This window comes from Streptococcus sp. SK140 (assembly GCF_000259525.1).
Classification (GTDB): Bacteria; Bacillota; Bacilli; order Lactobacillales; family Streptococcaceae; genus Streptococcus.
Map to the genome: position 1 here is coordinate 1 of NZ_AJML01000027.1, position 57,671 is coordinate 57,671.

The following is a 57,671-nucleotide window of genomic DNA, read 5'->3' on the forward strand; positions in this document are numbered from 1 at the left end:
AGAAACCAACTAAACAAACAGTTAAGTTTGAAGGAGCAGGCGATAAGACTCCAGGAGACAATGTCCAAGATGACTTTACATTTACTGGTAAAGAAAACAAAGCTTCTGGAACTACAACATGGAATGAAAAGAGCCATACTTACGGTAAGGTATCTGTTCCAGTAATTCCAGGTTACTACGCTGATAAGACAGAAGCCGGTGGTAAGACAGTTACTCCAGAAAATCCTGAAGTAGTAGAGATTGTTACCTATAAACCACTTGGAAGCTTGGTTCCAAAATCTGATGATCCTAAATTCCCATCAACACCAGATGTGAAATATCCAAATGATCCAACAGATCCAACAAAACCAGGAAAACCAGTTGTTCCAGACGTACCAGGCTACAAACCATACTTGCCAGATCCAAAAGATCCAAGCAAACCAGGTAAACCAGTAGAACCAGGTAAGGAACTTCCAAACCTTCCAACAAACCCAGGTGATGACACACCAATCATCTACGTTCCAATTGTACCAGTAACTCCAGAGAAACCAGTAACTCCAGAGAAACCAGTAACTCCAGAGAAACCAGTGACTCCAGAGAAACCAGTAACTCCAGAGAAACCAGTAACTCCAGAGAAACCAGTGACTCCAGAGAAACCAGTAGCTCCAGAGAAACCAGTAGCTCCAGAGAAACCAACCTCTGCTAAAGAAAATACTCCTCAGTTGCCAAATACTGGTACTGAAGATCATACTAGCTTAGCAGCACTTGGACTTCTTGGAGTAATGAGTGGATTTGGACTTGTAGTTCGTAAGAAAAAAGAAGATTAAAATAAAAATTTAATCCTATTGAAATTACTTCGGACTAGATGATAGAGTCTATAGCATTAAGAGGACAAACATTTTAAGAATGTTTGTCTTCTTTTTAGTTATCAAATTTGGTATTCAATATTACCTTACAATACTTTATAGAGATAATTTTGTATGTGTAATACTCAAAATGAATCAAACTTAATTTTTTATGTGGAACACTTTATGCAATTGAAAATATACTCTCAAAGAATATTCAAAATTAAAATAATAATACTTGGAAATACTAGCTAAAAACTAACTCCAGAATGTCAAAAATTTACTAAATTTTCCTGAGTAGACTAAGATAGAAAATTATAAAAAATGTGTTTTAGCCAGATTTATCTGCATTAGTCTAGCTTTTATCAATGGAAAATGTTATAATAGACTGTATTTAAAAAAATTTTAAGGAGAAATGACAGAATGTCTGTATCATTTGAAAACAAAGAAACAAACCGTGGTGTCTTGACTTTCACTATCTCTCAAGACCAAATCAAACCAGAATTGGATCGTGTATTTAACTCAGTAAAGAAATCTCTTAACGTTCCTGGTTTCCGTAAAGGTCATCTTCCACGTCCTATCTTCGACCAAAAATTTGGTGAAGAGTCACTTTACCAAGATGTTATGAACGCTCTTTTGCCAAACGCTTATGAAGCAGCTGTAAAAGAAGCTGGTCTTGAAGTCGTTGCACAACCAAAAATTGACGTCACTTCTATGGAAAAAGGTCAAGACTGGGTTATCACTGCTGAAGTTGTTACAAAACCTGAAGTTAAATTGGGCGACTACAAAAACCTTGAAGTATCAGTTGATGTAGAAAAAGAAGTAACTGACGCTGACGTTGAAGAGCGTATCGAACGTGAACGCAACAACTTGGCTGAATTGGTTATCAAAGAAGGTGCTGCTGAAAACGGTGATACTGTTGTTATCGACTTTGTTGGTTCTATCGACGGTGTTGAATTTGACGGTGGAAAAGGTGAAAACTTCTCACTTGGACTTGGTTCAGGTCAATTCATTCCTGGATTTGAAGACCAATTGGTAGGTCACTCAGCTGGTGAAACTGTAGACGTTATCGTAACATTCCCAGAAGACTACCAAGCAGAAGATCTTGCTGGTAAAGAAGCTAAATTCGTAACAACTATCCACGAAGTAAAAGCGAAAGAAGTTCCAGCTCTTGACGATGAACTTGCAAAAGACATCGATGAAGAAGTTGAAACACTTGCTGAATTGAAAGAAAAATACCGCAACGAATTGGCTGCTGCTAAAGAAGAAGCATACAAGGATGCAGTTGAAGGTGCAGCAATCGATAAAGCAGTTGAAAATGCTGAAATCGTTGAACTTCCAGAAGAAATGATCCACGAAGAAGTTCACCGTTCAGTAAATGAATTCCTTGGAAACTTGCAACGTCAAGGTATCAACCCTGACATGTACTTCCAAATCACTGGAACTACTCAAGAAGACCTTCACAAACAATACGAAGCAGAAGCTGAGTCACGTACGAAGACTAACCTTGTTATCGAAGCAGTTGCGAAAGCTGAAGGATTTGACGCTTCAGAAGAAGAAATCCAAAAAGAAATCGAGCAGTTAGCTGCAGACTACAACATGGAAGTTGCACAAGTACAAAGCTTGCTTTCAGCTGAAATGTTGAAACACGATATCGCAGTGAAAAAAGCTGTTGAATTGATCACAAGCACTGCAACAGTAAAATAATCTTTACAAGATAAAAGCCCACCGGATTCGGTGGGTTTTCTTGTACTTTATTTTCCGAAAAATTCCTGCAGGTCTTCTTGGCTAATCCCAATCATGGCTGGAATATTAGACCAGTTGTCTTCGGTTAGAATATAGGATTGTTCAGTGTCTGTTGAGATGGCAGTATCGGTAGCAAGTTGGTTTGTTTCCTCGGCATCCTCCATTAGGTCAGCGAAACGTTCAATCAGATAGGTCTTACGAGCTGTTCCGATATGTTGAGTTGCATAGTCAAAGGCCTGTATTTCGCCTAGTAGGATCAGCTTGCTTTTGGCCCGAGTGATAGCAGTGTAGATGAGATTACGCTCTAACATGCGCTTACTTGCACTGGTGATAGGTAGAATAACGACGGGAAACTCGCTCCCCTGAGACTTGTGGATACTCATGGCATAGGCTAAGCGAATCTTGTACCATTCATTTCGAGGATAGGAAACCTCGTTACCATCAAAATCGATGACAATCTCATCCTGCTTGGACTCGGTGTATTTTCCTGGAATCAAGTCTGTAATATAACCTAAGTCTCCGTTAAAGACATTGACCTCTGCATCGTTGACTAGGTGAATGACCTTATCTCCTGTTCGATAGTGACACTGAGGAGCTTCAAAGCTAAGCTGGTCTTTTTGTGGAGGATTGAGTAGGTCTTGCATGAGCTGGTTGATGGCATCAATACCAGCAGTTCCACGGTACATAGGGGCAAGAACTTGAATATCACGAGCAGGTATGCCACTTCTGATAGCAGCACCTAGGATTTTTTCAATGCTAGCCTGGATATGGTTACTAGCGATTTCAAAGTAGGAGCGATCTGCTTTTTTCTGGGTAAAATCTGCAGGTAATATTCCTTGACGAATCTGACTTGCAAGAGTGACAATGGTTGATTCTTCGCTCTGACGGTAGATTCTTTCTAAACGTGTTTGAGGGATGGTTGGTATCTGGAGTAAATCTGCTAGGACTTGACCAGGACTGACAGAAGGTAACTGATCGCTATCACCAACGATAAGGATTTTACTGTTAGAGGAGATATTGGAGAAGAGCTGGTTAGCTAGCCAAGTATCTACCATGGAAAACTCGTCAACAATGATAAAGTCAGCATCCAAATAATCTTCCAGATGGCTGGTATCGTCGTCTCCAGTCATACCCAAGTGGCGGTGAATAGTTGCACTAGGCAAGCCTGTTAACTCATTCATGCGACGGGCTGCGCGACCGGTGGGAGCAGCTAGGAGAATGGGCAGATTGCTCTTTTTCTTGAGGTCTATCCCTTCTAAGAGAGCATAGACAGCTATAATGCCGTTGATAACAGTAGTCTTACCTGTACCAGGTCCACCTGTAAGGATAAAGACCTTGTTCTGGATAGCATCGCAGATGGCCTGTTTTTGAATGCTATCATACTCAATCCCCAGTTCTTCCTCAACAGTTGCGATATGTTCTTGAATGGTTTCTAGATCCTGTTTTTTACTCTGACCTTTTTCGAGGATTCTGATGAGATGGCTGCGAATCCCTTCTTCTGCAAAAAAGAGGCTATTATCAAAGATTTTGGTATCAATCTGCTGGACCTTATCTTCTTCAATCAGATAAGCAAGCTCTTGGGCAACTTGACTCGGCTCTAGTTCGACTAGACGGGAGGATTCAAGAAGGTTGAGGGTTTGCTCCAACAAGTCTCTAGCTTCCATATAGGTATCTCCCGTTTCCATGCAACCTTGAAAGAGACTATGGACGAGACCAGCACGGAAGCGCTCGGGAGCCTGGCTCTCAATCCCCAATTCTTGGGCTAATTGGTCAGCGATGGTAAATCCCAAGCCCTTGATATCCTCGACCAGTTGATAGGGATAATTCTCGACAATCTCTAGCGTTTCTTCCTTGTAAAAGTCTTGAATCTGAAAGGCTAGTTTATTTGGGATGCCATAATTAGCCAGTTTGGCTAAGACCATCTCTGTTCCGTAATTAAGACGAAGAGTTGAGATGAAGGCTTCACGATTTTTAGCAGAGAGTCCAGAGATTGATTGGAGTTTGTCTGGATTTTCTAAGATTTTGTCAATAGTATTCTCCCCGTAGATATCCACAATTTTCTGGGCTGTTTTGAGTCCAATTCCCTTAAAATGACTACTGGAGAAATACTTGACCAAGCCCTGACTAGTCGGCTTGGTTCTCTCATAGCGAGTCATTTGTAGCTGTTCCCCATACTTTGAGTGTTGGACAATTTGTCCCCAAAAGGTGTATTCCTCTCCTTCAATGATATCAGCCATGGTACCTGTGACAATGATTTCATAATCATCAAAGTCTTCAGCATTGGTATCCTCAATATCTAGGAGCAAAATGCGGAAAAAATTGCTGACATTTTCAAAAATAATGCGTTCAATGGTGCCTGAAAAATAAACTTCCATAAAATTCCTTACAATAGTTTCTGAGAAAATGTATCCCAGATTTAGTCAAAATAGAATGAGAAGAGGCTGAGATAGAAAATTCTCGGCCTCTTCCTAGTTTTTAAAATGTTCCGATACGCTTGAGTGGCCAGAAGCGGAATTTGGCTTCACCAATGATATCTTTTGCCTTAAAGGTACCAACATGTCGACTGTCGCTAGATACCAGACGGTCATCACCCAGTAGGAGGTATTCACCCTCTGGTACAGTGAAGGTAAAGCTAGTGTTGTAATTAACATCTAGGGTAAAGGCCTGAGCCTTTTGAGCTAAAGTTCTAAAGTATTCTCCCTTTTTACCATCCCAACCAGTTCCAGTATAAGTGCTTTGGAGTTTATCTTCCTTGAAACGCTTGAGGTATTCTGCTAAATAGGGCTCATCAGTTTCTTGACCGTTAATATAGAGTTTATCATTGTCATAACGAATAGTATCTCCTGGCATACCAATGACCCGTTTAACGATATCCTTGTTCCCATCGTCTTCATGAGCAACTACAATATCAAAACGATTGATTGGGAGATGTTTAACCACAAAGAGGATTTCTCCATCTGCTAGGGTAGGATCCATAGAATGTCCTTCTACGCGGACATTGCTCCAGAGAAAGAGACGGCTAAGACCTACTAGTGTAATAAGTAGGAAGATAACTCCCCACTCTTTTAAAAACGATTTTAAATATTTCATAATTTACCTTTCTAGCATTTTTTTTGCTTTTTCAGTATTTTTAAAGTGTAGTTTGGCGCAGAAGTTGAGTCCCTGCATACCATAAGCACGAAGGATTTGGCTAGCTACCTTATCAGAAGCTGTTCCAGCCCCGCTTGGAAGTTGATAACCAAGTTCTCTACCCAGATTTTCGAGATTTTCTAGAAAGAGATCACGCGCAATGATAGAACTTACTGCGACAGCCAAGTACTTACCTTCAGCTTTTTCCTCTAGGCTGACTGGATTAGAAAAATGATTGGCTTCATTTTTTAAGTACTTCTCATAGTTTTGAGCACTCGTAAAAGCATCGATCACAATCTTTTCTGGCTGGACTCCCTTTTGGAGGAGGAGAAAAATCGCTTGATTATGCAGAGCTACCTTGACGGAAACGGCATTGTAGCGCTCTCCGATGACTTCATTATACTTACTTGGAGAAAGAAGAAGCGCTTGATGATGGATTCTCTCCTTAAGCAGAGGGGCAAGCTGACGAATCTTTTGGTCTGTCAGAGTCTTAGAATCCCCTACACCTAATTTTCGTAGGAAGTCATGTTGGTCAGGAGTCACAAAGGATGCAACTACAGCCAGACCACCGAAGTAGGAACCATTCCCCACCTCATCTGTTCCAATCAAGGAGAAATTTTGTCCGCTAGTTCCTTGACTGACCTGATAACCAAAAAAACTGGCATAGTTTTCAGCCATTTCTCCCTGAAGCAAGACTTTTCCAGAAGTGTAGATGGAAACACTAGCTTGGGGAAGCTTCAAAAAGTAGCGAATATAAGGATTTTTACTAGGAGTCAGTGCCTGTTCATATTGCTGAACAAAGGCTTGGATTTCCTTTTCACTCGGGGTTAATGTAATACTTGCCATAGTTCTTATTGTACCATAAAAGCTGTAGAATTGGTAAAAACTGACAAACTTAGTGAAATTTGGTATAATATCGTGAGGTGAATTTTATGGCAAATTTAAATCGATACAAGTTTACATTCGGCAAAAAAACATTGACCCTAACAACTGAGCATGACAACCTCTTTATGGAGGAAATTGCCAAGGTCGCAACAGAAAAATATGAAGCAATCAAAGAACAAATGCCTGGAGCGGATGATGAGACAATCGCTATTTTATTAGCAGTCAATAGTTTGTCAACTCAACTCAGTCGTGAGATTGAATTTGATGATAAGGAGCAAGAATTAGAAGCTCTCCGCCATCAGGTTGTAGCAGCAAAACAAGAACAGAGCAAGATAGAGGATTCGCTATGATTTCCGTCCTTCTCTTATTGGTTCTTGCATGGAGCTTTTATATCGGTTATCGTAGAGGGTTAGTTCTCCAGGTTTATTATTTTGTAGCAACTGTGATTTCAGCTCTTCTTGCAGGAAATTTTTATCAATCTTTAGGGAAACAATTTGATTTGTTGATCCCATATGCAAGTCCACAGCAAGGGCAGGGAACCTTCTTTTTCCCGTCGAATCAACTTTTCCAGCTGGACAAAGTCTTTTATGCAGGTCTTGGTTATCTCTTAGCCTTTACGGTGTTTTACTGCTTCGGTCGATTGCTGGGTCTCTTTCTTAATCTTCTACCGACTAAAAAGCTAGCGGGTCAATATTTCCGTATATGCGCAGGAGTTTTATCAGTGGCTGTGACCTTATTTGTCCTCCAGATGATACTGACTATTCTTGCAACTGTTCCTTTACAAATTGTTCAAAATTCACTTGAAAACAGTTTTGTAGCTAAACATATTATCCAGAGTGTTCCCATCACTAGTCATGTGATTAAACAACTCTGGGTAACCAAAATAATCGGATAAAAAGGGCGGGAACTATTCCTAGCCTTTTGTTTACAATTTCATACTCTTCGAAAATCTCTTCAAACCACGTCAGCTTCGCCTTGGATTATATATGTGACTGACTTCGTCAGTCTTATCTACAACCTCAAAGCAGTGCTTTGAGCAACCTACGGGTCGCTTCCTAGTTTGCTCTCTGATTTTCATTGAGTATCAATAGTTTAGGAGCCTTTTTGAAAAGAGTGAGAATTTTAAAAATTCGTTCGCTCATTACGAAGGAAAAGAAAATGAATAAAAAGATACTAGAAACATTAGAATTTAATAAGGTCAAGGCTTTATTTGAGCCTCATCTTTTGACCGAGCAAGGATTAGAGCAGTTGAAAGAACTTGCTCCGACTGATAAAGGAGACAAGATTAAGCAAGCTTTTGCAGAGATGAAGGAAATGCAAGAACTCTTTGTCGAGCATCCTCATTTCAGCATTTCGGCAACAAAAGATATTGCTGCAACTAGCAAACGTTTGGAGATGGGTGCTGACCTCAACATCGAGGAATTTCTCCTTCTCAAGCGTGTCATCTTTGCCAGTCGTGAATTGCAGAATTTTTATGACAATCTTGAAAATGTACGTTTGGACCACCTAGCTAACTGGTTTGAGAAACTTCATGATTTTCCACATTTACAGGGAAATTTACAAGCCATCAACGAAGCTGGATTTATTGAGAACTTTGCTAGTGAGGATTTGGCACGAATCCGTCGAAAAATCCATGATAGTGAAAGTCAAGTCCGTGATGTCTTGCAAGACCTTCTCAAGCAAAAAGCTCAGATGTTAACAGAAGGCATCATTGCTAGTCGAAATGGTCGCCAGGTTCTTCCTGTCAAAAATACTTATCGAAATAAGATTGCTGGTGTGGTTCATGATATCTCTGCCAGTGGGAACACTGTTTATATCGAACCTCGTGAAGTAGTCAAGTTGAGTGAGGAAATCGCAAGTCTTCGTGCAGACGAACGCTATGAGATGATGCGTATCCTCCAAGAACTCTCTGAAAGAGTAAGACCTCATGCAGCTGAAATCGCCAATGATGCCTGGATTATTGGACATTTGGACCTGATTCGTGCTAAGGTTCGCTTTATCCAAGAGACGGAGGCAGTAGTACCTCAAGTGTCTGAGGGACAGGAGATTCAACTTCTTCACGTTCGTCATCCTCTTGTAAAAAATGCAGTCGCAAATGATGTGCACTTTGGGAAAGATTTAACAGCTATCGTCATCACGGGTCCTAATACGGGTGGTAAGACCATTATGCTCAAGACCTTAGGTTTGACCCAGTTGATGGCCCAGTCTGGTCTACCAATTTTAGCTGATAAGGGTAGTCGTATAGGGATTTTCGAGGAGGTATTTGCGGATATCGGAGATGAACAATCCATCGAGCAAAGTCTCTCAACCTTCTCTAGTCACATGACTAATATCGTAGATATTCTGGGTAAGGTCAATCAGAACTCCCTCTTGCTACTAGATGAGCTTGGAGCAGGTACGGATCCCCAAGAAGGTGCTGCTCTTGCCATGTCTATCCTAGAAGACTTACGCTTGCGTCAGGTCAAGACCATGGCAACCACTCACTATCCTGAACTTAAAGCCTATGGTATTGAAACGGCCTATGTTCAGAATGCCAGCATGGAATTTGATACAGCTAGCCTGCGCCCAACCTATCGCTTTATGCAGGGAGTTCCAGGTCGAAGCAATGCCTTTGAAATTGCCAAACGTCTAGGCTTGTCGGATGTCATCGTAGGTGATGCCAGCAAGCAGATTAATCAAGACAATGATGTCAATCGCATCATTGAGCAATTGGAAGAACAAACACTTGAAAGCAGGAAACGTCTTGAGAATATTCGCCAAGTCGAGCAAGAAAATCTCAAGATGAACCGTGCCCTTAAAAAACTTTATAACGAGCTCAATCGTGAGAAAGAAACTGAACTCAATAAGGCGCGAGAACAAGCTGCTGAGATTGTTGATTTGGCCCTAGCTGAGAGTGATGATATACTTAAAAATCTTCACAGTAAATCTCAACTAAAACCACATGAAATTATCGAAGCCAAGGCTAAGCTCAAAAAATTAGCCCCTGAAAAAGTTGACCTTTCTAAAAACAAGGTTCTTCAGAAGGCCAAGAAAAAACGAGCTCCAAAAGTTGGAGATGATATTATCGTTTTAAGCTATGGTCAACGTGGTACCTTGACCAATCAACTCAAGGATGGACGTTGGGAAGCACAGGTTGGCTTGATTAAGATGACACTTGAGGAAAAAGAATTTGACTTAGTTCAGGCTCAGCAAGAAGCGCCAGTCAAGAAGAAACAAGTTAACGTCGTTAAACGTGCAGTAGGCAAAGGTCCACAAGCTCGACTAGACCTTCGTGGCAAACGCTACGAGGAAGCTATGGAAGCCCTGGATGCCTTTATCGACCAAGCCCTGCTCAACAATATGGCCCAAGTTGACATCATCCATGGTATCGGTACAGGTGTCATACGTGAAGGGGTAACTAAGTACCTACAAAGAAATAAACAGGTCAAGAGCTTTGGCTATGCACCACAAAATGCAGGTGGATCTGGCGCAACCATTGTAACCTTTAAGGGATAAAGCGAGAATAATGAAAATTTGAATAAAATTCTCTGAAAACAATTGACAAGTTCTGTTTTTTCTTGTAAAATAAGAAAAATTAAATACAACACCGAATGAAGTTTAATAGAAGTGGAAAATCGTTTGATTTTTCATGACTGTAAATGGACGGAACTCTGGAGAGACCGTAAAGGCACCGAAGGGGCAAGGCAGGCAACTGCTCAAACTCTCAGGTAAAAGGACAGAGCAATGATAGAGCGCTTTTTGGCATTTATCGATGCATTCCAGAGTACATGTTTTTAACATGTGCTCTTTCTTTTGGGGTTGAATAGATAGGAGAAAAGGATGTTAAATTTGCTAAAAGAGCTAGATGCTCTGGTATGGGGCCCACCCCTTTTGATTTTATTGGTTGGTACAGGGATTTACTTGACTCTTCGTTTAGGGCTTTTACAAATCCTGCGTCTCCCTAAGGCCTTCCAGCTTATTTTTACCAAGGATAAGGGGCATGGAGATGTGTCGAGCTTTGCTGCCTTGTGTACAGCCCTAGCAGCAACTGTTGGTACAGGAAATATTATCGGGGTTGCAACGGCTATCAAGGTTGGTGGACCAGGTGCTCTTTTTTGGATGTGGGTGGCTGCTTTCTTTGGAATGGCAACCAAGTATGCAGAAGGACTACTTGCTATCAAATATCGAACCAAGGATGATCATGGTGCGGTAGCAGGAGGACCGATGCATTATATCCTTCTAGGGATGGGCGAAAAATGGCGCCCTCTTGCAATCTTCTTTGCTGTAGCTGGAGTACTAGTTGCACTTTTAGGGATTGGTACTTTTACTCAGGTGAATTCCATTACAGAATCCGTGCAAAATACGGCTAGTATTGATCCGACAATTACTGCACTTGTTTTATCTATTTTTGTAGGGATCGCAGTCTTTGGTGGGCTCAAGTCCATTTCAAAGGTGTCAACTACAGTTGTTCCCTTTATGGCTATTGTCTACATCTTGGGAACCTTGACAGTCATTTTCTTTAATATCGATAAAGTACCGGCAACACTTTCACTGGTCCTCACATCAGCTTTTAGTCCCATAGCTGCAGTGGGAGGATTTGCAGGAGCTAGTGTTCGGATGGCTATTCAAAATGGTGTGGCGCGTGGTGTCTTCTCAAACGAGTCTGGACTGGGTTCAGCTCCCATTGCGGCTGCGGCAGCTAAGACCAACGAACCGGTGGAGCAAGGTTTGATTTCTATGACAGGAACCTTTATTGATACCTTGATTATCTGTACTTTGACTGGTTTGACAATCTTAGTGACTGGGGTTTGGAATGGTAATTTAGATGGTGTTGCTCTAACTCAGTCAGCTTTTTCTACAGTATTTTCTTTCTTTGGACCTGCTCTTTTAACGGTCTTCTTGGTACTCTTTGCCTTTACTACGATTTTGGGATGGAACTATTACGGAGAGCGTTGTTTTGAATTTCTCTTTGGCGTTCGCTTTATCTGGCTTTATCGTGTGGTCTTTGTACTCATGGTCTTGCTGGGAGGATTTATCGAGCTGGATATGGTCTGGGTCATTGCGGATATTGTTAATGCCCTCATGGCTCTACCAAACTTGATTGCACTCTTAGCCTTGTCGCCAGTTGTTATTGCTGAGACTAAGAAGTATTTTGATAAATAAGCTAATCACACATCTGGTGTGATTTTTTGTTTTCATAAAAATTTTTTATCAGTGCAATTTAAAATATATATTATGCAAGGTATAGATTCTGTGTTAGACTTATTGTCAACGAAAAGCTAATGAGTCATCAATCAAGGCAAGGATTTGTTCAATAGGCTGATGAGATTTCGTAAGATTTTCGCAGAAATCATTCAATTACAAAACGAAAAGAGGTCCCCTTATGACAACATTTACTATCCACACAGTAGAATCAGCACCAGCAGAAGTGAAAGAAGTTCTTGAAACGGTACAAAAGGATAACAATGGCTATATTCCAAATCTTATCGGTCTTTTGGCCAATGCCCCAACAGCCCTAGAAGCTTACCGAACTGTTGGAGCTATTAACCGTCGCAATAGTCTAACACCTGTAGAGCGCGAAGTGGTGCAAATTACTGCAGCCGTAACTAATGGTTGTGCCTTTTGCGTCGCTGGTCACACAGCCTTTTCTATCAAGCAAATCCAGATGAATGATGACCTTCTCCAAGCCCTTCGCAATCGTACCCCAATCGAAAGCGATCCTAAGCTGGATACCCTAGCTAAGTTTACCTTGGCAGTCATCAATACCAAAGGGCGCGTAGGAGATGAAGCTCTTGGAGAATTCCTTGAAGCTGGCTATACGCAAGAAAATGCCTTGGATGTTGTTCTCGGTGTTAGTTTGGCAACGCTCTGTAACTATGCTAATAACCTGGCTAATACACCGATTAATCCAGAATTACAACCTTATGCATAAGAGGAGGACAAAGTATGGGATTTTTTTCAGAAGAATTTTTAAGCTGGTTAGACCAGCACGCTGATGAAATTGACAAAAAATCATGTCAAGCTGGAGAAGAACTGATTGAGAAAATTGCTGCAGAAGGCGCCTTTCGTGTAGGGGTTCCCAAAGTTCTTGGAGGGCTAGGTGGAAATGATCAAGATGTTATCGATATCCTTGCTGAACTCGCTCAACATTCCTTAACAGCCTCCTTTATCTCATGGGGGCAACGAACTTTAATAGACAATATTCTTCATACTGATAATGCTTATTTCAAAGAAGTTTACTTGGAAAAACTCTTATCAGGAGAATATGCAGGCGCTACGGCCTTATCTAATGCAGTCAAGTATCTATCTGACTTAGAAGAACTAAATGTTCGAATCCTTGAAGAAAATGGGGATTATTACCTAAAAGGCCGACTTCCTTGGGTAACCAATGCTCGTAGGGATCGCTTCCTCACTATTTTTGTAGCAGGATTTGCAGATGACCCGAGCCAAAGTTACGTAGTAGCCGTACCATCGGACGCAGAAAACTTTAGTCGTTCCGAAGATTTGGAATTTGTTTCTCTCCAAGGAGGGAATACAGCAGCTCTGACTTTTAACAAGGTATCTTTAAAGGAAGAGTGGATTCTATCGAGGGATGCTCATCAATTTTTAGCGCAAAATCGTCCAGCCTTTTTAGGCTACCAATTTGGCCTAGCCTTTGGTTTGGCTGAACGTTCACTCTCAGAAGTCGAAAAAGAATTGGGGAAAAGAGATGTCTTGAAGGAAGAATGGCAGCATCAGGTCGAACAGTTAGATGATATTCGACATTCTCTCTATCAAGGACTATCTGAAGAGTCCTATTTCGTTAGAAATCCGCGTGAGCTATTCCAGTTACGAATTAATATTGTTGATGTTGTTGCTCAAAGTCTCTTGTTAGAACTACAAGCTGGTGGCGGTAGAGGATACTTTAGTAAATCGACATCTGGTTTCATACGTCGTTGGAATGAAGGTGCCTTTTTGCCAATTGTTTCTCCTAGTGCTGTGCAATTGCGACATATTCTAGCGACAAACTAAAAATAAAGAAAATAAAAACGAGGTTTATCTTTTTAAACTTCGTTTTTTAATACTTCATTTAAGCGCTTTTATGCTATACTGATAATAACATGACTATTGGAGGTTCACATGAAAAAACTCCCCTTGGCCTTTTCAGGGTGCTTATTGGGATTGGCTGGAGCAGGCAATCTCATCCTGGATATTTTTCCACTATTATCGCACGTCTTTAGTTTGTCAGGCTTGATTTTATGGTTTTATTTTTTATACAGTCATCTTAGTGATTGGCAAGAAAGCCAGCAAGAACTTAAGAAAGCTCCTCTATTATCGGGAATGGCGACCTTTCCCATGGCAGGGATGATTTTATCAACTTATTTGTTACGAATCTTACCCATGAACATGAGCATTGTTGCGCAGATTCTTTGGTGGTTTGCTTTTCTTTTAGATGTAGGTTTAATCATTTACTTCACTAAAAATTATGTGCAGACTAAACCAAGAACGAGCGCAACGCCAAGTTGGACAGTTCTCTATGTAGGGATAGCAGTAGCAAGCTTGACCTACCCAGTCGTGGGCATAGTCGAGATTGCCTATGGCGCTTGGATTTTTGGTTTTACCTTAACCCTTTTCCTTTATCCTCTGATTTATCAAGATTTGAAAAGTAATCCATTGCCACGGGCTTTGCTGGGGCAAGAAGGAATCTATTGTGCTCCCTTTTCTCTATTGTTAGCAGCACTCGTTCGGATCGGAGGTTCAGGACTTCATAACTGGATTTTGCTAGTCATGATTTTTGCCTCACAGACTTTCTTTTTCTTTGTTCTCAGTCGTTTACCAAGGATTTTAAAACAGGGATTTCAACCAGCTTTTTCAGCCCTAACCTTCCCAACTATCATCACAGCAACTTCATTGAAAATGGCCCAGGGCATCCTACAGTTTCAAGCTCTTAACCTCCTCGTTTGGTTAGAAACTATCATTTGTTTAACAATCCTTGTCTACGTATTAGTAGAATATGTGAGATATTTAAGAAAATAAAAGACCCCCTAGCACGGAGAAGTGTTAGGGGTTGTTCTATCTTGAACGTGTAAATCAATTAGATCAGCTTTCTCCTACTGTTCTTCATGTTCGGATAAAAAACAATAAGTCATAGTCCCAAAGATGGCTCCAATACTAAGACCAAAGACCAGTAAGGGGATCATTATCTCTGTTTGGATGATTTTTTCCAAGAATGTTGAAAGGGGCACCTGCTGAACGAAGAGTTTATGAAAGAGTAGCAGGGCAAATAAGCCAATCTCAATAATTATAAATACCAGCCAACTACGAACTTTTATTTGGTGTTTGCTGTAAGTTTTGTAGATGATTTCTGATTTATCATCCTTTTCAAGATTCAGCTCTTTGACAGCTCTTTGGGCTTTTATACTCATGAACAAAATGAGTCCAAAATAGATGTAGGGCATAACCGATTGAACAATTTCTATAAAGCGTCCAAACAAAATATAGAACAGGAAGAGAAAGAAGGAAGAGTAAAAGATTTGGACCATGGAACGGGCGCAAGCCTTGTAGATAACCTCTTGACGGCATTCATCAAAGGGTCCTTGGATATGAAAGAAATTTCGAACTAAGCGAGTGGTTAAGTCTTCTTTTTTCATGGTAGTGACCTCTTAATAACCTTCTTTTTGTTTAACTTCTTTAAAGAGTTGACAGAGAGTATAGAAATAGACCAAACTAAAAATGATACAGATAGTTAGAAATAGGAGATATCTCCAATCCATAGAATTCGTTAACAGTTGTGGAAAAGATATGAGGATAAAGCAGAGTGATGCGTTTAGGAGGCGTATTTTTTTTGATTTGATTTTCTGAAATCTTTGTCCTTTGTTCAAGACAGGAAGGGCTAAGAGGAAGATGATTAGAAAAGGACGCGTAATTTGGCCATAAACTAGGAAAACTGTCATAAAGATACTGATCAAAATATGGCTGAGAATTAAAGTTTGTAGTGATTTCATAAGTTTCCTCCTAATCGTCGTCTTGATCTTCTCTAGCTTTTTGAATACGAAGGGTGACAACAATATGCACTGTTAATCCGAAAAAGAAGGCTGCAACGATGGTCGACAAGATACTTCTGGTATTCAGAAGAGAGGTAAGATAGCTCTTGCTATCATCCATTAGGATATCGAGAAGTGGCATTCCAAACAACATGGCTATTCCATAGATCAGACCAGCTTTAAGTCCGGGATTACGTAACTGTTTCTTTTCCTTCTGGCTCAACATATCAGGATCGATAGCAGCAATACCAGTTTTTTTAGTTTGAGTAGTGACATAGAGAGCACAAACCAAGGAAACCAGAAAAATAATGATTGGATATCCGAAAGCGACCATTTGGGGATATTTATAAGCAAGGACAAAGGGGATGAAATTGCCTAGAGTCATGAGGTAAAAGAGAATCATAAAGACTTTATTCCCGATGTGGTCAGCCTCGCGTCGTTTGTGTTCATCAAGTGGCCCTGAAATGCCATAGATACGTTTGATCAATTTTTCATTGAGGGGTTCTTTTTTCATGGGTAATTTCTCCTAAATGAACGATGTTACTTTGTTGCTTTTACGAATTGATAGAGATAATAAAGATAAGTAATAGAAGAAAGGATAGCGATAGTTAGCAGTATATAATATTTCCAATTACTTGAAATGAGTGTCAGTTGTGGTAAGGATAGAATCATAAAGAATAGTGCTAAGTTGAGTATGCGCGTTGTTTGGGAGTCGATCTTTAGATAAGTCAATCCTTTGTTGAGTGCTGGAACAAAGACTGGAAGGAGGACTATATCGTAGATTGGCAAATTCCCTGAAACGATGATGAAGATGAACAGAGAACTGAACAAAAGATGATAGGTAAGTAAAGTTAGTAATGATTTCATAAGGTACCTCCTAATCCTCATCCGGATCTTTCTTAGTTTTTGCAATGCGACGGGAGATGAGGAACTGTATGCTTGCTCCGAAGAAGATAGAACCGAAAATGCTTGCTAAACCATTTCTTATAGTGAGAAGAGACTGAAAATAGTCCTGACCTTCACCTATGAGTATACCTAGAAGAGGAGTTATAAAAAACATCCATAGACCAAAGAATAAACCTGCTTTAAGACCAGGGTAGTGTAGTTGCTTATTTTCTTTCTCACTCAACATATCTGGTTCAATAGTTGTAATACCTGTTTTTTGCATTTGGTAGGTGACGTAGCCGGCAGAGATGAGGGCAATCACTAAAATCAGAGGAGGATAGACTAGAGCCACTAGTTGAGGATATTTATAGGCTAGAACGAGTGGAATAACATTGCCGAAAATCATCAGATAAAAGAGAATCATAAAGACTTTATTTCCGATGCGGTCAGCTTCGCGCCGTTTGTATTCGTCCAGTGGATCAGAAATACCGTAAGTGCGTTTGATGAGCTTTTCAGTGAAAGTTTCTTTTTTCATTTTTCTTCTCCTTTTTAACAATCATCCTCCCAAAAGAGACTGTTGAGGTCAGTTTGGAGGCTTCGGGCCAGATTGAGACAGAGTTCCAAGGTTGGATTGTACTTATCGTTTTCAATCATGTTGATGGTTTGCCTCGAGACACCGATATCCTTGGCAAGTTCGAGTTGGGACTTGCCCAGTTCCTTGCGGAATTCTTTCACACGATTCATGCTTCCTCCTTTTTAGATTGTGTCACATATATTTGACTATAGTATATTCTTTTGAAAATAAAATGTCAACTATTTTTGACATATTTTTAAAAGAAAGTTGATGAGAATATTTCCATTATAAAATCTTCTAGCTATTTTATGCTATAATGAAGAAAAGTAAAAAATATAAGAGTGGATTGAATAAACCGAAAGCTATCCACTAAAGAAAGAGCAGAAAATGAACCATAAGATTGCAATTTTATCAGACATACATGGCAACACGACGGCCTTAGCTGGAGTACTTGAGGACGCTAAAAATTTGGGAGCGACTGAATATTGGCTTTTGGGGGATATTTTTCTTCCTGGGCCGGGAGCAAATGACTTGGTGGCTCTTTTGAAAGACCTTCCCATTACAGCATCCGTTCGAGGCAACTGGGATGATTGTGTGTTGGAGGTTTTAGATGGGCAATATGGTTTAGAGGATCCCCAAGAAATCCAGCTCATGCGATTGACCCAGTTTTTAATGGAGCGTCTAAACCCAGAGCATATTGATTGGTTGAGAAATCTACCTATGGTAGCCAAGAAAGAAGTAGAAGGCTTGCGCTTTTCTCTTTCACATAATTTACCTGAGAAAAATTATGGTGGTGATTTGCTGGTTGAAAATGATACCGAAAAATTTGACCAGTTACTTGATGAAACTACTGATGTAGCCGTCTATGGACATGTCCATAAACAGCTTCTGCGTTACGGTAGCCAAGGTCAACAAATCCTCAATCCAGGTTCTATTGGTATGCCTTATTTTGACTGGGTAGGGCTGAAAAATCACCGTGCCCAGTATGCCTTACTTGAAGTTGAAAATGGTGAATTGGTCAATATCCAATTTCGAAAAGTTGCTTATGATTATGAAGCAGAGCTAGAATCAGCCAAGACCAAAGGTCTTCCTTTTATCGAAATGTATGAAGAATTACGACGTGAGGACAACTATCAAGGACATAATAGGGAATTACTTGCTATCCTAAATGAAAAGCATGGCTATGTGGAGGATGTGAAGAATTATTTTGATTTTTTGTAAGAGTTGCTTTAACTTACAAATACTAAATAAAACGATTGGACTAGCCAATCGTTTTTAATATATCTTATTGTAATTGAGATTGATCTGGTAGGTAGGAACCACCGAGATAGGTTTTGCTGAGTTTTTCAAGGGTTCCATCTTGGTAGAGTTCTTTGAGGACCTTGTCAAATTGGTCTTTAAATTCTTTTTGGTCACTTGAAAAGATGATGTAGTTGTTTGGATTATCATTGCTTTCCAAGTCAACCACGTTCAAGTCTAAACCTCGGTCTTGGATAATTTTTTGAACAGAGATTTTATCAAAGATTAGGAAATCAAACTCGCCATTTGAAAGATCAGTCAGACGTTTAGCAACATCCTCACCGGAGTATTGGATGGTGGCAGGATTGTCGGAGTGGCTTTGATTCCAGTCGGTAACAACCTTGGCAGTTGAAGTTCCAGTATCATCCTGGGTTGTTTTACCAGCGATGTCTTGTAGAGAAGTAAGAGCCTTGTCTTTTTTACTTACGAGCACCAAAGGATTTTTAGCGATAGGTAGGGAGTAGAGGTATTTGTCTGCTCTTTCTTTGGTATAGCTCAAGTTGTTGGCAGCAGCTTGGTAACGGCCAGCATCCACTCCAGGGAAGATACTTTCCCAAGCTGTTTTTTGAAATTCAATCTTGTATTGATCCAGTTTTTCATCGACTGCTTTTAAAACCTCAACATCATATCCGGTCAAATTACCATCTTTTTCAAAATCAAAAGGTGGGATGTCTCCAGCAGTTGCTACAACAATGGTTTTAGGACTAGCAGTGGAAGTAGAAGCACTATCCTGTTTGGCTTGTCCACAGGCGACCAACAAGGGACTAATGGCTAATAATAAGAATAATTGTTTCATAAGAGTCTCCTTTACTTAATGGTATCTAGCTTACCAGACAATTAATCAGATATCCAATATATATTTTTTATGGAAGTGATAGAGAAATATTATAATTTCCAGTTTTGTAGTAAACAACTCAAGTAAGAAAAAAGATAATTTGTTTCACTAATGAAAAAACTCTGCAAGCTCTTTCAGAATGTGGTAAAATGGAAGCAATAGAAATAGAAAAGGAAATCAATTATGAAATTTCTTGAGTTAAATAAAAAACGTCATGCGACCAAGCATTTTATTGATAAACCTGTCGATCCGAAGGATGTTCGTACAGCTATCGAAATCGCAACCTTGGCACCAAGCGCTCACAACAGTCAGCCTTGGAAATTCGTCGTGGTTCGTGAAAGAAATGCTGAACTAGCAAAATTGGCTTACGGTTCAAACTTTGAGCAAGTAGCATCTGCACCTGTAACCATTGCCTTGTTTACAGATACAGACTTAGCTAAACGTGCTCGCAAGATTGCCCGTACTGGTGGTGCCAACAATTTCTCAGAAGAGCAACTGCAATACTTCTTGAAAAATCTTCCAGCAGAATTTGCGCGTTACAACGAACAACAAGTTAGTGACTACTTGGCTCTTAATGCTGGGCTTGTAGCTATGAACTTGGTCCTTGCATTGACTGACCAAGGAATCGGATCAAACATTATCCTTGGTTTTGACAAATCAAAAGTCAATGAAGTCTTGGAAATCGAAGAACGCTTCCGTCCAGAACTCTTGATTACAGTGGGATATACAGATGAGAAGTTGGAACCAAGCTATCGCTTGCCAGTAGATGAAATTATCGAAAAAAGATAGGAAGAAAAAATGACAGTTATTGATTTTACAGCAGAAGTAGAAAAACGTAAAGAAGACCTCTTGGCTGACTTGTTTAGCCTTTTGGAAATCAACTCAGAACGTGATGACAGCAAGGCAGATGCTGAGCATCCATTTGGACCTGGGCCAGTAAAAGCCTTGGAAAAATTCCTTGAAATCGCAGACCGTGATGGCTACCCAACAAAAAATGTCGACAACTATGCAGGACATTTCGAGTTTGGTGAAGGAGAAGAAGTTCTCGGAATTTTTGCCCACATGGACGTAGTGCCAGCAGGTAGCGGTTGGGACACTGACCCTTACACTCCAACTATCAAAGATGGTCGTCTTTATGCGCGTGGTGCTTCTGACGATAAGGGACCAACTACAGCTTGTTACTATGGTTTGAAAATCATCAAAGAATTGGGTCTTCCAACTTCTAAGAAAGTTCGTTTCATCGTCGGAACTGACGAAGAGTCAGGTTGGGCAGATATGGACTACTACTTTGAGCATGTAGGACTTGCAAAACCAGACTTTGGCTTCTCTCCAGATGCTGAATTCCCTATCATCAATGGTGAAAAGGGAAATATCACTGAATACCTTCACTTTGCTGGTGAAAATACTGGTGCAGCTCGTCTTCACAGCTTTACAGGTGGATTGCGTGAAAACATGGTTCCTGAATCAGCAACAGCAGTCGTTTCAGGTGACTTGGCTGACTTGCAAGCTAAACTAGATGCCTTTGTTGCAGAGCACAAACTCAGAGGAGACATCCAAGAAGAGAACGGTCAGTACAAGGTGACTGTAATTGGTAAATCAGCTCATGGTGCTATGCCTGCTTCAGGTGTCAATGGTGCGACTTACCTTGCTCTCTTCCTCAGCCAATTTGCTTTTGAAGGACCTGCAAAAGACTACCTCGATATTGCTGGTAAGATTCTCTTGAATGACCACGAAGGGAAGAACTTGAAAGTAGCTCATGTGGACGAAAAGATGGGTGCCCTTTCTATGAATGCGGGTGTTTTCCGCTTCGACGAATCAAGTGCTGACAATACTATTGCCCTCAACTTCCGTTATCCAAAAGGAACAAGCCCAGAGCAAATCAAGTCAGTTCTTGAAACCTTGCCAGTTGCTTCAGTTAGCCTTTCTGAACATGGGCATACTCCTCACTACGTACCAATGGAAGATCCACTCGTTCAAACTTTGTTGAATGTTTATGAAAAACAAACAGGTCTTAAAGGTCACGAACAAGTTATCGGTGGTGGAACGTTTGGTCGTCTCTTAGAGCGTGGTGTAGCCTACGGTGCTATGTTCCCAGATTCTATCGATACTATGCACCAAGCCAACGAATTTATCGCCTTGGATGATCTTTTCCGTGCAGCAGCAATCTACGCTGAAGCTATTTATGAATTGATCAAATAATGATCTAGAAGTCTGAGATTTTATGCTTGGACTTCTTTTTGGAGGGAAACAGATGTCTCAAATCGAAAAAATCAAGCAAGCTATCATAGAGGATCCCCAAAATGCCGGCTATACTGAGCAAGGCATCGAGCCACTCTTTGCAGCACCAAAAACAGCTCGTATCAATATCATTGGCCAGGCACCTGGTCTCAAAACCCAAGAAGCAGGGCTATACTGGAAGGATAAAAGTGGGGACCGCTTGCGAGAATGGTTGGGTGTGGATGAAGACACCTTTTACAATTCAGGTTACTTTGCAGTCATGCCCATGGATTTCTACTTTCCAGGTCATGGGAAATCGGGTGACCTACCACCTCGTCCAGGTTTTGCAGAAAAATGGCATCCAGAACTCTTGAAGGAATTGCCAGATATTCAATTAACACTCTTGATTGGTCAGTATGCCCAAGCCTACTACCTGCATGAGAAAGTTAGTGGTAAGGTGACAGACCGTGTGCATCGGTTCAAGGATTATTTGCCTGATTATTTCCCACTGGTGCATCCTTCACCCCGCAATCAAATCTGGATGAAAAAAAATCCTTGGTTTGAGGCAGAAGTTGTGCCTGACTTGAAAGATAGAATCCAAAAAATTCTCGGAGAAGAAAAATGAAAGAAATTACTTTTAACAATTTTTACCAGCTTTATCAGAAAGAGGCGCTTTCTGTATTGGATGTGAGAGAAGTAGAGGAATTTGAGGCTCTTCATTTAGAAGATGCTCGTAATTTCCCTCTTAGTCAACTGGCAGATACTTATGAGCAACTAGATAAAACCCAGCCTTACTATGTGATCTGTAAATCAGGTATCCGTTCCGCACGTGCCTGCCAATTTTTAGCAGAACAAGGCTATGAAGTTATCAATGTCAAAGGTGGCATGGATGCTTTAGAATAAGACAAACTCCCTTTGAGACTGAAAATAAAAAAGGTCTCGAAGGGAATTTTTTTGCATTAAAATTCGGAAAATTGAAAACATTTTAGAATTATTTCGTGACAGCCTTTTCTGGCCTTTAATCATGTTATACTAAGAAAGTATTTTATTTTTAATAAGGAGAGTTTATGGCTAAAAAAGGTGCTTTAACAGGATTACTCCTGTTTGGAATATTTTTTGGAGCAGGTAACTTGATTTTCCCTCCAACTCTAGGCGCACAGTCTGGAGAAAACTTCCTTCCTGCCATTGCAGGATTTGTATTTTCAGGTGTTGGGATTGCCGTCCTAACTTTGATTATTGGGACCCTTAATCCTAAGGGGTATATCTATGAAATTTCTAAGAAAATTTCTCCATGGTTTGCGACGATTTATCTTGCAGTTTTGTACTTGTCGATTGGCCCATTCTTTGCCATCCCTCGTACAGCAACGACATCGTTTGAAGTTGGTATTAGTCCACTCTTGGATCAAGCAGATAAAGGTTTAGGTTTGATTGTCTTCACCATTCTCTACTTTGTAGCTGCCTACCTAATCTCGTTGAATCCTTCAAAAATCTTGGATCGTATCGGTCGAATCTTGACTCCAGTTTTTGCCATCTTAATTGTTATTCTGGTTATCCTTGGAGCTTTCAAGTATGGTGGGAATGCACCACAAGCAGCTTCAGGCGCTTATCAAGCTTCAGCCTTTGGTGCAGGTTTCCTTGAAGGATACAATACACTTGACGCGCTTGCTTCTGTTGCCTTTAGTGTGATTGCAGTTCAAACCTTGAAACAACTTGGTTTTTCAAGTAAGAAAGAGTACATTTCAACCATTTGGGTGGTTGGAATCGTTGTAGCACTCGGATTTAGTGCTCTCTACATCGGGCTAGGTTTCTTGGGCAATCATTTCCCAGTAACAGAAGAAGCAATGAAGAGTGGAACTCCGGGAGTTTATATCTTGTCTCAAGCGACTCAAGAAATCTTTGGTTCTACTGCTCAGCTTTTCCTTGCGGCTATGGTAACCGTTACTTGCTTTACAACGACTGTAGGGTTGATTGTATCAACTGCCGAGTTCTTTAACGGACGTTTCCCACAAATCAGCTACAAGGTTTATGCGACTGTCTTTACCTTGATTGGTTTTGCCATTGCAAATCTTGGTTTGAGTGCTATTATTAAGTACTCTGTACCAGTTCTCGTTATTTTGTACCCAATTACGATTGCCATTGTCATGATTGTGATTGTGAATAAGTTTGTCGCTCTTTCAAAACCAGGAATGCAATTAACTGTTGGTATTGTCACAGCCATTGCTATTGCAAGTGTTTTAGGATCTACTTTTAAAGTCGAGGTCCTTGCAAATATCGTGAACGCTCTACCATTTGCGGAGGCTTCTCTGCCATGGTTGGTACCAGCTATTATCGGAATTCTACTTTCTCTTGTTCTTCCAAATAAACAAGAAAGTGAAGCTTTTGAAATGGAATAGAAAAAACTTGGCATCGGCCAAGTTTTTTCTATTTAGTTTTAGTTACTTAGTTTTTTTCTGTATAACCAAGGTCTGTTAACATTTTTTTAGAGGCTTTAAAACTTACGTTTTTTCCAACGCCTGAGTATTCTTCTGGTAAAGCTTTTCTAAGTTCGTCAATGCTTGCAACTGAAAGGTCAATCTCAAGATCTTGTACGACTTTACCATCTTTAACTTCGATTGAGAAAGTTACCCCTTTAAGTCCCTTATAGCCTTTGTAGGTTTCTTCAAGAATACTTTTTACAGCATCTGCAGTATTATTGAGGACTTCAGGATCAGCGACATTATGAGCAGTTTGTTTGACAACATTATCACCGTCAACTGTATAAGTTAAGGTTGATACGACACCAGGCTGAGAATCGTTCACAAAGGTCGCAGTTTTTAATTCGGATTTCTTTTCAGTAGTGCTAGATTCAGAAGTTTTTACTTCAGTCGTTTCTGGTGTAGAAGAGCTAGAAGAAGTGGTTGAGGATTGTTTTGAACATCCCAACAAGAATGCCAAAGGCAAGGCTAAGAAAAGTGTCGTTTTGAAATATTTGTTCATTTTGTATTCCTTTCATCATAATACTTTACTTCATTTTACCATAGATTAATTTTAAAATCAAAGTATTTTAAGTTTTTCTTTTTTGCACATACTACGATGGGAAAAGTGATATAATGGTAACAAGAGGTGAAAAAATGAATCAAACTGTAGAATATATCAAAGAACTAACTGCTATTGCGTCACCAACAGGTTTTACGCGTGAAATTACGAATTATTTAGTTGAGACGCTTGAAAAACTAGGTTATCAACCAATCCGTACTGCTAAAGGTGGTGTCAACGTTACTGTTAAAGGTAAAAATGATGACAAACAACGCTATGTAACTGCCCATGTAGATACCTTGGGTGCCATTGTTCGTGCTGTTAAATCAGATGGTCGTCTCAAGATGGACCGTATCGGTGGCTATCCTTGGAACATGATTGAAGGCGAAAACTGCACGGTCCATGTAGCTAGCACAGGTAAAACCGTATCAGGTACGATTTTGATCCACCAAACTTCTTGTCACGTTTACAAAGATGCTGGAACTGCGGAACGTACACAGGACAATATGGAAGTTCGTTTGGATGAAAAAGTGACCAATGAAAAAGAAACACGCGCACTCGGTATCGAGGTTGGTGATTTTATCAGCTTTGACCCACGAACTGTCGTGACTGAGACAGGCTTTATCAAGTCTCGTCATTTGGATGACAAGGTCAGCGCAGCTATTCTCCTTAATCTCCTCAAAGTCTACAAAGAAGAAGGAATTGAACTTCCTGTCACTACGCATTTTGCTTTTTCAGTCTTTGAAGAAGTGGGGCACGGTGCTAACTCAAGTATCCCTAGTCAAGTTGTCGAATATCTAGCTGTGGATATGGGAGCAATGGGAGATGATCAGCAGACGGATGAGTACACAGTCTCTATCTGTGTTAAGGATGCTTCAGGTCCTTACCACTATGAATTCCGTCAGCATTTGGTAGCTCTCGCAAAAGAGCAAGACATTCCATTTAAGCTAGATATCTATCCATTTTACGGTTCGGATGCTTCGGCAGCGATGTCAGCTGGAGCAGAGGTTAAGCACGCTCTTCTAGGAGCAGGTATTGAATCAAGCCATTCTTATGAGCGTACTCATATTGATTCTGTAGTGGCTACTGAGCGTATGGTGGATGCTTATCTCAAGAGTGAGTTGGTGGACTGAGATGTGCTTGATTTGTGATCGAATTGAACTCATCAAGTCTGGTGACAATCCCTACTTTGTCAAGGAGTTAGAAACAGGATATGTTGTCATCGGAGATCACCAGTATTTTGAAGGTTACACTCTATTCTTAGCCAAGGAACATGTCACAGAACTACATCATCTAGGTCCAAGTGTCAGACTTCAATTTTTAGAGGAAATGAGTCTGGTGCAGGAAGCTGTTTCTAAAGCTTTTTCTGCTGAAAAGATGAATGTAGAGTTGCTTGGAAATGGAGATGCCCATGTCCACTGGCATATTTTCCCTAGACGAGAGGGTGATATGAAGGGACACGGTCTTAATGGACGTGGTCCAGTCTGGTGGGTTCCATGGGAAGAAATGATTGCTGAAGAATATCAGGTTAAGGGAAGCAAATTAGAAGACTTGATTGCAAGATTATCTGAGACTTTAAACCAGATGATTAAATGAAAGGATAACAGATGAAAAAAAGATACCTTATCTTATCAGGATTATTAGCCTTGACATTGGCAGCTTGTTCACAAGAAAAATCATCAACTACAGAGGCTAAGTCTTCTGCAGAGCAAGCAACTGTACAAGAAGGAACCGCGGGAAGTAAGTCTCAGGAAGCTAGTCAAAAGAAAGCAGAAGTGGTTAACAAAGGAGATCACTACAGCATTCAAGGCAAGTACGATGAGATTGTTGTGGCTAATAAGCATTATCCTATGTCAAAAGATTACAATCCTGGAGAAAATCCTACCGCAAAGGCAGAACTGTTAAAACTCATTGCAGCTATGCAGCAAGCAGGTTTCCCAATTAGTGATCACTATAGTGGGTTTAGAAGTTATGAAACTCAAACTCAGCTTTATCAGAACTATGTAAATAAAGATGGCAAGGCTGAAGCTGACCGCTATTCTGCAAGACCTGGTTATAGTGAACACCAAACTGGCTTAGCTTTTGATCTGATTCGAACAAATGGAGAACTAGTCACTGAAGAAAAGGCAGCCCAATGGCTTTTAGACCACGCCGCAGACTATGGCTTTGTCGTTCGTTACCTTAAAGGTAAGGAAAAAGAAACAGGATATATGGCTGAGGAATGGCACCTTCGCTATGTTGGCAAAGAAGCCAAAGAAATTGCAGCAAGTGGCCTCAGTTTGGAAGAGTATTACGGTTTTGAAGGTGGAGACTATGTTGATTAGTCGCAAAACATCTTGCAAGATTACTTAAAATTTGATAAAATGAATAATAATTAAATAGGAATCTGCAAGACTAGTATCTCAGGGGAAGTATCTCAGGGAGGAGAGCCGTGACTGAAAGCTCTCTATATGAAAGCTGGGTGAATTCACTTGCCTATGGATTCAGAATAAAGGTCTGACTTGTCAGATGAAAACGGATGGTACCGCGTGTCAACGCTCCGAGTGGAGTTTTTGGCATGTGGTTTTCTTTTTATCTTACGAGAGACTGATGGAGGAATTATGTCAACTATTGAAGAACAATTAAAAGCGCTTCGTGAAGAAACGCTAGCTAGCTTGAAGCAGATTACTGCTGAAAATGAAAAAGAGATGCAAGAATTGCGTGTCTCAGTCCTTGGTAAAAAAGGGTCACTGACTGAAATCCTTAAAGGGATGAAAGACGTTTCTGCTGAAATGCGCCCTGTTATCGGAAAACACGTCAATGAGGCTCGTGATGTCCTAACAGCTGCCTTTGAAGAAACAGCTAAGCTCTTGGAAGAAAAGAAAGTGGAAGCTCAACTAGCAAGTGAAAGCATTGATGTGACACTTCCAGGACGTCCAGTTGCGACTGGTCACCGTCACGTTCTTACACAAACTAGTGAAGAAATTGAAGATATTTTCATTGGTATGGGTTACCAAGTTGTGGATGGATTTGAAGTTGAGCAAGACTACTACAACTTCGAACGTATGAACCTTCCAAAAGACCACCCAGCCCGTGATATGCAGGACACTTTCTACATCACAGAAGAAATCTTGCTCCGTACCCACACGTCTCCAGTTCAGGCGCGTGCGATGGATGCCCATGATTTTTCTAAAGGTCCTTTGAAGATGATCTCACCAGGACGTGTATTCCGTCGTGATACTGACGATGCGACCCACAGTCACCAATTCCATCAAATCGAAGGCTTGGTTGTTGGGAAAAACATCTCTATGGCTGACCTTCAAGGAACTCTTCAGTTGATTGTGCAAAAAATGTTTGGTGAAGAGCGCCAAATCCGTTTGCGCCCATCTTACTTCCCATTCACAGAGCCTTCTGTTGAGGTTGACGTTTCATGCTTCAAGTGCGGCGGAGACGGCTGTAACGTATGTAAGAAAACTGGTTGGATCGAGATTATGGGTGCCGGTATGGTTCACCCACGTGTCCTTGAGATGAGTGGTATCGATGCGACTGTTTACTCTGGCTTTGCCTTTGGTCTTGGTCAAGAGCGTGTAGCCATGCTTCGCTACGGAATCAACGATATCCGTGGATTCTACCAAGGCGATGTCCGCTTCTCAGAACAGTTTAAATAAGATTGAAACATGAAACACAATCCTATACAGTTCTAGTCATTTCCTCTCGGTGAGAAATGGCAAGAGCTTACTCGAAGAAAAAGAAAGGAATTGAAAAGGTCTCGATTGATGAGATCTTACGATCAGAATTATGTTAGTATCATACAAATGGTTAAAAGAATTGGTGGACATTGATGTGCCATCACAAGAGTTGGCTGAAAAAATGTCAACCACAGGGATCGAAGTAGAAGGTGTGGAATCACCAGCTGCCGGTCTCTCAAAAATTGTTGTCGGTGAGGTCTTGTCTTGTGAAGATGTGCCAGAAACTCACCTCCATGTTTGTCAGGTTAACGTTGGCGAAGAAGAAGCCCGTCAAATCGTTTGTGGAGCACCAAATGTTCGTGCAGGCATCAAGGTTATGGTGGCACTTCCAGGAGCTCGTATCGCTGACAATTACAAAATCAAAAAAGGAAAAATCCGTGGTTTGGAATCTCTCGGAATGATCTGTTCCCTTGGTGAATTGGGAATTTCTGACTCAGTTGTACCAAAAGAATTTGCAGATGGTATCCAAATCTTGCCAGAAAATGCCGTTCCAGGTGAGGAAGTCTTCTCTTACCTAGACTTGGATGATGAAATCATCGAGCTTTCTATCACACCTAACCGTGCAGACGCTCTTTCTATGCGTGGGGTAGCTCACGAAGTAGCAGCTATCTATGACAAGGCAGTCAACTTTAAAGAATTCAGTTTAACAGAAACCAATGAATCTGCAGCAGACGCTCTTTCTGTCAGCATTGAGACAGACAAGGCGCCTTACTATGCCGCTCGTATCTTGGACAATGTGACGATTGCACCAAGTCCACAATGGTTGCAAAACCTCCTCATGAACGAGGGAATCCGTCCAATCAATAACGTAGTGGACGTGACCAACTACATCCTTCTCTACTTTGGTCAACCAATGCACGCCTTTGACTTGGATACCTTTGAAGGGAGTGACATCCGTGTACGTGAAGCACGTGCTGGTGAGAAATTAGTGACCTTGGATGGTGAAGAACGTGAGTTGGAAACAAATGACATAGTCATCACTGTAGCAGACAAGCCAGTAGCTCTTGCAGGTGTCATGGGTGGACAAGCTACAGAAATCTCTGAAAAGTCTACTCGTGTCGTTCTTGAAGTAGCTGTTTTCAATGGCAAATCTATCCGTAAGACAAGTGGTCGTCTCAATCTTCGCTCTGAGTCATCTTCTCGCTTTGAAAAAGGGATCAATGTGGCAACTGTTAACGAAGCCCTTGATGCAGCAGCAAGTATGATTGCTGAGCTTGCAGGTGCAACCGTGCGTAAGGGAATCGTTTCAGCAGGTCAGTTGGATACTTCAGATGTAGAAGTTTCTTCAACCCTTTCTGACGTCAATCGTGTCCTTGGTACTGAGCTTTCCTACGCGGATGTAGAGGATGTCTTCCGTCGTCTTGGCTTCGGTCTTTCTGGAAATGCAGAAAGCTTTACAGTCAGCGTCCCTCGTCGTCGTTGGGATATTACTATTGAAGCTGACCTCTTTGAAGAAATCGCTCGTATCTATGGCTATGATCGCTTGCCAACTAGTCTTCCAAAAGATGATGGAACAGCTGGTGAATTGACTGCGACACAAAAATTGCGCCGTCAAGTTCGTACCATTGCAGAAGGTGCTGGATTGACAGAAATTATCACCTACGCTCTGACAACTCCTGAAAAAGCAGTCGAGTTTACGATTCAGCCAAGTCATTTGACAGAATTGATGTGGCCAATGACTGTGGACCGTTCAGTTCTCCGTCAAAATATGGTTTCAGGTATTTTGGATACAGTTGCCTACAACGTAGCACGTAAGAATAAAAACTTGGCTCTTTATGAGATTGGAAAAGTTTTCGAGCAAATCGGTAATCCAAAAGAAGAATTGCCAAATGAAATCAATAGCTTTGCCTTTGCCTTGACTGGCTTAGTTGCTGAAAAAGACTTCCAAACAGCAGCTGTCCCAGTTGACTTCTTCTATGCCAAGGGAATTTTGGAAGCCCTCTTTGCTCGCTTGGGTCTTGAAGTGACTTATACAGCAACCTCTGAAATCGCTAGCCTTCACCCAGGACGTACAGCCTTGATTTCACTCGGTGATCAAGTAGTCGGTTTCCTCGGTCAAGTGCACCCTGTGACGGCTAAGGCTTACGATATTCCAGAGACTTATGTAGCTGAGCTTAACCTTTCAGCTATTGAAGAAGCCCTTCAACCAGCAGCAGCCTTTGTGGAAATTACTAAATTCCCAGCAGTCAGCCGTGATATCGCTCTTCTCCTCAAGGCAGAAGTGACTCACCAAGATGTGGTTGATGCCATCAAATCTGCAGGCGTGAAACGTTTGACAGCTATCAAACTCTTTGATGTCTTCTCAGGTGAAAAACTAGGACTTGGTATGAAGTCAATGGCATATAGCTTGACCTTCCAAAATCCAGAAGATAGCTTGACTGATGAAGAAGTCGCACGCTACATGGAAAAAATCCAAGCATCACTTGAAGAAAAAGTGAATGCAGAAGTGCGTTAACAGTCTAAAATCCATCCTTCGGGGTGGATTTTTTAGTACAAAAAATCATCAAGCTTCAGCCTGATGATTGAATCAAATTGACGGGGAAACAACTCCTTTTTAATACTGTTACAAGATGATCAGACATCGATATTTTTTGTCATCCAATCAGCTATGAAGTGATAGGTATCGTTTCGATTATTCTCGTTTAGAATTTCGTGACGAGCATCTTCAACTAATCGAAGGCTTACTTTCGAATGTGAAGCCTTTAGGAGTTTTACAAATCTTTCTATACCTTTACCATTTTCTCCCAGAGGGTCTTCTTGTCCTGAAATAACGAGAATGGGGAGTTGAGCTGGAATCTCATCGATTACCTGCTTACTAGCTACTTGATTAGAGAAGTAAAAAATGGATCTGTACATAGGAATAGTAGGGATGAATTGACAGAATGAATCCTTCAGATAAGCTTGGTTAGATTCTTCATTTTTTGAAAGCCAATCTACGGATGTTTTAGGATTTTTAATACTACGGTTAAAACTGTCAGTGGACAGGTAGGTTAGAAGTTTACTACGGTGTTTATTCCCTTTTATAAGTCGGATGCATTCTGTTAGGATGAGAGCAAATCGAGTTAGAAACTGAGGTTGTTGACCAGTCGCCATGATAATCAAGGCATTGATAGGTGGTTTTCGTTTAGCTACATAATAGCGACACATAAGAGAACCCATAGAATGCCCTAGAAGGACGATTGGAAATCCTGGATAGCTTTCTTGAATGAAGGAGGTCACTCTTTCAATATCATCGATGAGTTCCTCGGGAGATTCAGGAAAGACTCCGAGTTGACTTGAATTTTGAGCAGTAAAACCATGGCCGAGATGATCATGGCCGATAACAGTAAAGCCTTCGTTATTCATGGCTAGAGCAAATTCTTCATATCGTTCTACGTATTCAACCATCCCATGTACAAGCTGAAGAACTGCTTTTGGCTGTTCAGCTTCCCAAATGATTAAGCTATTGTTGTTTGGTTCGAGTTTAAGTCTTTTTTTCATATCAGATTCCTTGCCTATGATAATCTATAGTCTATCAAAAATATACCATAAAATAGCACGATAAGCTAGGCAGGATAATGAAGATTAGTAGTAACAATTCAGGACTGAAAATGAACATTTGAGGACATAGCCAACGGATTTATCAAGAAATGAGTATAATAAATTTATCACTTAAAATCTGGGGATAAAATACTTGGCGAAGAGCCAATAAAATACCAATTCAGTAAATATCCTTTTAAAAACAAAGATTTAAAAATGTACATAAATCATTGTAAAAGCTATCAAAAAGGAGTATAATGAGTGCAATAAATTTCGGAGGTGGATGATGCTCGAAGTAAGGAATCTAGAGAAAAGTTTTGGGCCTAAGCAAGTTTTGTTTGATGTTAACTTTCAAGCAAGACCAGGGCGTATTTTGGGGCTGGTTGGGAAAAATGGAGCTGGGAAAACAACTATTTTTCACAGTATTTTGAAATTTTTAGACTATCAAGGGGAGATTGAGCTTGATGGTCAAGATATTCGTCAGGAGACCTATGCTCGCATTGGTTATCTCCCTGAAGAACGTAGTCTTATGCCTAAATTGACAGTCCTTGAACAAGTTCGTTACTTGGCGACCCTAAAAGGCATGGATACCAAGGAAATCAAAGAAAAACTCCCTCAATGGATGGAAAAACTGGAAGTCAAGGGAAAACTGACGGACAAGATTAAGAGTCTCTCAAAAGGAAATCAACAGAAAATTCAACTGATCATTACTCTGATTCATGAGCCAGACTTGATTATCCTAGATGAGCCTTTTAGTGGCTTGGATCCAGTCAATACCGAACTCCTTAAGCAGGTTATCCTAAAAGAAAAAGAACGTGGCGCGACTATTATCTTTTCTGACCATGTCATGACCAATGTCGAAGAACTTTGTGATGATATCCTCATGATTCGTGATGGGCGTGTCGTCTTGCATGGACCGGTTCAAGAGGTTCGCAATCAATACGGGAAAACACGACTTTTTGTTTCAAGTGAACGAAGCAAGGAAGAACTGGAGAATCTTCCTCATGTTAAACAGGTTAGCTTGACCAAGCAAGGTAGTTGGAAGTTGATTTTAGATGATGAAAGTGCTGGTAGGGAACTCTTCCCAATCTTGACTCAAGGTCAATATATCGCGACCTTTGACCAACAAGCGCCGACAATCGATGAAATCTTTAAATTAGAATCAGGGGTGGAAGTATGAGAAATATGTGGGTTGTAATTAAAGAAACCTATTTAAGACATGTCAAGTCGTGGAGTTTCTTCTTTATGGTGATTTCGCCTTTCCTCTTTTTAGGTCTATCTGGAGGAATTGGTGTTCTCCAAGGTTCTTCCTTGGCTCAAAATAGTAAGGTAGCAGTAGTTAGTTCTGTTCCTCTTGTTACAGAAGAACTTAAATCGACCAATGGTCTTAACTTTGACTATAAGGATGAAGCAAGTGCCCAAGCTGCTATCAAGGATGAGAAAATAAAAGGCTATCTAACCATTGACCAGGAGAATAGTGTCCTCAAGGCAGTCTATCATGGTGAGACTTCATTAGAGAGTGGCATTAAGTTAGCAGTGACCGCTAAGTTGAATGAACTCCAATCCCAACTCAACCGTTCAGAAGCAAATTTGTCTCAGGAACAGGAAAAACTCTTGGCTCAAACAATTCAATTCACAGAACAGATTGATGAAGCCAAGGAAAATAAAAAGATGGTCCAAACCTTTGCGGCTGCAGGACTGGGTTTCTTCCTCTATATGATTTTGATTACTTATGCTAGTGTTACTGCTCAGGAAGTAGCCAGCGAGAAAGGAACCAAAATCATGGAAGTGGTCTTCTCAAGCATTCGTGCTAGCCATTATTTCTACGCCCGCATGATTGCCTTACTTCTAGTCATTTTGACTCATATTGGTATTTATGTTGTAGGTGGTCTTGGAGCTATTTTCTTCTTTAAGGATATGCCTATCTTGGCTAATTCAGGTATTCTAAATCACTTGGGAGAAGCCTTTTCGATCAATACCTTATTGTTTGTCTTGGTTAGTCTCTTTATGTATGTGGTCTTGGCTGCCTTCTTAGGTTCTATGGTTTCACGACCTGAAGACTCTGGTAAGGCCTTATCGCCTTTGATGCTTTTGATTATGGTAGGTTTCATTGGGGTAACTGTATTAGGAACTTCTGGTGATAATTTAATCTTGAAAATCGGTTCTTACATTCCATTCGTCTCAACCTTCTTTATGCCTTTCAGAGCTATCAATGGTTATGCAAATGGACTAGAAGCTTGGATTTCGCTTGCTATAACGGTTATTTTTGCAGTTACTGCAACAGCTTTTATTGGACGTATGTATGCTAGTTTGGTTCTTCAAACGGATGATTTAGGAATTTGGAAAACCTTTAAACGAGCTTTAAGTTATAAATAAAGTATCGGACCTGTGAGTGTATCTCCCAGGTCTTTTATACTCTTCGAAAATCTCTTCAAACCACATCAGCTTCCATCTACAACCTCAAAACAGTGTTTTGAGCAGCCTGTGGCTAGCTTCCTAGTTTGCTCTTTGATTTTCATTGAGTATTAATTAGCTGAAATATTTCACATTTATTTCTCCTAAACCTTTGACTATTAGGCAAAATTATCGTACAATAAAGAGTACATGATAAAATGAGATCAGAGTTTATCCACTCTGGCGTTAGTAGTAAAAAATGAGGAGAAACGCTTTGGAATTAGAAGTATTTGCTGGGCAAGAAAAAAGTGAACTATCTATGATTGAGGTGGCTCGTGCCATCTTGGAACTCCGTGGTCGTGATCACGAAATGCATTTTAGTGATTTAGTTAATGAAATCCAAAACTATCTCGGTACCTCTAATAGCGATATTCGTGAAGCTTTGCCTTTGTTCTACACAGAGTTGAACTTTGACGGTAGCTTTATCTCACTTGGAGATAACAAATGGGGTCTTCGTTCATGGTATGGAGTTGATGAAATCGATGAGGAAATCATTGCTCTTGAGGAAAGTGATGATGAAGAAGTAGCACCTAAGGCTAAGAAAAAACGTGTCAACGCCTTCATGGATGGTGATGCAGATGCTATTGATTACAGTGCAGATGATCCAGAAGATGAGGATGCATACGAAGAAGATCCAGCTCTTTCTTATGATGATGAAAATCCAGATGATGAGAAGAATGAAGTGGAAGCCTACGATGCTGAAATCAATGAAATCGCCCCAGATGATCTAGATGAAGAAGTCGATCTTAATGAAGAGGACGACGAAGACTCTGAGGAAGAGGAAGAATAAAAATAAAGAGGAGTTGGAGCTGGAATCGGTCTATCAAGTCTCGATTTTCTAGTTCCAGCTTTTTATGTATTAGTTTGAATGAGTTATGCAAAATAGAATGCCAAGTCAACGATTTGTTCTATTTGACAAATGCTTCATTTTGAGGTAATATATTGTTCGGGCACCTCTTTTAGAGGTCGGAGCTCCCTAGTTATTAGGGAGCTATTTTTGTTTTCCCAGGAAGATTTTCTTCTTGGGGTGTAGTTATTGATGAAGGTCTTGTTTTCTCAATCCCCTGTTAGTAAACAAGACCTTGAGCATTTTAGAAAGAGGAATCTATGTCTACGAAATATATTTTTGTCACTGGTGGTGTGGTATCGTCTATTGGGAAAGGGATCGTTGCAGCGAGCCTTGGGCGCCTTTTGAAAAACCGTGGTTTGAAGGTGACCATTCAAAAATTTGACCCTTATATCAATATTGACCCAGGAACCATGAGCCCTTACCAGCACGGAGAAGTATTTGTAACAGATGATGGGGCTGAGACAGATTTGGACTTGGGTCACTATGAACGTTTCATCGATATCAACCTCAATAAATACTCAAACGTGACAACTGGTAAAATCTACAGCGAAGTTCTTCGTAAGGAACGCCGCGGTGAATATTTGGGTGCAACTGTCCAAGTTATTCCTCATATTACAGATGCTTTGAAAGAAAAAATCAAGCGTGCTGCTCTTACGACAGACTCTGATGTCATTATTACAGAGGTTGGTGGAACAGTCGGCGATATCGAGTCCCTTCCATTCTTAGAAGCTCTTCGTCAGATGAAGGCAGATGTGGGTGCAGATAATGTCATGTATATCCATACGACCTTGCTTCCTTACCTCAAGGCAGCTGGTGAAATGAAAACCAAACCAACTCAACACTCTGTCAAAGAATTGCGTGGTCTGGGAATCCAGCCTAATATGTTGGTCATCCGTACTGAAAAGCCAGCTGGACAAGGAATTAAAAATAAACTAGCCCAGTTCTGTGATGTGGCACCAGAAGCAGTTATTGAGTCCTTGGATGTGGATCATCTTTACCAAATCCCACTTAATCTGCAAGCACAAGGTATGGACCAAATCGTCTGTGACCATTTGAAAATAGATGCACCTGCAGCAGATATGACAGAGTGGTCAGCTATGGTTGACAAGGTTATGAACCTCAAAAAACAAGTCAAGATTGCCCTTGTTGGTAAGTATGTTGAGTTGCAAGATGCCTATATCTCCGTTGTTGAAGCCTTGAAACACTCTGGTTATGCCAATGATGCAGAAGTCAAGATTGATTGGGTCAATGCTAACGATGTGACAGCTGACAATGTGGCAGAACTCCTATCTGATGCTGACGGAATCATCGTGCCAGGTGGTTTTGGTCAACGTGGAACAGAAGGCAAGATTGAAGCGATTCGCTATGCGCGTGAAAATGATGTACCAATGCTGGGAGTCTGCTTGGGTATGCAGTTGACCTGTATCGAATTTGCCCGTAATGTCTTAGGTCTTGAAGGAGCTAATTCAGCAGAGCTAAATCCTGATACCAAATACCCTATCATCGATATCATGCGTGATCAGATTGATGTTGAGGACATGGGTGGTACCCTTCGTTTGGGACTTTATCCTTCTAAGCTAAAACGTGGTTCTAAGGCAGCGGCAGCTTATCATAACAAAGAGGTGGTGCAACGCCGTCACCGTCACCGTTATGAGTTTAACAATGCCTTCCGTGAACAGTTTGAAGGAGCAGGTTTTGTCTTTTCAGGCGTTTCACCAGACAATCGCTTGGTCGAAATTGTTGAAATTCCAGAAAACAAATTCTTTGTGGCTTGTCAGTACCACCCAGAGCTTTCAAGTCGTCCAAACCGCCCAGAAGAACTCTACACTGCTTTTGTAACAGCAGCTGTCGAAAATAGTAAATAGTCATGATTAAACCTTTGAGAGTCATCTCAGAGGTTCTTCCTATATACATTTAGGATATCTCTTGCAAAAAAATAACATAGTGATATAATTAACATGGATAAAAACAGGAGGGAATCTCATGAAAAAAATCACACTATTTAGTTTGTCTTTAGCAGGTTTAGCTTTACTAGCTTTTCCTCATTCAGGAAAGGCCTTCGAGCTTGAAGAAGAGTGGGTCATTAAGGGTGGTGTTCAATATCAAGATGGCAAAATTCTTCGATTTGAAAATGGACATGAAGTAGATATCAAAGTCTTAGATTTGCCCAAAAACGAAAAAATTGAATGGAAAGTCACTTTAAATGGTCAAGATCAGACTGTCAATTTTCTAGGTCAAGAAAAGGACAAGTCTATGGTCGGTACAGAGGGGCGTTACCTGAATTTCTACGTACCTTATGGCTACAGAGGAGATATCAAAGTAGAAGCCAAGAGTGGAAATGAAACAAAGACCTGGTCCACTAAAGTAGTTGATGATGTATATAATGACGGTGGAAAGAGTGGTTACTTCCGTATTGACGAATCAAATGATCAACACACCTACCTTGATGCAAAATGGGACTATCAAACCAAGACCTACACTGCTACCTTACCAGAGACTGTCAATGGTCAAAAAGTATTTGCTTGGGCAGACGACTATGAAGAATTGAAACTTCAAAAACCAGGAGTTATTAGTCATTCCTACAGGGGAGCAGGAGCCTTCAAAATACTTTATCCGATTGTAAAAGCAGAAAGCTGGCTAAAATCTAAACAAAACTGGTACTATCAAAAACAAGGACAACTAGTTAAAGATGCTTGGATTAAGGATCAGGGAACATGGTACTTTATGGATGATGAAGGGGTTATGTTTAATCAAACATGGCTATACCAAGGTGGTAGCTGGTATGCCTTTAAATCATCAGGAGCTATGATTTCAGCTGATTGGTTATATGATAACGGCTCTTGGTATTACCTAAAAGACTCAGGTTCAATGGCGACAGGCTGGCTTAAAGATGGTGGTACTTGGTATTATCTAAAAGACTCAGGTTCAATGGCGACAGGCTGGCTTAATGATGGTGGTACTTGGTATTATCTAAAAGACTCAGGTTCAATGGCAACAGGCTGGATTAAAGATAATGGTAAGTGGTACTATCTGGCTTCATCTGGTAATATGCTTAGCAATACACGCACGCCAGATGGCTATTATGTAGATGCCAGTGGCGCTTGGAAATAAATGTTAAACAGAGAAAGTCTACTGAGGAGGTAGATTTTCTTTTTTTCATTTTCACAATTATGAAAATCTGGAAAAAGGACATTATTTTTGGTAAGATAAGGGTATGGATTTTGAAAAAATTGAACAAGCATATACCTATTTACTAGAAAATGTCCAAATCATCCAAAATGATTTGACGACAAATTTTTACGATGCCTTGATTGAGCAAAATGGGATCTATCTGGATGGTCAGACAAATCTGGAAGATGTCAAGAAAAATAATCAAGCATTAAAACGATTGGCTCTTCGAAAAGAAGAGTGGTTACGAACCTACCAATTCTTGTTAATGAAGGCAGCGCAAACAGAACCTCTACAAGCAAATCACCAGTTTACACCAGACGCCATTGGTCACTTGATGATTTTTCTGATGGAGCAACTGTGGCCTGCTGAAAATCTAAGTTTATTAGAGTTGGGTTCTGGGATGGGAATTCTGGGTGCTAGCTTCTTAACGTCCATGAACAAAAAGGTAGATTACCTTGGGATTGAACTAGATGACCTCTTGATTGATCTAGCTGCAAGCATGGCTGAAGTTATGGATCTTCAAATGGGCTTTGTCCAAGGAGATGCAGTACGTCCACAAGTATTAAAAGAAAGTGCTATTATTGTGAGCGACCTCCCGATTGGCTACTACCCAGACGATCAGATCGCTTCACGTTACCAAGTGGCAGCAAAAGATGAACATACTTACGCTCATCATCTATTAATGGAGCAATCTCTCAAGTATCTGAAGACGGGAGGCTATGCTATTTTCCTTGCTCCAACAGATCTTTTGACGAGTCCTCAGAGTGAACTTTTGAAATCATGGCTCACTGACCAGGCTCAACTAGTGGCAATTATTGCTTTACCAGAGGATCTATTCGCTCAAGGAGCCCAGTCTAAGACCATTTTTGTTTTGCAAAAGAAGGTGGGAGAAGGGACAGAGCCATTCGTTTATCCACTTACTAGTCTTCGGGATCCTGAAATTTTGTTGGAATTTAAGGAAAATTTTCAAAATTGGTGTCAAGAACATGAAATCTAGTATAAATTTTGATATAATAGTTGAAAACGCTTAAAAAAGGGGAAACATTATGACAAAAACCATTGCAATTAACGCTGGAAGCTCTAGCTTGAAATGGCAACTTTACCAAATGCCAGAAGAAAAAGTGCTTGCAAAAGGGTTGATTGAGCGAATTGGATTGAAAGATTCTATTTCTACAGTTAAGTTCGATGGTCGCTCAGAACAACAAGTCCTTGACATTGACAACCATACTTTGGCAGTTAAGATTTTGCTTGATGACTTGATTCGTTTTGATATTATTAAATCTTATGATGAAATTACTGGTGTTGGACACCGTGTCGTTGCAGGTGGAGAGTACTTCAAAGAGTCTACAGTCGTGGAAGGTGATGTAATTGAAAAAGTTGAAGAGTTAGGTCTTCTTGCTCCATTGCACAATCCTGCGAATGCTGCGGGTATTCGTGCCTTCAAAGAATTGTTGCCAGATATTACGAGTGTCGTTGTTTTTGATACTTCCTTCCATACAACAATGCCAGAGAAAGCTTATCGCTATCCTCTACCAACAAAATATTACACAGAAAACAAGGTTCGTAAGTACGGAGCCCATGGAACTAGCCATCAGTATGTCGCTCAAGAAGCAGCCAAGGTTTTGGGGCGTCCACTTGAAGAGTTGAAGTTAATCACCTGTCACATCGGTAATGGTGCTTCTATTACAGCTGTTAAGGGTGGGAAATCTGTTGATACCTCAATGGGATTCACTCCACTTGGTGGTGTAATGATGGGGACTCGTACAGGGGATATTGACCCAGCCATCATTCCTTATTTAATGCAATATACAGAGGACTTTAACAAACCTGAGGACATCAGTCGTATCCTCAATCGTGAGTCAGGATTGATGGGGGTTTCTGGTAAATCTAGTGATATGCGTGACGTGATTGCTGCTATGGATGCAGGAGATCATGATGCTACTTTGGCTTATGAAATGTATGTTGACCGTATCCAAAAACATATTGGTCAATACCTTGCAGTCCTAAATGGAGCAGATGCTATTATTTTCACAGCAGGTATCGGTGAAAATTCTACTAATGTACGTGAAGATGTTATTTCAGGGATTTCTTGGTTCGGTTGCGATGTAGATCCAGAGAAAAATGTCTTTGGTGCAACCGGAGATATTTCGACAGATGCAGCAAGTGTACGTGTACTGGTAATTCCAACGGATGAAGAATTGGTCATTGCGCGTGACGTTGAACGTTTGAAAAAATAACAGATTAAAAAAATCGACCTTTCTTATTGAAGGTCGATTTTTTTGATCTAGGAAAACTACCATTTAGTCAGTGAAACTTCGCCACTATTGAGCCAAATCTTTTCACCCTTTGCTAATTCTATCTGCAGTTGTCCTTGGTCAGAGATGTCACAGGCTTTTCCTGTGAATATTTCTTGATCCTTCTTGAAGGAAATCTCTTTTCCTAAAACGATTGAGCGATTTTTATAGAGATAGAGGAGTTCATCGGCTTCTGTTTCGTAGAAACATTTCCAAATTTCAGCAATCAATTCATTGCGAGTAATGGGAGTATGTTGAGAAAATAAGCTTCCAGCTTTAGTTTGTAGATTCTTGGGAAATTCAGCGATAGAAAAGTTGATCCCGACCCCAATGATAACATCTGTAACGAGTCCAGTTTCGACAGAGGTAATGGCTTCTGTTAGAATACCAGCAATTTTTTTCTGGTTCAGATAAATGTCATTGACCCACTTGATATCCACGTCGATTAAACTAAGGTTTTTGATAGCCTTGTAGATAGCTCCAGCTGTTAGAAGTGTATAGGCTGGAAGATTCTGATAAGGGAGATTAGGCTGTAGGTGAAGGGACATGTAAATCCCCCCCTTATCTGGAGAATAATAGGGACGTTGAAAACGACCGCGTCCCATGGTTTGGCTAGTGGAAAGGTAGAGTTTATCCCCTTTGGCACCAGCTTCCATAGCCTCTTTAGCATCAGTTTGGGTAGATTTTGTTGAGGGTTTAAACTGGACAGTAATGGGACTATTCGCTTCGATTTCCTGAGGCAAGATAAGGTCTCCGTCCAGAAGTTTATACCCACGGTTTTTGACACTGTCAATCTCCAGTCCCTCTTGCTGGAGACGTTGGATAGCTTTCCATACGGAAGTTCGAGATAGATTTAATCTCTCAGCTATTTTTTCTCCGCTTAGATAATCAGTCTCAGTAATTAGTATTTTATAGACTTCTTGGTAGGATTTCATGCTAGACCCTTTCTGGAATAATTAGATTTATTGTACCATATTTTTAAAAAAGGGATAGCGATTTTCAAGTAATCTTAGCTAACTATAAAATTTTACCCAGTTTTAGTTAGGAGTATAGAGGTAAAGAGGTTTTCAAATCGCTTGAAAAATGGTAAAATGTTTTAATAGCTTATTTATCTGAATGTGATATTCAGAAGGAAAGGATCTGTTGTGAAATCAATAGGTGTCATTGAAAAGTTAAAAAGTTTATCGAAACAAGAAGGACTTCTTTTAGGAGTTATTCTGAGTATTTTTCTCCCTTTTTATCTTTTTGTTATTATTTTTATCTCTTACTTACTTTGGTTAGTATATACTGGGGAGATGAAGGGGATCTTGAAACGTTTGTCTCAACACCCTGTTTTGCTCTTTTTTATTGCCTATAGCACTGCAATTTCTCTTCTAGCACAAAATGTGATGGGAGTAGTTGCCTCAGTTGCAATGTTTCTGTTTGCAATCTTCTTTTACTATTACCAATCTCAATTGACTCCTAAATTTTTCAGGTTGACGATTGAAGGAGTTTTAGCCTCGAGTGTCTTGGCAGCAGTCTTTGCAGCCTTGGAACATTTCCAAATTGTAAAGAAATTTGATTATACTTTCCTCTCACCAAGAATGCAGGTTTGGCATCAAAATCGAGCGGAAGTTGCCTTCTTTAATCCCAATTACTATGGAATTATCTGTTGTTTCTGTATCATGATTGGTTTTTATCTGATTAGCACAACTAAGTTAAGGTGGTTACGAATCTTTTCTATGATTGCCATCTTTGCTAATTTATTCGGTTTAAACTTTACGCAGAATCGTACAGCTTTTCCAGCCATTATCTTTGGAGCGATTATTTATCTCTTCACAACCATTAAGAACTGGCGTGCTTTCTGGCTTAGTATAGGAGTTTTTGGGGTTGGTTTAGCCTTTCTATTTTCTAGTGATTTAGGTGTTCGAATGGGAACCTTAGATTCATCTATGGAAGAGCGTGTTTCTATCTGGAATGCTGGAATGGCCTTGTTTAAGCAAAATCCATTCTGGGGTGAAGGACCGCTAACCTACATGCACTCTTTCCCTCGTATTGGAGCACCTTATCATGAACATGCTCATAGTATTTATATAGATACGATTTTGAGTTATGGAGTTGTTGGTACCGTTCTCTTGGGGATTGCTTCTGCCACTCCGGTACGAATGTTGATTGATATGAGTCAAGTACCTAGTAAGCGTCCTATCCTTGGACTTTACCTCTCTTTCTTGACAGTAGTAGCTGTGCACGGAATTTTTGATTTGGCTCTCTTTTGGCTTCAATCATCCTTTATTTTCCTTTTAGTGATGTGTAGTTTACCACTAAAACATAGTATGATTGATGAATTAGTTGATTAAGAAAAAGATAGTAGAAACTAACATTTTCTACTATCTTTTTTTCATTCAATTATTGAATAGCTTGAACCAAGTCTTCAGCTTGTTGTTTTAGTGAAGTAGCAACACTGTCTTCAAGGACTAATTTGCCATCTACCCAAGCAGAATCGTTGACACGAGCTGCAGTGAATTCACCAACAACTTGTGTACGGATGAATGGCAAGAGGTCTTTGTAGATTGCAAAGAGTTGTTCATGACCTGCATTGGCTACAGATGATACTGTTACAATCTTATCTTGAAGAGCAGATGCTCCGCGTGTATCAGACAAGTCAATTGCGCGTGAAAGCCAGTCAAGCAAGTTTTTCACTGTTCCAGGAATTGAGAAGTTGTAAACTGGAGAGAAAATCCAGATAGCATCAGCAGCTAGAACAGCTTCACGAGCAGCTGCTACAGCTGGAAGAGTTGGAACTTCAAGTTCTTGATTAAAAAGTGGGATTGCTGAGTAGTCAAGGTAGCTAACCTCAGCTTTATCTGCAAGAGCTTTTTCAGCTTCTAGAGCCATTTGGTGGTTGAAAGAACCTTCACGAAGTGAACCAACGATAAATAATACTTTTTTAGACATAGGGAGTCTCCTTTAGATTTTAATCAGAGTTATCTCTGTTGTTATAAACAATGTTACAACAAAAGGAAATCATTTGCAAGAAATCTGCTCAGAAAATAAAAATCGATGATAGTCAAGATTATTTTTAGGAGTAGAGATTATGAAAAGTCTGTGAAATCAATGATTCAAGCGTCATATACTCCTGTCATAAGAGAAGTTCCGAGCCAAATCCTCCTCCTTTATTCACTTGTAATTCACTTGGATAGATGGTAAAATAGACGAGTGAAAATGAGACAGAAAAAAGAAAAAAATTCCTTATTATTTCAGTACAGCATTGGCTTGACCCTGTTGGCTCTAGTTGTGACTTCTTCCTTTCTCTATTTGGTATGGCTCAGTATGAAACCTTATCAAACTGCAAAAGTTGAAGGGGAAAAACTTGCCAAGCAGTATGCGAATCTAGAAACGGTTAGCCAGGTTGATATCTTTAATGGTTTAGAAAGCTATTATAGTGTTCTTGGTCAAGATAAGAATCAGAAACCAGTTGCTGTTTTAATAGAGAAAAGTAATAACAATATTTACGTATATCAACTAGAAAATGGTACTTCACAAGAAAAAGCAGAAGCAGTTGTTAGAGAAAAAGGAGCAACTGAAATTGATACGGTTACCTTTGGACGCTATGCTGAAAAGCCTGTTTGGGAAATCAAGTCTGGTGGAGACTATTATCTAGTAGATTTTGAAACTGGTGCCCTAATCGAAAAGGAGAAGCTATGAAATTATCTAAACGTGTCTTAGAAATGGAAGAAAGTGTCACTCTGGCTAGTGATGCAAGAGCAAAGAAGTTAAAGGCTGAAGGAAAAGATGTACTTTTCTTAACTTTAGGTCAGCCCGATTTTCATACTCCTGAAAATATTCAAGATGCTGCTGTTGCAGCCATTCGAGATGGACGTGCTTCTTTCTATACAGTAGCTTCAGGTTTGCCTGAGTTAAAAGCAGCAGTCAATACCTATTTTGAGCGTTATTATGGTTATTCCGTAGCGGCTAACGAAGTCACTTTTGCTACAGGTGCAAAATTCTCACTCTACACTTTCTTTATGGCTGTGGTTAATCCTGGAGATGAGGTCATCATTCCTACTCCTTACTGGGTCAGCTATGGTGACCAAGTTAAAATGGCTGGTGGTGTTCCAGTCTTTGTTCAAGCCAAAGAAGACAATCACTTTAAAGTAACAGTGGAGCAATTAGAAGCAGCTCGTACAGATAAGACCAAGGTTTTGGTTCTCAATTCCCCATCTAATCCTACCGGTATGATCTATTCTCGTGAGGAACTCTTGGCCATTGGAAATTGGGCTGTTGAACATGACATTCTCATCCTAGCAGATGATATTTATGGACGCTTGGTCTATAACGGTAATGAGTTTGTGCCAATCTCTAGTCTATCAGAAGCGATTCGCAAACAAACCATTGTTATCAATGGTGTGTCTAAGGCCTATGCTATGACAGGTTGGCGGGTAGGTTATGCAGTGGGTGATCCAGAAATCATCGCTGCCATGAGTAAACTAACAGGTCAAACGACTTCAAACCTGACTGCGGTATCTCAATATGCAACGATTGAAGCGTTAACTGGACCTCAAGACTCTGTAGAAACCATGCGTCAGGCTTTCGAGGAACGTTTGAATACCATCTATCCACTCTTGTGTGAAGTCCCTGGCTTTGAGGTTGTCAAACCACAAGGAGCTTTCTATCTCTTCCCAAATGTTAAAAAAGCCATGGAAATGAAAGGTTATAGCGATGTAACAGCATTTACAACGGCTATCCTTGAGGAAGTTGGTCTGGCCTTGATTACAGGAGCCGGATTTGGAGCACCAGAAAATGTTCGTCTCAGCTATGCGACAGACTTGGATACCCTTAAAGAAGCCATTCGTTGTTTGCACCAATTTATGGAAAAATAAGAAGTTAAACCTCCGTCCTTTTGGCGGAGGTTTTTGTAGCTAAAAACTTATGAATTTCTGTTAAACTAGCTAGCTATCAGGCATTATTTGTGGTACAATAGTGGGTAATAATGTCTTTGGACAAGTTAAACGAAAAAAGGAAGATAAATGATGACAAAACGTGTAACAATTATCGAAGTAAAAGATTACGTTGGTCAAGAAGTCACTATCGGTGCTTGGGTTGCCAACAAATCAGGAAAAGGGAAAATTGCCTTCTTACAATTGCGTGATGGAACAGCCTTTTTCCAAGGTGTAGCTTTTAAACCAAACTTTATCGAAAAATTTGGAGAAGAAGTAGGTCTTGAAAAATTTGACACCATCAAACGTCTAAGTCAAGAAACATCTGTTTTCGTGACAGGGATTGTTAAAGAAGACGAGCGTTCTAAATTTGGTTACGAATTGGATATTACAGACATCGAAGTGATCGGTGAATCTCAAGATTACCCAATCACTCCAAAAGAGCACGGAACAGACTTCTTGATGGATAACCGTCACTTGTGGCTACGCTCTCGTAAGCAAGTAGCGGTCATGCAAATCCGTAACGCTATTATCTATGCGACTTATGAGTTCTTCGATAAGAATGGCTTCATGAAGTTTGATAGCCCAATTCTTTCAGGAAATGCTGCAGAAGATTCAACTGAACTGTTTGAAACAGACTACTTTGGAACACCAGCCTACTTGAGTCAATCTGGTCAGCTTTACCTTGAAGCTGGTGCTATGGCCCTTGGTCGTGTCTTTGACTTTGGTCCAGTATTCCGTGCTGAAAAATCAAAAACTCGCCGTCACTTGACTGAATTCTGGATGATGGATGCTGAGTACTCATACTTGACACACGATGAGTCACTTGACTTGCAAGAAGCTTATGTAAAAGCCCTTCTTCAAGGTGTTCTTGACCGTGCGCCTCAAGCCTTAGAAACTTTGGAACGTGATACAGAGCTCTTGAAACGTTACATTGCAGAGCCATTTAAACGCATCACTTACGATCAAGCTATTGACCTCTTGCAAGAGCATGAAAATGATGAAGATGCTGACTACGAGCATTTGGAGCATGGTGATGACTTTGGTTCACCACACGAAACGTGGATTTCAAACCACTTTGGTGTGCCAACATTTGTCATGAACTATCCAGCAGCCATCAAGGCCTTCTACATGAAACCAGTTCCTGGAAATCCAGAGCGCGTGCTTTGTGCAGACTTGCTTGCTCCAGAAGGTTACGGAGAAATCATCGGTGGCTCTATGCGTGAGGAAGATTATGATGCCCTTGTCGCTAAGATGGATGAACTTGGTATGGATCGTACAGAATATGAATTCTACCTTGACCTTCGTAAATACGGTACTGTACCACACGGTGGATTTGGTATCGGTATCGAACGTATGGTAACCTTTGCAGCAGGAACAAAACACATCCGTGAAGCTATCCCATTCCCACGTATGTTGCATCGTATCAAACCTTAATAACTATAAAAACGCCGTCTGGCGTTTTTATACTCTTCGAAAATCAAATTCAAACTACGTCAGCTTCACCTTGCCGTACTCAAGTACAGCCTGCGGCTAGCTTCCTAGTTTGCTCTTTGATTTTCATTGAGTATTACTTTAAATGAAAGAGGTGGAGAAAATGTAGGCAACTCTAAGTAAGTCTTTTAGAAAAACTCATATTATATATTGAAAGAGAGAAAACGATGTTTAAAAGAACTTACAAACGCAATATTCCACTCCTAGCAGGTCTGGAATTCACTTCTTATTTTGGAATTACCAGTTTTTGGATTTTATTTTTTATCCAAAATGGTCTTTCCTTACTTCAAATCGGTCTATTAGAGAGTATCTTTCATGGGACAAGTCTCTTATGTGAAATCCCATCTGGTATGTTGGCCGATCGATTTAGCTACAAGACCAATCTCTATTTGGCTCGCTTGGCCAGTATTGTATCCTCTATCTTGATTTTGTTTGGTCAGGGGAATTTTTGGATTTATGCTTTTGCCATGATGGTCAACGCTTGGTCCTATAATTTTGACTCGGGAACCAGTACCGCTTTCTTATATGATTCAACAGTTGAAGCAGGTCAAAAGGACCGCTATCTTCAGATTTCTAGTTTTTTGTCTGGTGTGGCAGAAGTCACCCGAACCCTAGGTACAGTTGTGGCAGGCTTCTTTATTCACGGAGCATTGGCTTGGACCTATCTAATTGCTATTGGATTATCTTTTCTTTCTATAATCTTGATTTATTTGATGAAAGAACCAATGGCTAAGAGAGAAAAAAATGAAGCCTTAACCTTTAAAACGATTGTCCTGCAAGTTCGAAAAGAATGGCAGGAAAAACCAGTACTCTTTTACTGGATGATGATTTATCAGCTAGTCGGAACACTCATGTGCATGTTTTACTTTTACTATCAGCAGAAAATAAGTGACTTAGCAGGATGGCAGGTTTCGCTGGTCATGCTGATTGGTAGTGGCTTAAATCTTATAGCAGTTTATGTAGCTAGTCAAATTGGTAAAAAATGGAATAGCAATCGAGTTTTTCCGACGCTTGTTGCACTAACGGGCTTGGCCTTACTATTGGTGTTTTTTGGAACTCCCTTTGCTTTTCTTCTCGTACATCTTTTGACCGATACGCTCTATGCAGTTTATCAGCCGATCTATTTCAATGACTTACAAGGTTATTTACCGTCCAGTGTAAGAGCAACTATGCTTAGTATCAATTCTATGCTCTTTAGTTTATCTATGATTGTCATTTTCCCACTGACAGGCTGGATGATTGATCGTTGGGGTCTTATAGCTGTCTTTTTAGTTCTAGGTCTTATCTTGCTTTTAACCTGTCCTATCCTAATAATCAGTCTGACAAGGATGGGAAAGCTATTAGAGAAGGACTTAAAAACTGAGTAAAGCACGAAAACCTATTTGCTCAAAGAATCATCCTGTGGTACAATAGCAAGAGGAAAAGGAGAAGAGTATGATCGATGTAGAAGAAATTCTAAGTAAGATGAATCCCAATCAAAAGATCAACTATGACCGTGTCATGCAAAAGATGGTTCAAGTTTGGGAAAAAAATGAAGAGAGACCAACCATTCTCATGCACGTCTGTTGTGCTCCTTGTAGCACCTATACTTTAGAGTATTTGACCAAGTATGCAGATGTGACTATCTATTTTGCTAATTCAAATATCCATCCTAAAGCTGAGTATCACAAGCGTGCCTATGTGACAAAAAAGTTTGTCAGCGATTTCAATGAACGAACTGGCAACAAGGTTCAATATCTAGAAGCACCCTATGAACCCAACGAATACCGTCAGCTGGTCAGAGGTTTGGAAGAAGAACCTGAAGGTGGGGATCGTTGCAAGGTTTGTTTTGACTATCGTTTGGACAAGACAGCGCAAGTGGCTATGGACTTAGGATTTGATTACTTTGGTTCTGCCCTAACCATCAGCCCTCACAAAAATTCACAAACCATCAATAGTATCGGGATTGATGTGCAGAAAATCTACACCACTCACTATCTTCCGAGTGATTTTAAGAAAAATCAAGGCTATAAACGCTCTGTAGAAATGTGTGAAGAGTACGACATTTATCGCCAATGTTATTGTGGCTGTGTCTATGCCGCTCAAGCACAGAATATTGACTTAGTACAGGTTAAGAAGGATGCAACAGCCTTTATGGTAGATAAGGATATCGAAAAAGACTATTCGCATATCAAGTTCACTGTTACAAAATTAGATATTTAGACGAAAACCTGCCTCAAGGCAGGTTTTTTACTAGGGAAAGGTGATGGAGAGAAATCGATGGACCAATCTATGAATTCCTAGTCCTAGAATCTCAATCCTTTAATAAATCAGTGCATCTTAAAACTTGTGGATGAAAAATGAAGTTTAGGTTAAAAGTATTTTTTGAAATTTAGAATGCTGATAAACAGTTCAATTAGTCGCCACTCAAAGGCTCGTTGAAAATCAAAAAACGAGGTCAGGATTTTAATCCTGACCTCTGACAACTTTACCGATTCTTTAGTTCTACGTAGCGTTTGTACCAAATGTTGACATAGGCTTCTGAGAAAGGACCTCGCTCATTGTTAATCCAATCAACAAGAATCTTAACATGCTCTTTCAGAATATAGTCTAGATCAGAAGAATACTTCATTTTTCGCTTGTGTCGTTCATACTCCTCAACGTCCAAGAGGCGTTTTTCACCATCTGTAAACACTTTAACATCCAAATCATAGTCAATGTATTTTAAAGCTTCTTCATCCAGATAGTAAGGACTTGCCATATTGCAGTAGTAGGAGATACCATTTTCACGAATCATAGCGATAATATTAAACCAATATTTCTTGTGAAAGTAAACAATAGCCGGTTCTCGAGTCACCCAACGACGACCGTCACTTTCGGTAACAAGTGTGTGGTCGTTGACGCCGATAATAGCGTTCTCTGTTGTTTTTAGTACCATGGTGTCTCGCCAAGTACGGTGGAGACTCCCATCATGCTTATAACTTTGAATTGTAATAAAGTCGCCTTCTTTTGGAAGTTTCATAACTAACCAACTTTCTACAATTTATAAGTTTATCGTTTACTATTGTATCACATTTTTGTTTAAAGTTCTTAGTTTTTTCATGAAAAAATTAAAGATATTCTCTGAGAGCACTGGCTATATCCGAAAAATCATAACCTTTTCTAGCTAAAACTTGGGTCAAACGTTGTTTCAGTTCGTATCCTTCATACTTTCGTGAGTATTTTGGGTATTGCTTATCTAACTCTTTAAAAATAAGTTCCTGAACGGTTTCTTCTTCGACCTGGCTATCCAATTGGTCAAAGGCTGTTTTGGCTTCTGTGTAGGAAAATCCTTTATTGGTTAGGCTTTGGATAATCTTATCCTGTAGGGCGCGGGCAGGTAATTTCCCCTGGTATTTTTTCAGTAGTTTTTCAGCTGTCCGTTCTGCGACTTCCGTCATATCAAATTCTTGTAAGACTTCTTGGATAATGGATTTGGTAACGCCTTTTTGAGAAATCTTCTGCATCAGCATATAGCTTCCCTTATCTCCTGAAAGCTGATTGGAATTGATGATGGCATAAGCATATTGCCGGTCATTGATCCAATTATCATCTTTTAAAGACTGGATAACTTTGGGGATGATTTTCCCATCAATTTCATGCTTGGTTAGATAATCTCGAACTTCTTTTTCAGTGCGGGCCTTGAAGGATAAGTGGTAAAGAGCTAGATTTTTACTGTAGGAAAATTGCGCAAAGGATTTAATCTCAGTTAGTTCTTCAGCTGAGATCTCTTTCCCTTTTGTCAACATAAAGCGCACAATGGTATCCTCTGTAATGTAGCAGGTTTGGTCGCTATCAAGCTCAAGTAGAAAGAGTCTTTTTTTCTTTTCAAGTTTTGTGATTTTCATGGTTTACCTCTTATCCAAATGCTTCGAAGGCAGCAACGAGTCGAAGTTTGTTGCTATCAACCAGCTCTCTCCCGTAATAGTTGAGAAATAGTTCAGCATATTTGGGATCTTTTAAGTTGTAATTGAGGGACCAAACTGCCCAAAAGAGATCGATATGCCGGTCACTAAAATCAGCCAAACCAAGATCAATAAAACAAGAGAAGTGGTCAGCATCTTTTAGAATAAAGTTTGGTAGACAGGCATCACCGTGAATAAAGGCATCTGTTTCTAAAAGGTGCCCTTGTTCTTGGATGAGTTGGAAGGCCTCTTCGCGACTGTTAATCTGGAATTGGGGGAGGAGCGCCTTGGCATAGAACTCACCTTTTTCATAGTTTTTAAAGGCTCTTTCTTTATAGGCTTTTAAATGATTTTCTGATGGAAAATTTTGTGGGTTTAAGTTGTGAAGCTTTTTAAGAGCCTCTGCCATGGTTCGGCAGATTTTTTCTGGCTGGTCTAAAAAAGCGAGAGCATCATGACCAATAGCCTCTTTAGTCAGGAGGTAGTCTTTATCTGTAGATAGATAGTGGATGACTGGAGTTCCTATTCCTTCTTGTTCAAACCAACTTGCAATGCTAGCTTCTCGCTCTAATCTTCCCTTTTGATCAATTTTTAAATAGTAATCTGAATCAAGATAGAGAACTCTTGCGCCTGAATGAGAAGAGCTGTCAGATAGGTTGGCCCCCTCTATATAAGTTCGTAATTGCTCAGGAAAATCCAATGAGGAAAAAGATATCTTTGTATTCATGGTTTTATTGTAACATATTCTTAACCATTGAGAAACTACGTGGTATAATAGACTTATGAATCTAAAAGTCAAACAAAAAATTCCATTAAAAATCAAGCGCATGGGGATTAACGGGGAAGGAATTGGTTTTTTCCAGAAAACCCTCGTTTTTGTTCCAGGTGCCCTCAAGGGAGAAGATATCTATTGTCAGGTGACTTCGGTTAAGCGTAACTACGTTGAGGCTAAACTGCTTGAGGTCAATAAAAAATCCAAGTTTCGAGTAGTTCCAGACTGTACTATCTATAATGAGTGTGGTGGTTGTCAGATTATGCACCTACATTATGACAAGCAGCTAGAGTTCAAGACAGATCTTCTTCATCAAGCTCTGAAGAAATTTGCACCTGCAGGCTACGAAAACTTTGAAATCAGACCAACTATTGGCATGCAGAAACCAAAATATTATCGGGCTAAACTGCAATTTCAAACGCGAAAGTTTAAAGGTCAAGTTAAGGCAGGTTTGTACGCTCAGAATTCTCATTATTTGGTCGAGTTAAAGGACTGTCTGGTTCAAGACAAGGAGACACAAACAATTGCCAATCGCATTGCTGAACTCTTGACTTACCATCAAATTCCGATTACGGATGAACGGAAAATTCTTGGAGTTCGGACCATCATGGTTCGTCGAGCACGGAAAACTGGGCAAGTTCAGATTATCATTGTGACCAATCGCCAATTGAATTTGACTCAATTTGTGAAGGACCTAGTCAAGGATTATCCTGAAGTAGTGACTGTCGCAGTCAATACCAATACTGCTAAAACTAGTGAAATTTATGGGGACAAGACTGAGATTATTTGGGGTCAAGATAGTATAGGCGAGGGAGTCCTAGACTATGAATTTTCTCTATCGCCACGAGCTTTTTATCAGCTTAATCCTGAACAGACTGAAATTCTCTATAGTGAAGCCGTAAAAGCATTGGACGTGACTGAGGATGACCATCTGATTGATGCCTATTGTGGTGTTGGAACCATTGGTTTTGCCTTTGCTAAGAAAGTCAAAAGCTTGAGAGGGATGGATATTATTCCAGAAGCTATTGAGAATGCCAAAGAAAATGCTAAGCGTATGGGTTATACCAATACTCATTATGAAGCAGGAACTGCAGAAGAAATTATCCCTCGTTGGTACAAGGAAGGCTATCGTGCCGATGCCTTGATAGTAGACCCGCCGCGTACTGGTTTAGATGACAAACTCTTGGATACCATCGTCACATACGCTCCTGAAAAAATGGTTTATGTATCCTGCAATGTGTCTACCTTGGCGCGTGATTTAGTCCGTTTGCTAGAGGTTTATGACTTACATTATATCCAGTCCGTTGATATGTTTCCACACACGGCTAGAACAGAAGCAGTGGTCAAATTAACAAGGCGCAAGCCAGCTTCCAAATAGAAATGGCAACTGGAAAGTTTTTGAAAAGAAGGCTTCTAGTTACAGAGTAAGATTTGCAAGCTATCTATAAATATGATAAAATAAGTAGAAAATAAAATGAAAAAAGAGGTATGTGAAATGTCACGTAAACCATTTATTGCTGGTAACTGGAAAATGAACAAAAACCCAGAAGAAGCAAAAGCATTCGTTGAAGCTGTAGCATCAAAACTTCCTTCATCAGACCTTGTTGAAGCAGGTATCGCAGCTCCTGCAGTTGATTTGACTACTGTACTTGCTGCTGCTAAAGGTTCAAACCTTAAAGTTGCTGCTCAAAACTGCTACTTTGAAAATGCTGGTGCTTTCACTGGTGAAACTAGCCCACAAGTTTTGAAAGAAATCGGTACTGACTACGTTGTTATCGGTCACTCAGAACGTCGTGACTACTTCCACGAAACAGACGAAGACATCAACAAAAAAGCAAAAGCAATCTTTGCTAACGGCATGCTTCCAATCATCTGTTGTGGTGAGTCACTTGAAACTTACGAAGCTGGTAAAGCAGCAGAATTCGTAGGTGCTCAAGTTTCAGCTGCTCTTGCTGGATTGACTGCAGAACAAGTAGCTTCATCAGTTATCGCTTATGAGCCAATCTGGGCTATCGGTACTGGTAAATCAGCTTCACAAGACGACGCACAAAAAATGTGTAAAGTTGTTCGTGACGTTGTAGCTGCTGACTTCGGTCAAGAAGTAGCTGACAAAGTACGTGTTCAATACGGTGGTTCAGTTAAACCTGAAAACGTTGCTGAATACATGGCTTGTCCAGACGTTGACGGAGCTCTTGTTGGTGGTGCATCACTTGACCCAGAAAGCTTCTTGGCATTGCTTGACTTTGTAAAATAGTCTTTAAATATCTGAGACAGACAGTTCCCTCTCTCGAGGTTTTGGCTGCCTGTCTTCTTTTTAGTAAAATGGCGTGCGAAAGCACGCTCTTTTCTGCATTTTAGAAGAAAAAGAAAGGAGAATTATGCTTTATATTTGGTCTTATCTCAAACGCTATCCCAAGTGGTTAGTGTTAGACTTTCTCGGGGCAATTTTCTTTGTCATTGTCAATCTAGGTTTACCAACAGTTTTGGCCCGCATGATTGACCAGGGAATCAACCAAGGTGATCAGGATAAACTCTATTTTTGGGCCATTATCATGTTGGTTATTATCGTCTTGGGAACATTTGGACGGGTTGTTCTGGCTTATGCTGCTAGTAAATTGACCACCAATATGGTTAAGGATATGCGAAATGATGTCTATGCTAAGTTACAAGAGTATTCTCATCACGAATATGAACAAATCGGTGTGTCTTCACTAGTTACTCGTATCACCAGTGATGCCTTTGTCCTCATGCAGTTTGCGGAACAAACACTTAAGTTGGGTGTTATCACTCCCATGATGATGCTGTCGAGTATTCTCATGATTTTCTTGACGAGTCCTTCACTGGCCTGGATTGTAGCTTTTTCTGTACCTTTTCTAGCTGTTGTTGTCATTTATGTGGCGGTAAAAACGCGCCCCTTATCTGAAAAACAACAAAAAACACTGGATAAGATTAACCAGTATGTCCGTGAAAATTTGATGGGTTTGCGAGTGATTCGTGCCTTTGCTCGTGAAGACTTCCAAGAAAAACGTTTTGAAGAGAAAAATGCAATCTATGCGGATAATTCCAATCGCTTGTTCAAATTAACTGGTTTGACGGAACCACTATTTGTGCAAATCATTATCGCTATGATTGTGGCTATCGTTTGGTTTGCTTTGGATCCTCTCAAACAGGGAAGTTTGCAGATTGGGGATTTGGTAGCCTTCATCGAGTATAGTTTCCATGCTCTCTTGTCCTTCCTTTTCTTGTCAAACCTCTTTACCATGTATCCACGTACTGCTGTATCTAGCGAGCGTTTGAAGGAAATCATGGACATGCCGATTTCCATTGATCCAAATGAGGACGGAATTCAAAAAACAGAAACACATGGTTACTTAGAATTTGATAATGTGACCTTTGCTTATCCTGGTGAAACGGAAAGCCCTGTTTTGCATAATATTTCCTTTACTGCTAAACCGGGAGAAACCATTGCATTTATCGGTTCAACTGGGTCAGGTAAGTCTACTCTGGTTCAATTGATTCCTCGTTTCTATGATGTTACGCTAGGGAAAATCAAGGTCGATGGTGTTGATGTACGGGATTACCGTCTCAAATCACTCCGTCAGAAGATTGGTTTTATTCCACAAAAGGCCTTGCTTTTTACTGGGACTATCGCAGACAATCTCCGTTACGGGAAAGAGGATGCCAGTCATGAGGACTTGCACCAAGCAGCTGATGTAGCCCAAGCCAAAGACTTTATCGAAAGTCGAGAAGAAGGTTTTGCGACGCATCTGGCTGAAGGGGGGAGCAACCTATCAGGTGGTCAGAAACAACGCTTGTCGATTGCCCGAGCAGTCATCAAGGGTCCAAATATCTATATCTTTGATGATTCCTTCTCAGCCTTGGACTACCGTACAGATGCTATCTTGCGTCGTCGTCTCAAGGAAGTGACTCAAGATGCTACGGTATTGATTGTCGCGCAGCGTGTTGGAACCATCATGGATGCTGACCAGATTATCGTCCTTGATAAGGGTGAAATCGTTGGTCGTGGCCGTCATGAAGAATTGATGGAGACCAATGACATTTATCGAGAAATTGCTGAGTCGCAGCTGAAAAATGCGTCTCTGACAGAAGAATAGGAGGTAAAGGATGAAACAACAATCTAGTCTAGCTCGTCTATGGAGCTACTTGAAAGCCTACCGTTTTTCTGTTTTCTTTGCGGTTTTCTTGAAAATAGTCAGCGTCATTATGAGTGTTATCGAGCCTTTCGTATTAGGGCTTGCTATCACTGAGTTAACCAACAACCTCCTTGCCATGGCAAATGGTGTTGCCGGAGCGGGTATCAATACCAGCTATATCGCAGTAATTCTAGTGATTTATCTCTTGCGTGGGCTTCTTTACGAGTTGGGGTCTTACTACTCAAACTACTTTATGACCAATGCGGTGCAGTCCATGGTACAGGATTTGCGAAATGAAATGAGTGAAAAAATCAATCGTATTCCTGTGTCCTACTTTGACAAACACCAGTTTGGAGATTTGTTAGGCCGTTTTACAAGTGACGTTGAAACTGTTTCGAACGCTTTACAACAGTCCTTCTTACAGATTGTCAATGCAGTCTTTACCATTCTTTTTGTTATGGGAATGGTCCTCTATCTAAATCTTCAGTTGGCTATCATTGTTATCTTGTCGATTCCGATAACTTATTTTGGGGCTAAAACAATTCTGAATCGTTCGCAACCATACTTTAAACAGCAGGCGGCTATATTGGGACGTATGAATGGATTTGTACAAGAAAACTTGACAGGTTTCAATGTTTTAAAACTTTTCGGACGCGAAGAAAACTCTCAAGAGAGGTTTGAAAAGATTACGGATGAATTACAACAAGTCGGATTTAAGGCGAGCTTTATTTCAGGATTGATGATGCCTGCCTTACATATTGTATCTGATTTAACTTACTTAATTGTTGCTGTATTAGGTGGTTTGCAGGTTATTGCAGGTCGCTTGACGATCGGTAATATGCAGGCTTTCGTTCAGTATGTGTGGCAGGTCAGTCAGCCAATTCAAAACATCACTCAATTAGCTGGGCAAATGCAAAGTGCCAAGTCTTCGCTTGACCGTGTCTTTGAAGTTTTGGATGAAGAGGAAGAAGTCCAAGCTGCTGAAGTGAAAGAACTAGCACCATTGACAGGTCAAGTTAGCTTCAAGAATGTCGATTTCCAATACGTGGAAAATAAACCATTGATTCGCAATTTCAACCTAGATGTTGAACCTGGAGAGATGGTAGCAATCGTTGGACCTACTGGAGCAGGTAAAACAACTTTGATTAACCTTCTTATGCGTTTTTACGATGTGACAGCTGGTGCCATTTTAGTGGATGGCCAAGATATTCGTGACCTGTCTCGTCAGGACTATCGTCGACAGTTTGGGATGGTATTACAAGATGCCTGGCTCTATGAAGGTAGCATCAAGGAAAATCTTCGCTTTGGAAATCTTGAGGCAACAGATGAAGAAATCGTTGAAGCTGCTAAGGCGGCCAATGTTGACCACTTTATTCGCACCCTTCCTGGTGGCTATAACATGGAAATGAACCAAGAGTCAAGTAATATTTCTCTTGGGCAAAAACAGTTGTTAACTATCGCGCGTGCACTCTTAGCAGATCCCAAAATTCTAATCCTTGATGAAGCGACATCATCAGTCGATACCCGCTTGGAGCTCTTGATTCAAAAGGCCATGAAGCGTTTGATGAAGGGAAGAACAAGCTTTGTTATCGCCCATAGACTTTCTACTATTCAGGAAGCGGACAAGATTTTGGTGCTGAAAGATGGACAGATTATCGAACAAGGAAATCATGAAAGTCTCTTAGCTGCAAAAGGTTTCTATTATGACCTTTATCAAAGTCAATTTTCTAGTAAAAACAGAGAAAATAGCTAGGATAAATAGCCACTCATTTTCTTAAATTATCAGTCAATTACAACTTTTTTAATATGGGTTAATTTTCTTGCTTTTGTCTACTAGGTGTAGTATACTGAGGTAGTAATCAATAAATATGGTTGCAAAAATAATATTATGAGGTGAGAAAAATGGTAGAATTGAAAAAAGATGCATTAAAAGACGTAACAACATTATCTAAATCAGCGCCTGAAGCGCTAGCAAAAACAAAGGA

Annotated in this window: 55 protein-coding genes and 1 riboswitch (1 of these 56 running past the window's edge); of the genes, 38 read left to right on the forward strand and 17 right to left on the reverse strand. The window is 40.3% G+C overall.

What is annotated here, in order from left to right:
• Both HMPREF1116_RS12460 and tig read left to right on the forward strand, forming a co-directional pair.
• Positions 1-806: mucin-binding protein (locus HMPREF1116_RS12460; RefSeq protein ID WP_007555358.1), on the forward strand; the 806-nt coding region annotated here is incomplete at its 5' end.
• Positions 807-1,247: 441 nt separating this feature from the next.
• Positions 1,248-2,531: a trigger factor gene (tig, locus tag HMPREF1116_RS07570; RefSeq protein ID WP_000116499.1), complete on the forward strand. Its 1,284-nt coding sequence runs from the start codon at positions 1,248-1,250 to the stop codon at positions 2,529-2,531.
• A 47-nt stretch (positions 2,532-2,578) separates the two neighbouring features.
• On the opposite strand, the gene recD2 is transcribed toward tig, so the two are convergent.
• The 3 genes from recD2 to rnhC form a co-directional block, all read right to left on the reverse strand.
• Positions 2,579-4,945, reverse strand: coding sequence for an SF1B family DNA helicase RecD2 (recD2, locus tag HMPREF1116_RS07575; protein ID WP_000454530.1), 2,367 nt, complete (start codon positions 4,943-4,945; stop codon positions 2,579-2,581).
• Between the two features lie 100 nt (positions 4,946-5,045).
• Entirely contained in the window at positions 5,046-5,660 is a 615-nt protein-coding gene (gene lepB, locus HMPREF1116_RS07580; protein WP_007555342.1) for a signal peptidase I, read from the reverse strand.
• Between the two features lie 3 nt (positions 5,661-5,663).
• Positions 5,664-6,545, reverse strand: a complete 882-nt coding sequence (rnhC, locus tag HMPREF1116_RS07585) for a ribonuclease HIII (protein WP_000146889.1) — start codon at positions 6,543-6,545, stop codon at positions 5,664-5,666.
• 86 nt (positions 6,546-6,631) lie between these two features.
• Here rnhC and zapA point away from each other — a divergent pair, with 86 nt between their 5' ends.
• The 7 genes from zapA to HMPREF1116_RS07615 all read left to right on the forward strand — a co-directional run bounded on the left by zapA (position 6,632) and on the right by HMPREF1116_RS07615 (position 14,579).
• Entirely contained in the window at positions 6,632-6,934 is a 303-nt protein-coding gene (gene zapA, locus HMPREF1116_RS0102305) for a cell division protein ZapA (protein ID WP_000002025.1), read from the forward strand.
• Positions 6,931-7,479 carry a CvpA family protein gene (locus HMPREF1116_RS07590; RefSeq protein WP_000626491.1) on the forward strand — a complete coding sequence of 183 codons (549 nt, stop codon included), beginning with the start codon at positions 6,931-6,933 and terminating at the stop codon, positions 7,477-7,479. Before zapA ends, HMPREF1116_RS07590 begins: the two co-directional genes overlap by 4 nt.
• 263 nt (positions 7,480-7,742) lie before the next feature.
• Positions 7,743-10,079 carry an endonuclease MutS2 gene (locus tag HMPREF1116_RS07595; protein ID WP_001035043.1) on the forward strand — a complete coding sequence of 779 codons (2,337 nt, stop codon included), beginning with the start codon at positions 7,743-7,745 and terminating at the stop codon, positions 10,077-10,079.
• A 145-nt stretch (positions 10,080-10,224) separates the two neighbouring features.
• A riboswitch (glycine riboswitch) is annotated at positions 10,225-10,313 on the forward strand.
• A 90-nt stretch (positions 10,314-10,403) separates the two neighbouring features.
• On the forward strand, positions 10,404-11,726 hold the full coding sequence (locus HMPREF1116_RS07600) for an alanine/glycine:cation symporter family protein (RefSeq protein WP_000933399.1): 1,323 nt from the start codon (positions 10,404-10,406) through the stop codon (positions 11,724-11,726).
• A gap of 220 nt (positions 11,727-11,946) precedes the next feature.
• Positions 11,947-12,495: a carboxymuconolactone decarboxylase family protein gene (locus HMPREF1116_RS07605; protein ID WP_000206770.1), complete on the forward strand. Its 549-nt coding sequence runs from the start codon at positions 11,947-11,949 to the stop codon at positions 12,493-12,495.
• 14 nt (positions 12,496-12,509) lie between these two features.
• Positions 12,510-13,574 carry an acyl-CoA dehydrogenase family protein gene (locus HMPREF1116_RS07610; RefSeq protein ID WP_000505569.1) on the forward strand — a complete coding sequence of 355 codons (1,065 nt, stop codon included), beginning with the start codon at positions 12,510-12,512 and terminating at the stop codon, positions 13,572-13,574.
• A 108-nt stretch (positions 13,575-13,682) separates the two neighbouring features.
• A complete protein-coding gene (locus HMPREF1116_RS07615; RefSeq protein ID WP_000735929.1) occupies positions 13,683-14,579 on the forward strand; it encodes a TDT family transporter in 897 nt (298 codons plus the stop codon).
• Between the two features lie 74 nt (positions 14,580-14,653).
• Here the strand turns inward: HMPREF1116_RS07615 and HMPREF1116_RS07620 are convergent, their stop codons facing one another.
• The 6 genes from HMPREF1116_RS07620 to HMPREF1116_RS07640 are packed head-to-tail and all read right to left on the reverse strand — an operon-like array spanning position 14,654 to position 17,215.
• Positions 14,654-15,193: a DUF3278 domain-containing protein gene (locus HMPREF1116_RS07620; RefSeq protein WP_000711248.1), complete on the reverse strand. Its 540-nt coding sequence runs from the start codon at positions 15,191-15,193 to the stop codon at positions 14,654-14,656.
• Between the two features lie 12 nt (positions 15,194-15,205).
• On the reverse strand, positions 15,206-15,547 hold the full coding sequence (locus HMPREF1116_RS12375) for a hypothetical protein (RefSeq protein ID WP_000838907.1): 342 nt from the start codon (positions 15,545-15,547) through the stop codon (positions 15,206-15,208).
• Positions 15,548-15,557: 10 nt separating this feature from the next.
• Positions 15,558-16,100 (reverse strand): DUF3278 domain-containing protein, encoded by a 543-nt coding sequence (locus HMPREF1116_RS11880; RefSeq protein ID WP_000712074.1) that lies wholly within the window; start codon positions 16,098-16,100, stop codon positions 15,558-15,560.
• A 26-nt stretch (positions 16,101-16,126) separates the two neighbouring features.
• On the reverse strand, positions 16,127-16,453 hold the full coding sequence (locus HMPREF1116_RS0102310) for a hypothetical protein (RefSeq protein WP_000838778.1): 327 nt from the start codon (positions 16,451-16,453) through the stop codon (positions 16,127-16,129).
• 10 nt (positions 16,454-16,463) lie between these two features.
• A complete protein-coding gene (locus tag HMPREF1116_RS07635; protein ID WP_000712343.1) occupies positions 16,464-17,006 on the reverse strand; it encodes a DUF3278 domain-containing protein in 543 nt (180 codons plus the stop codon).
• Positions 17,007-17,020: 14 nt separating this feature from the next.
• Entirely contained in the window at positions 17,021-17,215 is a 195-nt protein-coding gene (locus HMPREF1116_RS07640) for a helix-turn-helix transcriptional regulator (protein ID WP_001082477.1), read from the reverse strand.
• Positions 17,216-17,432: 217 nt separating this feature from the next.
• Here HMPREF1116_RS07640 and HMPREF1116_RS07645 point away from each other — a divergent pair, with 217 nt between their 5' ends.
• A complete protein-coding gene (locus tag HMPREF1116_RS07645) occupies positions 17,433-18,266 on the forward strand; it encodes a metallophosphoesterase family protein (RefSeq protein WP_001015766.1) in 834 nt (277 codons plus the stop codon).
• Between the two features lie 64 nt (positions 18,267-18,330).
• Here HMPREF1116_RS07645 and HMPREF1116_RS07650 read toward each other — a convergent pair whose 3' ends face one another.
• A complete protein-coding gene (locus HMPREF1116_RS07650) occupies positions 18,331-19,140 on the reverse strand; it encodes an amino acid ABC transporter substrate-binding protein (protein WP_000811301.1) in 810 nt (269 codons plus the stop codon).
• Positions 19,141-19,362: 222 nt separating this feature from the next.
• Here HMPREF1116_RS07650 and HMPREF1116_RS07655 point away from each other — a divergent pair, with 222 nt between their 5' ends.
• From HMPREF1116_RS07655 to brnQ, 5 genes are all read left to right on the forward strand, one after another.
• Entirely contained in the window at positions 19,363-19,968 is a 606-nt protein-coding gene (locus HMPREF1116_RS07655) for a nitroreductase family protein (protein ID WP_000670142.1), read from the forward strand.
• A 9-nt stretch (positions 19,969-19,977) separates the two neighbouring features.
• Complete coding sequence (gene pepV, locus HMPREF1116_RS07660) at positions 19,978-21,378, forward strand: dipeptidase PepV (RefSeq protein WP_000215921.1); 1,401 nt, start codon at positions 19,978-19,980, stop codon at positions 21,376-21,378.
• A gap of 52 nt (positions 21,379-21,430) precedes the next feature.
• Positions 21,431-22,021 (forward strand): uracil-DNA glycosylase family protein, encoded by a 591-nt coding sequence (locus HMPREF1116_RS07665; RefSeq protein WP_000078102.1) that lies wholly within the window; start codon positions 21,431-21,433, stop codon positions 22,019-22,021.
• Entirely contained in the window at positions 22,018-22,299 is a 282-nt protein-coding gene (locus tag HMPREF1116_RS07670) for a rhodanese-like domain-containing protein (RefSeq protein WP_000659171.1), read from the forward strand. Before HMPREF1116_RS07665 ends, HMPREF1116_RS07670 begins: the two co-directional genes overlap by 4 nt.
• 164 nt (positions 22,300-22,463) lie before the next feature.
• Positions 22,464-23,789 (forward strand): branched-chain amino acid transport system II carrier protein, encoded by a 1,326-nt coding sequence (gene brnQ, locus HMPREF1116_RS07675; RefSeq protein WP_001074604.1) that lies wholly within the window; start codon positions 22,464-22,466, stop codon positions 23,787-23,789.
• Between the two features lie 46 nt (positions 23,790-23,835).
• Here the strand turns inward: brnQ and HMPREF1116_RS07680 are convergent, their stop codons facing one another.
• Positions 23,836-24,372, reverse strand: coding sequence for a DUF1307 domain-containing protein (locus HMPREF1116_RS07680; RefSeq protein ID WP_001045999.1), 537 nt, complete (start codon positions 24,370-24,372; stop codon positions 23,836-23,838).
• A 134-nt stretch (positions 24,373-24,506) separates the two neighbouring features.
• Between HMPREF1116_RS07680 and HMPREF1116_RS07685 the strand changes: the two genes are divergently transcribed.
• The 5 genes from HMPREF1116_RS07685 to pheT all read left to right on the forward strand — a co-directional run bounded on the left by HMPREF1116_RS07685 (position 24,507) and on the right by pheT (position 30,594).
• Entirely contained in the window at positions 24,507-25,544 is a 1,038-nt protein-coding gene (locus HMPREF1116_RS07685; protein WP_001077253.1) for a M42 family metallopeptidase, read from the forward strand.
• Between the two features lies 1 nt (position 25,545).
• A complete protein-coding gene (locus HMPREF1116_RS07690; RefSeq protein ID WP_000335582.1) occupies positions 25,546-26,007 on the forward strand; it encodes an HIT family protein in 462 nt (153 codons plus the stop codon).
• An 11-nt stretch (positions 26,008-26,018) separates the two neighbouring features.
• Positions 26,019-26,735, forward strand: a complete 717-nt coding sequence (gene ldcB, locus HMPREF1116_RS07695; RefSeq protein WP_000747750.1) for an LD-carboxypeptidase LdcB/DacB — start codon at positions 26,019-26,021, stop codon at positions 26,733-26,735.
• 276 nt (positions 26,736-27,011) lie between these two features.
• Positions 27,012-28,058: a phenylalanine--tRNA ligase subunit alpha gene (gene pheS, locus HMPREF1116_RS07700; RefSeq protein WP_000103748.1), complete on the forward strand. Its 1,047-nt coding sequence runs from the start codon at positions 27,012-27,014 to the stop codon at positions 28,056-28,058.
• A gap of 130 nt (positions 28,059-28,188) precedes the next feature.
• The gene (pheT, locus tag HMPREF1116_RS07705) at positions 28,189-30,594 is read left to right on the forward strand and encodes a phenylalanine--tRNA ligase subunit beta (RefSeq protein WP_000961528.1); all 2,406 of its coding nucleotides are present in this window, start codon (positions 28,189-28,191) and stop codon (positions 30,592-30,594) included.
• Positions 30,595-30,713: 119 nt separating this feature from the next.
• Here pheT and HMPREF1116_RS07710 read toward each other — a convergent pair whose 3' ends face one another.
• Positions 30,714-31,619 carry an alpha/beta fold hydrolase gene (locus HMPREF1116_RS07710; protein ID WP_000746567.1) on the reverse strand — a complete coding sequence of 302 codons (906 nt, stop codon included), beginning with the start codon at positions 31,617-31,619 and terminating at the stop codon, positions 30,714-30,716.
• A gap of 325 nt (positions 31,620-31,944) precedes the next feature.
• Here HMPREF1116_RS07710 and HMPREF1116_RS07715 point away from each other — a divergent pair, with 325 nt between their 5' ends.
• The 7 genes from HMPREF1116_RS07715 (at position 31,945) to HMPREF1116_RS07745 (ending at position 40,370) form a co-directional block, all read left to right on the forward strand.
• Complete coding sequence (locus HMPREF1116_RS07715; protein WP_000895259.1) at positions 31,945-32,838, forward strand: ABC transporter ATP-binding protein; 894 nt, start codon at positions 31,945-31,947, stop codon at positions 32,836-32,838.
• Positions 32,835-34,034, forward strand: coding sequence for an ABC transporter permease (locus HMPREF1116_RS07720; RefSeq protein ID WP_007555395.1), 1,200 nt, complete (start codon positions 32,835-32,837; stop codon positions 34,032-34,034). Before HMPREF1116_RS07715 ends, HMPREF1116_RS07720 begins: the two co-directional genes overlap by 4 nt.
• A gap of 292 nt (positions 34,035-34,326) precedes the next feature.
• Complete coding sequence (gene rpoE / locus HMPREF1116_RS07725) at positions 34,327-34,902, forward strand: DNA-directed RNA polymerase subunit delta (RefSeq protein ID WP_000418422.1); 576 nt, start codon at positions 34,327-34,329, stop codon at positions 34,900-34,902.
• 317 nt (positions 34,903-35,219) lie between these two features.
• Positions 35,220-36,827, forward strand: a complete 1,608-nt coding sequence (locus tag HMPREF1116_RS07730) for a CTP synthase (protein WP_000105251.1) — start codon at positions 35,220-35,222, stop codon at positions 36,825-36,827.
• 118 nt (positions 36,828-36,945) lie between these two features.
• Positions 36,946-38,073, forward strand: coding sequence for an N-acetylmuramoyl-L-alanine amidase family protein (locus HMPREF1116_RS07735; protein WP_000724454.1), 1,128 nt, complete (start codon positions 36,946-36,948; stop codon positions 38,071-38,073).
• 103 nt (positions 38,074-38,176) lie between these two features.
• On the forward strand, positions 38,177-39,130 hold the full coding sequence (locus HMPREF1116_RS07740) for a class I SAM-dependent methyltransferase (RefSeq protein WP_000345090.1): 954 nt from the start codon (positions 38,177-38,179) through the stop codon (positions 39,128-39,130).
• A 49-nt stretch (positions 39,131-39,179) separates the two neighbouring features.
• Positions 39,180-40,370 (forward strand): acetate kinase, encoded by a 1,191-nt coding sequence (locus HMPREF1116_RS07745; protein ID WP_000167796.1) that lies wholly within the window; start codon positions 39,180-39,182, stop codon positions 40,368-40,370.
• 56 nt (positions 40,371-40,426) lie between these two features.
• Here HMPREF1116_RS07745 and birA read toward each other — a convergent pair whose 3' ends face one another.
• Complete coding sequence (gene birA, locus HMPREF1116_RS07750; protein ID WP_000844524.1) at positions 40,427-41,362, reverse strand: bifunctional biotin--[acetyl-CoA-carboxylase] ligase/biotin operon repressor BirA; 936 nt, start codon at positions 41,360-41,362, stop codon at positions 40,427-40,429.
• A 210-nt stretch (positions 41,363-41,572) separates the two neighbouring features.
• Between birA and HMPREF1116_RS07755 the strand changes: the two genes are divergently transcribed.
• Positions 41,573-42,763 carry an O-antigen ligase family protein gene (locus HMPREF1116_RS07755; RefSeq protein ID WP_000835674.1) on the forward strand — a complete coding sequence of 397 codons (1,191 nt, stop codon included), beginning with the start codon at positions 41,573-41,575 and terminating at the stop codon, positions 42,761-42,763.
• A gap of 49 nt (positions 42,764-42,812) precedes the next feature.
• Here HMPREF1116_RS07755 and HMPREF1116_RS07760 read toward each other — a convergent pair whose 3' ends face one another.
• On the reverse strand, positions 42,813-43,361 hold the full coding sequence (locus tag HMPREF1116_RS07760) for an NAD(P)H-dependent oxidoreductase (protein ID WP_000039599.1): 549 nt from the start codon (positions 43,359-43,361) through the stop codon (positions 42,813-42,815).
• Between the two features lie 261 nt (positions 43,362-43,622).
• On the opposite strand from HMPREF1116_RS07760, the gene HMPREF1116_RS07765 reads away from it, so the two are divergent.
• From HMPREF1116_RS07765 to HMPREF1116_RS07785, 5 genes are all read left to right on the forward strand, one after another.
• Positions 43,623-44,111 carry a cell wall elongation regulator TseB-like domain-containing protein gene (locus HMPREF1116_RS07765; RefSeq protein WP_025171282.1) on the forward strand — a complete coding sequence of 163 codons (489 nt, stop codon included), beginning with the start codon at positions 43,623-43,625 and terminating at the stop codon, positions 44,109-44,111.
• Positions 44,108-45,286 carry a pyridoxal phosphate-dependent aminotransferase gene (locus HMPREF1116_RS07770; protein WP_000777453.1) on the forward strand — a complete coding sequence of 393 codons (1,179 nt, stop codon included), beginning with the start codon at positions 44,108-44,110 and terminating at the stop codon, positions 45,284-45,286. The genes HMPREF1116_RS07765 and HMPREF1116_RS07770 overlap by 4 nt, the downstream gene beginning before the upstream one ends.
• 150 nt (positions 45,287-45,436) lie before the next feature.
• Positions 45,437-46,780, forward strand: a complete 1,344-nt coding sequence (asnS, locus tag HMPREF1116_RS07775; RefSeq protein ID WP_025171283.1) for an asparagine--tRNA ligase — start codon at positions 45,437-45,439, stop codon at positions 46,778-46,780.
• A 224-nt stretch (positions 46,781-47,004) separates the two neighbouring features.
• The gene (locus HMPREF1116_RS07780) at positions 47,005-48,204 is read left to right on the forward strand and encodes an MFS transporter (RefSeq protein WP_000476890.1); all 1,200 of its coding nucleotides are present in this window, start codon (positions 47,005-47,007) and stop codon (positions 48,202-48,204) included.
• Positions 48,205-48,271: 67 nt separating this feature from the next.
• Entirely contained in the window at positions 48,272-49,039 is a 768-nt protein-coding gene (locus HMPREF1116_RS07785) for an epoxyqueuosine reductase QueH (RefSeq protein WP_000567559.1), read from the forward strand.
• 265 nt (positions 49,040-49,304) lie between these two features.
• Here the strand turns inward: HMPREF1116_RS07785 and ntdP are convergent, their stop codons facing one another.
• From ntdP to HMPREF1116_RS07800, 3 genes are all read right to left on the reverse strand, one after another.
• Positions 49,305-49,838 carry a nucleoside tri-diphosphate phosphatase gene (gene ntdP, locus HMPREF1116_RS07790; protein ID WP_000775325.1) on the reverse strand — a complete coding sequence of 178 codons (534 nt, stop codon included), beginning with the start codon at positions 49,836-49,838 and terminating at the stop codon, positions 49,305-49,307.
• Between the two features lie 88 nt (positions 49,839-49,926).
• Positions 49,927-50,703: a recombination regulator RecX gene (recX, locus tag HMPREF1116_RS07795; protein WP_000705056.1), complete on the reverse strand. Its 777-nt coding sequence runs from the start codon at positions 50,701-50,703 to the stop codon at positions 49,927-49,929.
• 10 nt (positions 50,704-50,713) lie between these two features.
• Entirely contained in the window at positions 50,714-51,487 is a 774-nt protein-coding gene (locus HMPREF1116_RS07800) for an aminoglycoside 3'-phosphotransferase (protein ID WP_001092976.1), read from the reverse strand.
• 55 nt (positions 51,488-51,542) lie between these two features.
• On the opposite strand from HMPREF1116_RS07800, the gene rlmD reads away from it, so the two are divergent.
• The 5 genes from rlmD to HMPREF1116_RS07825 form a co-directional block, all read left to right on the forward strand.
• Entirely contained in the window at positions 51,543-52,910 is a 1,368-nt protein-coding gene (gene rlmD, locus HMPREF1116_RS07805) for a 23S rRNA (uracil(1939)-C(5))-methyltransferase RlmD (protein WP_001050258.1), read from the forward strand.
• Between the two features lie 117 nt (positions 52,911-53,027).
• Positions 53,028-53,786 (forward strand): triose-phosphate isomerase, encoded by a 759-nt coding sequence (gene tpiA, locus HMPREF1116_RS07810; protein WP_000087902.1) that lies wholly within the window; start codon positions 53,028-53,030, stop codon positions 53,784-53,786.
• 124 nt (positions 53,787-53,910) lie between these two features.
• Positions 53,911-55,647 carry an ABC transporter ATP-binding protein gene (locus HMPREF1116_RS07815; protein WP_000965832.1) on the forward strand — a complete coding sequence of 579 codons (1,737 nt, stop codon included), beginning with the start codon at positions 53,911-53,913 and terminating at the stop codon, positions 55,645-55,647.
• A gap of 10 nt (positions 55,648-55,657) precedes the next feature.
• On the forward strand, positions 55,658-57,439 hold the full coding sequence (locus HMPREF1116_RS07820; protein ID WP_000813402.1) for an ABC transporter ATP-binding protein: 1,782 nt from the start codon (positions 55,658-55,660) through the stop codon (positions 57,437-57,439).
• A 149-nt stretch (positions 57,440-57,588) separates the two neighbouring features.
• A protein-coding gene (locus HMPREF1116_RS07825; RefSeq protein WP_000229851.1) for a Dps family protein crosses the window boundary here: on the forward strand, positions 57,589-57,671 show its start. The gene runs 436 nt beyond the window's last position; 83 of the gene's 519 nt are visible here — the first part of the coding sequence; its start codon is at positions 57,589-57,591; the stop codon falls past the right edge of the window.

Excerpts from the sequence above, each read along its gene's own strand:
- asnS (WP_025171283.1), top strand. The coding sequence starts at position 45,437 with ATGACAAAACGTGTAACAATTATCGAAGTAAAAGATTACGTTGGTCAA.
- HMPREF1116_RS07620 (WP_000711248.1), bottom strand. The coding sequence starts at position 15,193 with ATGAAAAAAGAAGACTTAACCACTCGCTTAGTTCGAAATTTCTTTCAT.
- recD2 (WP_000454530.1), bottom strand. The coding sequence starts at position 4,945 with ATGGAAGTTTATTTTTCAGGCACCATTGAACGCATTATTTTTGAAAAT.
- tig (WP_000116499.1), top strand. The coding sequence starts at position 1,248 with ATGTCTGTATCATTTGAAAACAAAGAAACAAACCGTGGTGTCTTGACT.
- pheT (WP_000961528.1), top strand. The coding sequence starts at position 28,189 with ATGTTAGTATCATACAAATGGTTAAAAGAATTGGTGGACATTGATGTG.
- HMPREF1116_RS07640 (WP_001082477.1), bottom strand. The coding sequence starts at position 17,215 with ATGAATCGTGTGAAAGAATTCCGCAAGGAACTGGGCAAGTCCCAACTC.
- rnhC (WP_000146889.1), bottom strand. The coding sequence starts at position 6,545 with ATGGCAAGTATTACATTAACCCCGAGTGAAAAGGAAATCCAAGCCTTT.
- HMPREF1116_RS11880 (WP_000712074.1), bottom strand. The coding sequence starts at position 16,100 with ATGAAAAAAGAACCCCTCAATGAAAAATTGATCAAACGTATCTATGGC.
- HMPREF1116_RS07650 (WP_000811301.1), bottom strand. The coding sequence starts at position 19,140 with ATGAAACAATTATTCTTATTATTAGCCATTAGTCCCTTGTTGGTCGCC.
- HMPREF1116_RS07730 (WP_000105251.1), top strand. The coding sequence starts at position 35,220 with ATGTCTACGAAATATATTTTTGTCACTGGTGGTGTGGTATCGTCTATT.
- HMPREF1116_RS07590 (WP_000626491.1), top strand. The coding sequence starts at position 6,931 with ATGATTTCCGTCCTTCTCTTATTGGTTCTTGCATGGAGCTTTTATATC.
- zapA (WP_000002025.1), top strand. The coding sequence starts at position 6,632 with ATGGCAAATTTAAATCGATACAAGTTTACATTCGGCAAAAAAACATTG.
- HMPREF1116_RS07670 (WP_000659171.1), top strand. The coding sequence starts at position 22,018 with ATGAAAGAAATTACTTTTAACAATTTTTACCAGCTTTATCAGAAAGAG.
- ntdP (WP_000775325.1), bottom strand. The coding sequence starts at position 49,838 with ATGAAACTTCCAAAAGAAGGCGACTTTATTACAATTCAAAGTTATAAG.
- HMPREF1116_RS07785 (WP_000567559.1), top strand. The coding sequence starts at position 48,272 with ATGATCGATGTAGAAGAAATTCTAAGTAAGATGAATCCCAATCAAAAG.
- HMPREF1116_RS07615 (WP_000735929.1), top strand. The coding sequence starts at position 13,683 with ATGAAAAAACTCCCCTTGGCCTTTTCAGGGTGCTTATTGGGATTGGCT.
- HMPREF1116_RS07690 (WP_000335582.1), top strand. The coding sequence starts at position 25,546 with ATGTGCTTGATTTGTGATCGAATTGAACTCATCAAGTCTGGTGACAAT.
- HMPREF1116_RS12375 (WP_000838907.1), bottom strand. The coding sequence starts at position 15,547 with ATGAAATCACTACAAACTTTAATTCTCAGCCATATTTTGATCAGTATC.
- HMPREF1116_RS07600 (WP_000933399.1), top strand. The coding sequence starts at position 10,404 with ATGTTAAATTTGCTAAAAGAGCTAGATGCTCTGGTATGGGGCCCACCC.
- HMPREF1116_RS07815 (WP_000965832.1), top strand. The coding sequence starts at position 53,911 with ATGCTTTATATTTGGTCTTATCTCAAACGCTATCCCAAGTGGTTAGTG.
- tpiA (WP_000087902.1), top strand. The coding sequence starts at position 53,028 with ATGTCACGTAAACCATTTATTGCTGGTAACTGGAAAATGAACAAAAAC.
- HMPREF1116_RS07655 (WP_000670142.1), top strand. The coding sequence starts at position 19,363 with ATGAAATTTCTTGAGTTAAATAAAAAACGTCATGCGACCAAGCATTTT.
- HMPREF1116_RS07680 (WP_001045999.1), bottom strand. The coding sequence starts at position 24,372 with ATGAACAAATATTTCAAAACGACACTTTTCTTAGCCTTGCCTTTGGCA.
- HMPREF1116_RS07780 (WP_000476890.1), top strand. The coding sequence starts at position 47,005 with ATGTTTAAAAGAACTTACAAACGCAATATTCCACTCCTAGCAGGTCTG.
- HMPREF1116_RS07645 (WP_001015766.1), top strand. The coding sequence starts at position 17,433 with ATGAACCATAAGATTGCAATTTTATCAGACATACATGGCAACACGACG.
- brnQ (WP_001074604.1), top strand. The coding sequence starts at position 22,464 with ATGGCTAAAAAAGGTGCTTTAACAGGATTACTCCTGTTTGGAATATTT.
- HMPREF1116_RS07715 (WP_000895259.1), top strand. The coding sequence starts at position 31,945 with ATGCTCGAAGTAAGGAATCTAGAGAAAAGTTTTGGGCCTAAGCAAGTT.
- HMPREF1116_RS07595 (WP_001035043.1), top strand. The coding sequence starts at position 7,743 with ATGAATAAAAAGATACTAGAAACATTAGAATTTAATAAGGTCAAGGCT.
- HMPREF1116_RS07720 (WP_007555395.1), top strand. The coding sequence starts at position 32,835 with ATGAGAAATATGTGGGTTGTAATTAAAGAAACCTATTTAAGACATGTC.
- HMPREF1116_RS07685 (WP_001077253.1), top strand. The coding sequence starts at position 24,507 with ATGAATCAAACTGTAGAATATATCAAAGAACTAACTGCTATTGCGTCA.
- HMPREF1116_RS07760 (WP_000039599.1), bottom strand. The coding sequence starts at position 43,361 with ATGTCTAAAAAAGTATTATTTATCGTTGGTTCACTTCGTGAAGGTTCT.
- HMPREF1116_RS07635 (WP_000712343.1), bottom strand. The coding sequence starts at position 17,006 with ATGAAAAAAGAAACTTTCACTGAAAAGCTCATCAAACGCACTTACGGT.
- HMPREF1116_RS07735 (WP_000724454.1), top strand. The coding sequence starts at position 36,946 with ATGAAAAAAATCACACTATTTAGTTTGTCTTTAGCAGGTTTAGCTTTA.
- HMPREF1116_RS0102310 (WP_000838778.1), bottom strand. The coding sequence starts at position 16,453 with ATGAAATCATTACTAACTTTACTTACCTATCATCTTTTGTTCAGTTCT.
- HMPREF1116_RS07740 (WP_000345090.1), top strand. The coding sequence starts at position 38,177 with ATGGATTTTGAAAAAATTGAACAAGCATATACCTATTTACTAGAAAAT.
- lepB (WP_007555342.1), bottom strand. The coding sequence starts at position 5,660 with ATGAAATATTTAAAATCGTTTTTAAAAGAGTGGGGAGTTATCTTCCTA.
- HMPREF1116_RS07745 (WP_000167796.1), top strand. The coding sequence starts at position 39,180 with ATGACAAAAACCATTGCAATTAACGCTGGAAGCTCTAGCTTGAAATGG.
- ldcB (WP_000747750.1), top strand. The coding sequence starts at position 26,019 with ATGAAAAAAAGATACCTTATCTTATCAGGATTATTAGCCTTGACATTG.
- recX (WP_000705056.1), bottom strand. The coding sequence starts at position 50,703 with ATGAAAATCACAAAACTTGAAAAGAAAAAAAGACTCTTTCTACTTGAG.
- HMPREF1116_RS07610 (WP_000505569.1), top strand. The coding sequence starts at position 12,510 with ATGGGATTTTTTTCAGAAGAATTTTTAAGCTGGTTAGACCAGCACGCT.
- HMPREF1116_RS07605 (WP_000206770.1), top strand. The coding sequence starts at position 11,947 with ATGACAACATTTACTATCCACACAGTAGAATCAGCACCAGCAGAAGTG.
- birA (WP_000844524.1), bottom strand. The coding sequence starts at position 41,362 with ATGAAATCCTACCAAGAAGTCTATAAAATACTAATTACTGAGACTGAT.
- HMPREF1116_RS07665 (WP_000078102.1), top strand. The coding sequence starts at position 21,431 with ATGTCTCAAATCGAAAAAATCAAGCAAGCTATCATAGAGGATCCCCAA.
- pheS (WP_000103748.1), top strand. The coding sequence starts at position 27,012 with ATGTCAACTATTGAAGAACAATTAAAAGCGCTTCGTGAAGAAACGCTA.
- HMPREF1116_RS07710 (WP_000746567.1), bottom strand. The coding sequence starts at position 31,619 with ATGAAAAAAAGACTTAAACTCGAACCAAACAACAATAGCTTAATCATT.
- HMPREF1116_RS07770 (WP_000777453.1), top strand. The coding sequence starts at position 44,108 with ATGAAATTATCTAAACGTGTCTTAGAAATGGAAGAAAGTGTCACTCTG.
- rlmD (WP_001050258.1), top strand. The coding sequence starts at position 51,543 with ATGAATCTAAAAGTCAAACAAAAAATTCCATTAAAAATCAAGCGCATG.
- HMPREF1116_RS07820 (WP_000813402.1), top strand. The coding sequence starts at position 55,658 with ATGAAACAACAATCTAGTCTAGCTCGTCTATGGAGCTACTTGAAAGCC.
- pepV (WP_000215921.1), top strand. The coding sequence starts at position 19,978 with ATGACAGTTATTGATTTTACAGCAGAAGTAGAAAAACGTAAAGAAGAC.
- HMPREF1116_RS07800 (WP_001092976.1), bottom strand. The coding sequence starts at position 51,487 with ATGAATACAAAGATATCTTTTTCCTCATTGGATTTTCCTGAGCAATTA.